This window comes from Streptomyces sp. NPDC000410, from assembly GCF_040300305.1.
Classification (GTDB): domain Bacteria; phylum Actinomycetota; class Actinomycetes; order Streptomycetales; family Streptomycetaceae; genus Streptomyces.
This window is the reverse complement of record NZ_JBEPDM010000003.1, coordinates 170,528-226,490: the sequence shown is the minus strand read 5'-3', so window position 1 is coordinate 226,490 and position 55,963 is coordinate 170,528. Positions and strand designations below refer to the sequence as shown.

Genomic DNA, 55,963 nt, shown 5'->3' with positions numbered 1-55,963 from the left:
TGTCGGAGGCTCCGTACGAGTACCAGACGTGCCCGCCGACGACGAGCATCGTCGCCGCGGACAGGTTCACCCCGTTGTGCCGCGCGAAGTAGAGGCGCATGCGGTTGGGGTCCTCGTTGTTCAGCACCGTCCACATGCGCTGGAAGTACGAGAGCGGGCGCGGCCGGAAGCGGTCACGCACTGCCGTGATCTCGTAGAGCCGCTGCCACTCGGCGAGGTCCTCGTAGCCGCCCTGGACGACTTCGACGCCGGCCTTCTCGGCCTTCTTGATGTTGCGTCGCCAGAGCTGGTTGAAGCCCTTCAGGACATCGTCGAGCGAACGGTTGGCCAGGGGCACCTGGTAGACGTAGCGGGGCTGGACGTCTCCGAAGCCGGCACCGCCGTCCTCGCCCTGCTGCCAGCCCATCTTGCGGAGCCGGTCCGCCACTTCGAAGGCGCGGGGCTCGATGTGGGTGGCCTCGACATCACGCAGGCGCTTGACATCCGGGTCCTGGATACCGGCCTTGATCGCCGGGGCGTCCCAGCGTCTGATGACGACCGGCGGGCCCATCTTCACGGAGAAAGCGCCCTGGTTCTTGAGGTGGGCCAGCATCGGCTGCAGCCAGTCGTCCAGGTTCGGGGCGTACCAGTTGATCACCGGGCCCTCGGGAAGATAGGCCAGATAGCGCTTGATCTTGGGCAGCTGCCGGTACAGGACGAGGCCGGCTCCGACGAGCTCACCGTTCTTGTTGAACCAGCCCAGGTTCTCCGAGCGCCACTCCGTCTTGACATCCGCCCACGCCGGGACCTGGCAGTGACTCGCCGCGGGCAGGCTCTGGATATATGCCAGATGCTGCTCACGGCTGATGGTCCTCAGGGTCAGGCTCATGCGGGGCGCTCCTCGGCAGGTGTGTCCCCATGGGTTCAGGGGCTCCGGCTCTCGCGCCGAAGCCTACTGGGCCCGGGAAGCGCCCCGCGTGGCCGTAGGCGAACGGGAGCTAGAAGCCGATCAGGCCACCGAAGAGCCCGCCGTTCGCCATACCGAGGAAGAAGCCGATCGCCGAGGCGCCGAGGCCGATCACCGTGAGGAACCGCTCGCGGGTCGTGACCGAGATGAACTGGCCGTACCCACCGGTGAGAATCCCGATCAGTCCCGCCCACGAGCTGAGCAGATGAAGGTTGGGGAACTGTGCGGTCACGAAGGCCACCATACCGAGGACCAGAGTCACTGCCGTCAGGGTGTCCTGGAGAGGGTGGGGCTTTCCGTCGGTGGCGAAGAGAGAGCCGGTGGGGTTCGGTTGCGTCTGTGCCATGAAGCACCTCCTGGCATTCCCGGAAGGCGGCGCATTGTGACGCCGCACACACCCGTTCCGTACAGGGTGCGGCCGTCCTCCGCCGGATTTCAACCGGAAGCGGGTAAGCGGGTACTCTGTACGGTCTGCACCGGTGTCTGCGCAGCCCGGCATCCGTTCCCTCGCCCGTCGAGGCCGATTGTCAGTGGCGCCTGTTTTACTCGTAGACATCGATGCTCACGCATCACGACCCTCCTGCCACGGAACGACCGTGGCCGCTGAGTCCAAAGGAGGTGGGTTCCACATGCGTCACTACGAGGTGATGGTCATCCTCGACCCCGATCTCGAGGAGCGCGCTGTCTCCCCGCTGATCGAGAACTTCCTCTCCGTCGTCCGTGAGGGCAACGGAAAGGTGGAGAAGGTCGACACCTGGGGCCGTCGTCGTCTCGCTTACGAGATCAAGAAGAAGCCCGAGGGCATCTACTCGGTCATCGACCTGCAGGCCGAGCCTGCGGTCGTCAAGGAGCTCGACCGCCAGATGAACCTGAACGAGTCGGTCCTCCGGACCAAGGTCCTCCGTCCCGAGACCCACTGAGCATCTAGCTCAGAGGTCATCGGGTCCGAGTAGCAGCAAGCAGCCAGAAGCAATCCCGCCGAGAGGTTCACCCATGGCAGGCGAGACCGTCATCACGGTCGTCGGCAATCTCGTCGACGACCCCGAGCTGCGCTTCACCCCGTCCGGTGCGGCGGTCGCGAAGTTCCGCGTCGCGTCCACTCCCCGCACCTTCGACCGTCAGACCAACGAGTGGAAGGACGGCGAGAGCCTGTTCCTGACCTGCTCGGTCTGGCGTCAGGCGGCGGAGAACGTCGCCGAGTCGCTCCAGCGAGGCATGCGCGTCGTCGTGCAGGGCCGGCTGAGGCAGCGGTCCTATGAGGACCGCGAGGGCGTCAAGCGCACGGTCTACGAGCTGGATGTCGAGGAAGTCGGCCCCAGCCTCAAGAACGCCACGGCCAAGGTCACCAAGACCACCGGTCGCGGTGGCCAGGGCGGCTACGGCGGTGGCCAGCAGCAGGGCGGTGGCAACTGGGGCGGCGGTCCCAGCGGTGGCCAGCAGGGTGGCGGCGGTGCTCCCGCCGACGACCCCTGGGCGACCAGCGCGCCGGCCGGCGGCCAGCAGCAGGGCGGCGGCGGTGGCGGCTGGGGCGGAAGCTCCGGCGGCGGCTACTCGGACGAGCCTCCCTTCTAGGGATCCGTCCCACCGGGATTCGTCCCAGGGGCAGCTCGTACCCCCACTTCTTGATCACACAGGAGATACACCATGGCGAAGCCGCCTGTGCGCAAGCCGAAGAAGAAGGTCTGCGCATTCTGCAAGGACAAGACCGCGTACGTGGACTACAAGGACACGAACATGCTGCGGAAGTTCATTTCCGACCGCGGCAAGATCCGTGCCCGCCGCGTGACCGGCAACTGCACGCAGCACCAGCGTGACGTCGCCACGGCCGTCAAGAACAGCCGTGAGATGGCGCTGCTGCCCTACACGTCCACCGCGCGATAAGGGAAGGGTGACCACAACATGAAGATCATCCTGACCCACGAGGTCTCTGGCCTCGGCGCTGCCGGCGACGTCGTCGACGTCAAGGACGGCTACGCTCGCAACTACCTGGTCCCGCGCGGTTTCGCGATCCGCTGGACCAAGGGTGGCGAGAAGGACGTTGCGCAGATCCGTCGCGCCCGTAAGATCCACGAGATCGCGACCATCGAGCAGGCCAACGAGATCAAGGCCCGTCTCGAGGGCGTGAAGGTGCGTCTGGCCGTTCGCTCCGGCGACGCCGGCCGCCTCTTCGGCTCCGTCACCCCGGCCGACATCGCTTCGGCGATCAAGTCCGCCGGTGGCCCGGACGTCGACAAGCGCCGTGTCGAGCTCGGTTCGCCGATCAAGACCCTGGGCTCGCACCAGGTGTCCGTGCGTCTGCACCCCGAGGTTGCCGCGAACCTCGGCGTCGAGGTCGTCGCCGCGTAAGCGCAGCAGAGCAAGGAGAGGGCCGCACCCCCCAGGGGTGCGGCCCTCTCGCTGTTCCGCGGTTTCACGTGAAACGGTACGTTCCAGGTGAAACCCCACGTTTCACGTGGAACATGACTCCGACCGTCAGCGGGTAGCTCCCGTGACGATCCAGAGGCCGGAGCGGGTGCGCAGCCACAGCGTCAGCATGCGCACCGTCATCATCAGGGTCATCGCCCACCACAGCGCGGTCAGGCCGCCTCCGAGAGCGGGGACGAGGAGAGCGATGGGGGTGAAGACCGCCAGCGTCACCAGCATCGCCCCGGCCAGGTAGGGGCCGTCGGCTGCGCCCATCAGCACACCGTCCAGGACGAAGACGACGCCGGCCACCGGCTGGGAGAGCGCGACCACCAGCAAGGCGGGAAGCAGGGTGTCCTGAACCGCCTGGTCGCTGGTGAACAGGGGAAGAAGGAGCGGGCGGGCGACGACGATCAGGGCTCCCAGAACGATGCCGGAGACGATGCCCCACTGCACCATGCGACGGCAGACCTCCCGTGCGCCGGCAGGGTCGTTGGCGCCGAGATGGCGCCCGATGATCGCCTGGCCGGCGATGGCGATGGCGTCCAGCGCGAAGGCCATCAGGCTCCAGAGGGAGAGGATGATCTGGTGCGCGGCGACCTCGGTGTCGCCGAGACGGGCTGCCACGGCGGTGGCGATCATCAGGATGGCGCGCAGGGAGAGCGTACGGACCAGCAGGGGGACACCGGCGCGGGCGCTCGCGCGGATGCCTGCGGCATCGGGGCGGAGCGAGGCGCCGTGCCTGCGGGCTCCGCGGACCACGACGACGAGATAGGCGGCGGCCATCGCGCACTGGGCGATGACGGTGCCCCAGGCGGAGCCGGCGATCCCGAGGCCTGCCCCGTAGACGAGTCCGGCGTTGAGAGCCGCATTGGCCGCGAAGCCGCCGATCGCGACGTACAGGGGTGTGCGGGTGTCCTGGAGGCCGCGCAACACGCCGGTGGCGGCCATGACGACGAGCATCGCGGGGATGCCCAGGCTGGATATCCGCAGATACGTGGTGGCGTAGGGGGCGGCCGTGTCCGAGGCACCGAAGATCTCGACGAGCCAGGGGGCGGCGGGCAGGGTGACGGCGATGACGGCGGTGCCGAGGAGAAGGGCGAGCCAGATCCCGTCCATGCCCTGGCGGATGGCGGCCCCCGGATCGCCGGCGCCGACCCGGCGCGCGACCGCGGCCGTGGTGGCGTAGGCGAGGAAGACGAAGACGCTCACCGCCGTGGTGAGCAAAGCGGCGGCGATGGCGAGTCCGGCGAGTTGGGGCGTGCCGAGGTGGCCGACGATGGCGCTGTCGACCATCAGGAAGAGCGGCTCGGCGACGAGGGCTCCGAAGGCGGGAACGGCGAGTGCGATGATCTCGCGGTCATGGCGTCGTCGGTCGGTGTTCGGTGCCACGGGAGCCTGGGTCATGGGCGCAATCTAATCTTCCACAGGTAAGAGATGCAAGGGCTCCTGGGTCCTTACCAACCCGTGAGACGCGGCCTCTGCTGTGCGCCGTTTGTTCTGATCTTGGTCCAGCTGGGAAAGTTTTTCTCCTGCACAGCCGGTGGATGGAAAATCCGCAGGTCAGGGCCGATGTGGTGGGCCGGTTATGACTTTGTCCACAGTGCTGTCCCCCGGTCCGTGCACAGGATCTGTGGAGTTACCCACAGCATCTGGTCCGTCGTCCACATGGCCTGTGGATAACCAGATTGGCTGACGGTGCCTGCGGCCCTACCGTGGACCGGCGCCCGACTCCCCGGAAGCGGAGTCGGGCCATTCGTTTTGTCAGTGTCGTGCCGTAGAAAGAGTGCCACGGCGAGGGTCCGCGGAGCGGACGGGAGGAGGTGGCCGGTGAGCATCCCCGAGCCCCTGGACGATCCCTGGGCCGACACCGGTCCGAGCGACCGTCTTCCTGTCTCCCGCCCCCGGCAGGGAGAGGGCCGCGGTCGTGGCCGCGACGAGCAGCACGAGCGCGGCAGGGAGAGCGCCCCCTGGGACGACGGCTCCCCCGGCTTCGAGCGGGTGCCTCCGCAGGACCTCGACGCCGAGCAGTCCGTTCTCGGCGGCATGCTGCTGTCCAAGGACGCGATCGCCGATGTCGTCGAGATCATCAAGGGCCATGACTTCTACCGGCCCGCGCACGAGACCGTCTACCAGGCGATCCTCGATCTCTACGCCAAGGGCGAGCCGGCCGACCCCATCACGGTGGCAGCGGAGCTGACCAAGCGCGGCGAGATCACCCGTGTCGGTGGTGCCTCCTACCTGCACACGTTGGTCCAGTCGGTGCCGACGGCGGCCAACGCCTCGTACTACGCGGAAATCGTCCACGAGCGCGCGGTCCTGCGGCGGCTCGTGGAGGCCGGCACCCGCATTACGCAGATGGGGTACGCGGCGGACGGCGACGTCGACGAGATCGTGAACTCGGCCCAGGCCGAGATCTACGCCGTCACCGAGCAGCGTACGAGCGAGGACTACCTGCCCCTCGGCGACATCATGGAGGGCGCGCTCGACGAGATCGAAGCGATCGGCTCGCGCAGCGGCGAGATGACGGGTGTGCCGACCGGCTTCACCGACTTCGACTCCCTCACCAACGGTCTCCACCCCGGCCAGATGATCGTCATCGCGGCCCGCCCCGCCATGGGTAAGTCGACGCTGGCCCTGGACTTCGCGCGGGCGGCCTCGATCAAGAACAATCTGCCCAGCGTCATCTTCTCGCTCGAAATGGGCCGCAACGAGATCGCGATGCGTCTGCTGTCGGCGGAGGCGCGGGTGGCTCTGCACCACATGCGCTCCGGGACGATGACGGACGAGGACTGGACCCGGCTGGCCCGCCGGATGCCCGATGTCTCCCAGGCTCCGCTCTACATCGACGACTCGCCGAACCTGTCGATGATGGAGATCCGCGCCAAATGCCGCCGGCTCAAGCAGCGAAACGACTTGAAGCTGGTGGTCATCGACTATCTCCAGCTGATGCAGTCCGGTGGCTCCAAGCGCGCCGAGAGCCGTCAGCAGGAGGTCTCGGACATGTCCCGTAACCTCAAGCTGCTCGCCAAGGAGCTGGAGATTCCGGTGATCGCGCTCTCGCAGCTGAACCGTGGCCCCGAGCAGCGTACGGACAAGAAGCCGATGGTCTCCGACCTGCGTGAGTCCGGCTCCATCGAGCAGGACGCGGACATGGTCATCCTGCTGCACCGCGAGGACGCGTACGAGAAGGAGTCGCCGCGGGCGGGTGAGGCGGACCTGATCGTGGCCAAGCACCGTAACGGCCCCACGGCGACCATCACCGTTGCCTTCCAGGGGCACTACTCGCGGTTCGTCGACATGGCGCAGACCTGATCGACCTGATTGCGGGAACAGTTCTTGACCTGGAGGTCAAGAACGGTGCTAGTGTTCCGGTCATGGCAAGGCCCAAGCAGTTCGATCCGGAGATCGCCGTCGACCAGGCCATGGAGGTGTTCTGGCGGAAGGGGTATGCCGCCACCACTCCTCAGGACCTGACGGACGCGCTCGGCATCGGCAAGGGCAGTCTCTACAACGCCTTCGGCAGTAAGCACGCTCTCTTCGAGAAGGCGCTCCACCGCTATCGCGACAGTCAGGCTCTCGCCCTGGTGGAACTGGTCGGGGAGTCCGGTCCGGTCAAGGTACGTCTCCGTAAGGTGCTGAGACTCCTTGCCGAGACGGACCTCGCCGACCCGGATCGTCGCGGTTGCATGGCGGTGAACGCGGCGGCGGAACGCGCGGGGGTCGACGAGGTGGCGACTGAACTCGTCCGCCGCATGTTCGACCGCACGGAGGATGCCTTCCGGGCGCTGGTCGAGGAAGGGCAGCGAGCGGGTGAAATCGCACCCGGGCGCGACCCTGCCGCGCTGGGCAGCCTTCTGCTGAATACCGTCGTTGGCCTGCGAATCCTGGCGCGCGTCGCCGAAGGGCCGGAGCGGCTTACCCGAGTGATCGACGCGACGATCGACTCCCTCTGACCCGGACCGTGGGACGTACCAGGTCCGGGGCTTCTTCTGCCTAGATTTTGTACTCGCAGTTCAAGAACTGGAGCATCATGAATCTCAACCTCACCTCCAAGACTGCTGTGGTCACAGGCGCCAGCCGGGGCATTGGTCTGGCCACCGTCCGCACGCTCGCTGCCGAAGGCGTCAGGGTCGTGGGAGCCGCCCGCACCATCACGCCCGAGCTGAAGGGCACCGGAGCGCTCGCGGTGTCGGCGGACCTGAGTACTGCCGACGGTGTCGCCACCCTCATGAACAGCGCCCTCACAGAGCTGGGAGGCATTGATCTGCTGGTGAACAACGTCGGAGGCGGGGACGACGTGGAGCCCGTCGGCTTCCTCGACACCGACGACACTCAGTGGACCCGCATCTTCGACCTCAACCTGCTCAGCGCGGTTCGCGCCAGCCGCGCGGCACTGCCCAGCCTGATCGAGCGCCGCGGAGCGATCGTCAACGTCTCGTCCATCAACTCCCGGCTGCCCGCCGCCGGTCCGGTCGCCTACAGCGCGGCCAAGGCGGCCCTCGCCGCACTGGGGAAGTCCCTGGCCGAGGAATTCGGCCCGCAGGGAGTGCGCGTCAACACCGTCTCTCCCGGAGTCGTCCGCACAGCCATCTGGGAGGACCCCGACGGCTTCGGTGGCAAGGTGGCGGCCGGGGCCGGGGCCGAGCACGGCGCGTTCCTTCAGCAGATACCGGAGGCGTTCAACATCACCACCGGGCGTATCACCGAGCCACAGGAGGTTGCCGCCTTGATCGCGTTCCTTCTCTCCGACGTGGCCGGCAACATCACCGGCGCCGACTACGTCATCGACGGCGGCACGGTCAAGACCCTCTGACCCGGCAGCCGCCGCGTCCCTGCGTACCGAGCCCACGAGCTCCCGCCCGTGGAGTGATCTGTCTCACAGGCTGTCACAACGACTGACCAGGCGGTGTCTTGAGGCCGAACCCCTGAAGCCGGAGGAGACACCATGACCGGGAACACCGATGTGGTCGTGATCGGCGGCGGTTACGCCGGTGTCATGGCGGCCAATCGCCTGACGCAGCGAGACGACGTGACCGTGACGCTGATCAACCCGCGCGCGACCTTCGTCCACCGGATCCGTCTGCACCAGCTGGTGGTTGGGTCCGACGACGCGGTCGTCGAGTACCGAAAGGTCCTGGCCGAGGGGGTCCGGCTGGTGGTCGACACCGTGGCACGGATCGATGCGGCAGGGCGCAGCCTGACGTTGGCGTCGGGCGGCACGGTCGGTTACGACTACCTGGTCTACGCGGTGGGCAGTGGCAGCGCTGACCCGAGGGTGCCTGGGGCGGCCGAGTTCGGCTATCCCGTCGCCACGCTGGAGGAGGTGCAGCGGCTGCGGCCGGTCCTCGACGCCGCGCCCGCGACGGCCGCGGTGACGGTGGTCGGAGCCGGTACGACCGGCATCGAGACCGCCGCCGAGCTGGCGGAGGCGGGCCGCAGCGTGACCCTGGTCTGCGGCGGGGTTCTCGGCCCGTCCCTGCACCCTCGGGGTCGGCGTTCGGTCGCGAAGCAGCTGGCCAGGCTCGGTGTGACCGTGCTCGAAGGCCCCGACTCAAAGGTGACGGCTGTGGCCCGCGATGCCGTCCAGCTCAGCGGCGGATGTGAGCTGGCGAGCGAGGTGACCATCTGGACGGCCGGCTTCGGTGTGCCGGACCTGGCCGCGCGCAGCGATCTGAGCACCGACGCCCTGGGCCGTCTGCTCACGGACGAGACGCTGACCAGCGTGGATGACGAGCGCATCGTTGCGGCCGGGGACTCTGCGGCGCCGTCGGACCTTCCGCTGCGGATGAGCTGCCAGGCCGCGGTTCAGCTGGGCCCGCAGGCCGCCGAGACGGTGCTCAGCCGGATCGCCGGTGAGCAACCCGCGCCCATCGACGTGGCGTTCGTCAGCCAGTGCATCAGCCTGGGGCGTCGCGCCGGCATCCTTCAGCTCACCAGCAAGGACGACACCGCCAAGAAGTACTACCTCGGCGGCCGCCCGGGCGCCAAGATCAAGGAGCTCATCTGCAAGAGCGTTCCCTGGCAGCTGGGGTACGAGGCACGCAAGCCCGGTGCGCGCACCTGGTGGGCCAAGGACGACAAGCGCCGGCAGCTGCTGCAGGCCAAGCGCGGCGAAGCCCGGGCCGTCGCTGAACGGACAGCCTGATCCCCGTTTTCATGACACCCCTCGCAGGACAAGCGACCGGAGCGCGTTCCCGGAGGTCCCAGGCATGCACGGAGGTAGCCCTATGAGCGAGCACGCCGGCAACCCTGCGACCGAGAGTTTCGTCGCTCACCGCAATCTGCTCTTCACCGTCGCGTACGAGATGCTCGGGTCGGCCGCCGACGCCGAGGACGTCCTTCAGGAGACCTGGTTGCGGTGGGTCGAGGTCGACTTGGCTCAGGTGCGTGACCACCGTGCCTATCTCGTCCGGATCACGACCCGGCAGTCGCTCAACCGGCTGCGCACGATGCAGCGCCGCAAGGAGTCGTACGTCGGACCCTGGCTGCCCGAGCCGCTGCTCACGGCGCCGGACGTGGCCGAGGAGGTGGAGCTCGCGGAGAGTGTGTCGATGGCGATGATGCTCGTCCTCGAAACGCTGCCGCCGACCGAGCGCGCCGTCTTCGTGCTGCGCGAGGTCTTCGATGTCGGCTACGACGAGATCGCGGACGCCGTCGACAAGAGCCCGGCGGTCGTCCGGCAGATCGCGCACCGCGCCCGCCGGCACGTCGATGCCCGCCGCCCCCGCCGGGTGGCCTCTGCCAGTGAGACCCGGGCGGCTCTGGAGTCGTTCCAGCGCGCGCTCGAAACCGGGGACCCGCAAGCGCTCCTTGACGTGCTCGCCCCGGAGGTCGTCCTGGTGGGCGACGGCGGGGGCATCAAGCAGGCCGCGGTGCGGCCGATCACCGGCGCCGACAAGGTGGCCCGCTTCATGGTCGGTGGTCTCGGCAAGAACGAACGCCCGCTCACCGTCGCTCCCACCGTGGTCAACGGCAACCCGGCCCTGCTCGTCCACCTGGACGGCGAGATCGACGGCATCCTGGCGATCCGCCTCGAGGACGCCCGGATCACCGGCCTCTACTACGTCCGCAACCCCGAGAAGCTGAACCGCGTCGCATCCGAGACCCCGCTCACGCTGCACTGAATCGAGGGGGCATTCCGGGTGGGGCCGAATGGTCCGGCAATTCCCGGTCGCCCCGGGCCCCCTCGTAGCGATAGATCTGATCCATGACCTCAGAATTCGAAGAGCTGCTCCCCAGTACGGAGCGGGCCCTGTTTCACCGCGTCGCCGTGGCGCAGGCCGAAGGCCGCACTCCCTCTCTCGTAGGGGCGGTGGTCAGGGACGGGCGGATCGTATGGAGCGGTGCCCGCAGCTGCGTCGACGGGCATGAACCCGACGCCGACACCCAGTACCGCATCGGCTCGATCACCAAGACCTTCACCGCCGTGCTGATCCTGCGGCTGCGTGACGAGGGGCTGCTCGATCTGGGTGACCCGCTGGAGAAGCACCTGCCCGGAACCGGCGTGGGTGAGGTGACGATCGCTCAGCTCCTCGGTCACAGCTCGGGGCTGGCCGCCGAGACCCCGGCGCCCTGGTGGGAGCGCACGCCCGGCTCGCTCCGGCCCGAGTTGAGCGATGTGCTGGGAGAGCGGCCCCTGTTGCATCCCGGCGGCCGCAGGTTCCACTACTCCAATCCCGGTTACACGCTGCTGGGTTCGCTGATCGAGTCGGTCCGCGGGGAGTCCTGGGAGGCCGTGCTGCGGCGCGAGATTCTGGAGCCGCTCGGGATGGGGCGTACGAGTACGCAGGCGCAGGCTCCGCACGCCGGGGGTTGGGCGGTGCACCCCTGGGCCGACGTCATGATGCCCGAACCGGCCGAGGACCTCTGCCTGATGGCCCCGGCGGGGCAGCTGTGGTCGACCGCCGGCGATCTCTGCCGCTTCGCGGCCTTCCTCGCCGAGGGGGATGAGCGGGTGCTGAGCGCGGAGAGCGTATGGGAGATGCATGCACCCTCCGCGCCTCCGGAGGCCGGGGAGTGGGAGAGCGGATACGGGCTCGGGCTGCAGCTCGTCCGTACGGAAGGGCGCACGCTGATCGGGCACACGGGCTCGCTGCCCGGGTTCCTGGCCGGTCTGTGGGTGAGCGTGGAGGACGGGGTGGCCGCGGTCGCGCTGGCGAATGCCACGTCGGGGCTGTCGGCCGCCGCAGTCGCTGCCGATCTCGTAGGCATCGTGGCCGACGCGGAGCCGCGCATCCCCGCGCCCTGGCGTCCACTGCCGGAGGTGGACGCTGAGCTTCTTGCGCTGACCGGTCTCTGGTACTGGGGCACCTCCGGCTTTGGTCTGAAGCTGGTGGCGGACCGGGGCGTGGAGTTGTACCAGCTCAAGGGGAATGGCCGCGGCTCGCGGTTCCGTGCCCGTCCGGACGGGAGCTGGATTGGTCTCGACGGCTACTACGCGGGGGAGACGCTACGAGCCGTGCGGCGGGCCGACGGTTCCGTGGACCATCTCGACCTGGGGTCGTTCGTCTTTACGCGTGCGCCCTACGAGCCTTCGGCGGAGGTGCCCGGCGGGGTGGACGAGGGCGGCTGGCGCGGCCTTCGGCAGTGAAGCCGTGGTGATGTTTCACGTGAAACAGGCGCCGAGCCGACCGCTCAGGAGCTCAGCTCACGCTCCAACGGGGTGCGGAAGCGTGGCGTGACGCGTGCCTCGCCGACCCATTCCGACAGGCGTGAGGCCTCCGCTTCGACTGCGGCGGAGGCCTCATGCCCCGCGTCCGTCAGCAGTCGCCACACGATTTCGCCGTTCGCGCGCTGGGCCCAGCCTCCGATGATCTCGCCGTTCCACCACACCGTGGGGCCGATGTTCCCGGCGTAGTCGAAGAGGGCGGCCCGGTGTTCTTCGGCGAGGTGGAAGCCCCGGTCGGCCCATGCCATGCCGCTGGGGTCGAGCCCCGGAAGCAGCGCTGCCCAGGGCTCGACGGGCGGCTCGGGCTCGGTGTCACCGGGCGTGACATAGCCGACCGCGCCCCCGTCGAGTCGGACCTCCTCGGCACCGACGGCCGCGAGGGCCTTGCGTACGTCACCGAGGGTCCACCCGGTCCACCACTTGAGGTCGGCCTCGGTGGCCGGTCCGTAGCGAAGCAGCCAGCGCCGTGCCAGCTCCGCCTTCGCCTCGGTCGGCGGGAGGCCCACCCAGGGGTCACTCGCCGCCCATCTGAACTGGCTGGAGGTCCAGGAGCCACGGGGACGATCGCGGCGGATTCGGCCCTCTGCGGCAAGCACCCGGAGGACGCGCGTGGACACGCCCTGAACCGTCTCGTGCTTCTTCCCGCGAAAGATGGTGATCTTGGCGCGCAGTGCGGGTACGGCGTCGGACAGCTGGCTGCCCGTCGAGGGGCCCCGGGCGGCGAGCGCGGCCAGGACGGCTTCCTCGGAGTCGGCGAGCCAGCGCTCGTCCAGGCCGTTGCCGTCTTCGGCCAGATGTTTGACCAGGGTCTTGCGCTCCTTTGCGGCGATGGCGTGGCCGGTCGAGGTGGCGACGTACGGAGCGAGTTCCTGGGAGACGGCGAAGAGGGTGTTGCGCATGGAGAGCAGCCGGACCAGCGAGACGTCCTCGTAGAGCGCTCGCTCCACCTCGGCGGTGGTGGGGTCGGTGAGGCGGGCGCAGGCGGAGAGGAACACGGTCGACGCGTCCGTCGCGTGCAGGGCGACCACGGCGTCTGCGGCCTCCGCCACACTCGCGGCCCGCACGGAGGGAGCGAGGAGGTGGCGGCGACCGATGCGGATACGGCGCTCTGCGGTGGTGAGTCGGTGCGTGGCGCTGCTCATGGTGGGGACCGTAGGGCGGATATAGGTCAGCCGGCGGCCTGTTGGAGGTCAGATGCTCAGCTTGAAGCCCACATGAGAAGCCTCGAACCCCAGGCGCTCGTAGAAGCGGCGCGCGTCGGTGCGGGAGGCATCGGACGTCAGCTGCACCAACTGGCAGTTCTGGCGCCGGGACTCGTCGACGGCCCATTCGATGAGCCGGGTGCCGAGGCCGCTGCCGCGTTCGTCCGCGTGGATCCGTACCGCTTCGATGATCGAGCGGGTGGCGCCCCGCCGGGAGAGACCCGGAATGACGGTGAGCTGCAGGCTGCCGACGACACGGCCGTCATGTTCCGCGACGACCAGGTGCTGGTTCGGATCTCCCGCCAGCCGCTCGAACGCCGCGGTGTACGGGGTGAGGTCGTCCGGCGACTCACGCTGCGCGCCCAGTGGGTCGTCGGCGAGCATCGCGACGATGGCGGGAATGTCGGCGGAGGACGCGGGCCGTATCCGGAAATCGCTCATGATCCGCAGCCTATGCGCGCCATGAGGGCGCCGGAAGTCTGTACGGCCTATGCGGGCGCGGGGACCCGCAGCTGCTCGACCGTCCGGACCAGAGGCGTGAGCTCAGGGTTCTTCGCGGCCTCGTCGAGCGCCTCGCGCAGCGCGGTGTCATTGGTGGGCCTGGCCTCGGCGAGCAGCTGCTGACCGGCTTCCGTGACATCGGTGTAGATGCCGCGGCGGTCGGTGTCGCAGAGGTACCGGGTGAGCAGGCCGCGGTCCTCCAGCCGTGTGACCAGGCGGGTGGTGGCGCTCTGACTGAGCACGACAGCGTCGGCGACCTGCTTCATCTGGAGGTGGCCACCCGGGCCGCTGTGCTGCCGGCTGAGGACGTCGAGGAGTGAGTACTCGCGCACGCTCAGGCCGTGCCGGGACTGGAGTTCCCGCTCGATGTGGGCCTCGATCCTGCCGTGCAGCAGGGAGAGAGCGCACCAGCCCTGGGCGAGGGCGGTGAGTGCCGGATCCGTCGCTGTCATCGATCTCTCCTTCGTCCAGGAGCGCCTTGGGCCGCTGTGAGCGCCTTCGCTCCGAGGGACGTGGCCCTGAGCGGCTTCGTCCAGGATAGACGACAAGCGCAATAGCCCGCGCTTGCAATTAATCCGCGTCTGCAATTATTGTGGACGCTCGTAAAGCGCTAACGCAATCTCTTGGGAAGGGTGAAACCCATGCCGCTCGCGCTCCTTGCCCTGGCTATCGGGGCATTCGGTATCGGCACGACCGAGTTCGTGATCATGGGGTTGCTCCCCGAGGTTGCCGGCGAGTTCCAGGTCTCCATCCCCGCCGCCGGCTACCTGGTCACCGGCTACGCCCTCGGCGTGGTGCTCGGAGCCCCGCTGATGACCGTCCTCGCCACCAAGGTCTCCCGCAAGCGGATGCTGATGCTGCTGATGGGCCTGTTCATCGCGGGCAACGTGCTCTCTGCCGTCGCCCCGGTCTTCGGTGTGATGCTCGCGGGCCGCGTCGTCGCCTCGCTCGCCCATGGCGCGTTCTTCGGCATCGGTTCCGTCGTGGCGGCCGACCTGGTCGCGCCGGAGAAGAAGGCCGGTGCCATCGCCATGATGTTCACGGGCCTGACCGTCGCGAATGTCGTCGGCGTTCCGCTGGGCACCTTCATCGGCCAGAGTGTCGGCTGGCGCGCCACGTTCTTCATCGTCGCCGGGCTCGGTGTGCTCGGTCTGGCCGGTGTCGCGAAGCTGGTTCCGGAGCAGCCGAGGCCCGAAGGCGTGCGTCTGCGTCACGAACTCGCCGCGTTCCGCAATGTGCAGGTCCTGCTCGCCATGGCGATGACGGTGCTCGGCTTCGGCGGCGTGTTCGCCGCGATCACCTACATCACGCCGATGATGACCGAGGTCGCCGGCTTCGCGGACTCCTCCGTCACCTGGCTGCTCGTCCTGTTCGGCCTGGGCATGGTCGGCGGCAACCTGATCGGCGGCAAGTTCGCCGACCGTGCGCTGATGCCGTTGCTGTACGTCTCGCTCGGAGCGCTCGCGCTCGTCCTGGCGCTGTTCACGTTCACCGCCCACAACAAGATCGCGGCTGCCGTCACCATCGTGCTCGTCGGCGCACTGGGCTTCGCCACCGTGCCGCCGCTGCAGAAGCGGGTCCTTGACCAGGCGTCCGGTGCCCCGACGCTCGCCTCGGCCGTGAACATCGGAGCCTTCAACCTCGGCAACGCGCTGGCCGCCTGGCTCGGTGGCATGGTGATCGCGGCCGGCCTCGGCTTCACCGCCCCGAACTGGGTCGGAGCCGTACTCGCCGCGTCCGCGCTGGCGCTGGCGCTCCTCTCCAGCGTGCTGGAGCGCCGGGACGCCCGCCGCGAGAGTCTGGTGGTCGCGGGTGCTTCCGTGGCCCGCCCGGCCGTGGTCGCTGCCGCCCGCCACTGAACCCCTGGGCGGATCGGGCTGGGCGTCGTGAGCCCAGCCCGATCCGCCGGACATCCCTCAGGGCCGGAGCCCCGAAACGTTCCCTAGCCCGCCGCGACCGTCAGGGGAGCGAAGCGGCGGGTCCAGTCCCCGGGGAGAGCGGGAGTGCCGTGGAGCATCACGGCGTTGAAGGCGATCGGGTCCAGCCCGTTCGCCTTCAGCCATGTCAGGAGTTCCTCATGGCGTACGTCGATGTCGGTGCGGAGCGGGCGGTCCGTGCCGGCGGCCAGTGAGGCGACAAGTGCCTTCGCCGTGTCCGTGTCGCGGGCGATGAGGGGGCCGACGACATGGGTCTCCATATTGGGCCAGGCCGCCGCATACCCCGTCAGTACGCCGCCGGCCTCCGCGACCCTCAGTTGATCGGCGAAGGCGGGCAGGCGCGTGATCATGTGCGTACGGTCCAGGCCGAAGACCTCGGTGTCGAGCCTGAGGATCGCGGGCAGATCCTCGGCCGTGGCCGCTCGAGTCCGGGCCGTGGGCGCCGGGCCTGAGGGGCGGAAGTGGCCGCGAACCATCTCGGCGCGGCCGACGGTCGTGAAGCCCAGCTCCTCGTAGAGCGGCTTTCCGTACGGCGTGGCGTGCAGGGTGAGTGGGGTGGTGCCGGCCTCGGCCACCACGTGCTTCATCAGACGGCGCCCGATGCCCTGGCGGGCGTACCGCTCGGCCACGAGAACCATGCCGATGGCGGAGAGACCCTCACCAGGTCGTACGGCGTCACCGTACGAGGTCACGACGCACGCGCTGACGAGGCCCTTGCCCGACGGGTCGTCGATCCCGTATCCCGCACCCGCTGCGAGCAGCAGGCTCCATTTGTGCTCCTCGCGCGGCCAGCCGCGGTCTTCGGAGAGATCGGCGCAGGACACCAGGTCTGCCGTGGTCAGTCGCCGGATGGGGAGCTCGCTGAGCGGTGTTGGCATGAAGGTCAGGCTGTCTGACGTGGAGATCGTGCGTCCAGCCCTTTAGTGGAAGTCGCACGCTGTTCGGCGGACTTGAGGCCCTTCAGTCGCCGTCCGCGCCGAGTCATCCCCCATGGCTTGAGGACCGAGATCGCGGTCATGAACAGATAGGCGGACAGGGAGACGATCGGGGCGGCGAGCAGACCGGTCGGGTCCTGCACCGGGATTCCCGCGGCAGCCTCGTCCGCGGCGGCGTTCACACCGGGCCGCAGCGAGAACGTCGTGAGGGTGGTCGTGATCAGCGTCAGCCAGAACTTGGTCCAGACCCAGCGGTATCGGGCCAGGCCCCAGGGAGTGCCGAGCGAGAGCACCAGACCGCTGCCGAGCGTGAGCAGAGCGATCGGGATCATCAGCCAGTTCGCGAACAGCGCCATCGAGCGGTAGGAGGCTTCAGCCACGGCCGGGGAGCCGGAGGCCGCCGCGGCGGAACTCAGCCCGAGCAGCCCGAGGGAGAGCCCGAGCCAGCCCGCGGACGCGCAGACGTGGACGACGAGGATGGCCTGCCGAGCGGGTCGCTTGAGTGGTTTCACGTGAAACACCGTGCACGGGCGCCCGCCGCCTCCGCGTCTGACAGCGGGAGTAACCGCACGTACTAACCTCGGCGTACATGGCGAGACTGCATCTCTTCGACCTTGATGGAACCCTGATCCGCGGCTCGGCGGCCGCCGTGGAGATCTCCCGGCAACTGGGGCTCTCCGAGGAGATCGCCGCACTGGAGCGCGACTTCCTCCTGCGTGCGCTGACACCGGATGAATTCGCTGTGCGGGCCCGGGATCTGTGGGGGGACCTCACTCAGGCCCAGTTGGCGGCGGCATTCGACGGGGCTCCCTGGATGAGTGGAATCCGTGAGGTGTGGGCCGATATCCGGGGCCATGGTGACTACTGTGCCGTCATATCCCTCTCGCCTGATTTCTTCGTCGAGAGATTGTTGTCATGGGGTGCGCACGCTGCGCACGGCTCACGTTGGCCGTCCGTTCCGTTCAAGGAACCGGTAGACAGATCGGGCATTCTCGACGCCGCCGCGAAAGTGAAGATCGCGAACCGGCTCTGTGCAGAGTTCGGGGTGAGCATGGACGACTGCGTCGCCTATGGTGATTCGATGTCCGACGCGCAGATCTTTGGAGAGGTGCCCGTTGCGGTGGCGGTGAATGCGGACCATCATCTCTCCGGGCTCGCCACGCATGCCTATACCGGGAGTGATCTGCGAGAGGCCTACGAACTGGTTCGATACCGCCGATAGTTCGGCAGCCCGCCGGGGCGGGCGCTTGGGCAATGTCACAATCCAGTCCCACTCGCCCCGATTGCCGGTGCGGCAAAGGTTAATGTGGGTCGGCAGTGTTCCTGAGACAGAGTGGGGAATTAAGGCGCGTTCCGGGCCAGCGGAAGTGCGCAGACCGACCGAAAGATGTTCGAGGCGAGGCACATAATGGACGCTCCGACCACCACGTCGGCCGGCAGTGGCACTTCAGGCGAGAACGGCGCGAACCGCGCGAATGTCGATCATGGCCCGCGTGGCGGGAACGGCGGAGGCGGCTGGTTCACCCCTCGTAAGCGGAACGGCTCGGGAGGCCCGGCACCCCATACGGGCGGCGGAGCCCCAGGCGGTGCGGGCGACGGCCGAATAGCGCCGCCGAGCAGGCCTGTCGCACCCATACGTCCGGTCGGCACCGGCGCGGACAGAGCCTCCGCGGCACCGCCGCGCGCGAACCGTGCCCCCGCGGAGCCCGCACCCCCCGTCCAGCGAGCCGCGCCGCCCCAGGGCTTCGAGCCTCCGGCCGCAGCAGCAGCACCACCAGCAGCGGCACCGGCGGCCCCGGAGCCCCCGGCCCCCCGCGAGGACCCTCATGCGTCCCCGGACGCGATCCTCATCAGGCGGACCATGGCGGAGATCGGCCCGGTCGCCGACAAGGTCACCGCCTACTTCTACGCCCTGCTCTTCGTCCGCCACCCCGAGGTGCGCCCGCTCTTCCCCGCGGCCATGGACACCCAGCGGGACCGGCTGCTCAAGGCGCTGCTGACCGCCGCCGAGCACATGGACAACACCCCCGTGCTCGTCGAGTACCTCCAGGCGCTGGGCCGGGGGCACCGCAAGTACGGGACCGAGCCCGCGCACTACCCCGCCGTGGGAGAGGCGCTGATCGGCGCGCTCAGCCGATACGCCACGACCACCTGGGACGACGAGACCGAGGCCGCCTGGGTCCGTACGTACACGACGATCTCGCAGGTCATGATCGACTCGGCCGCGGAGAACGAGCGGCACGCGCCGGCCTGGTGGCATGCCGAGGTGGTCTCGCACGACCTCAGGACGCCCGACATCGCGGTGATCACCGTCCGTCCCGACCAGCCGTACCCCTTCCTGGCGGGGCAGTACACGAGCCTGGAGACACCGTGGTGGCCGCGGATCTGGCGGCACTACTCCTTCGCGGGCGCTCCGCGCTCCGACGGGCTGCTGTCCTTCCACGTCAAGGCGATTCCGGCGGGCTGGGTCTCCAACGCCCTGGTTCACCACGCCCGCCCCGGTGACGTCCTGCGGCTCGGCCCGCCCGCGGGCTCCATGACCGTCGACCACACCAGCGACAGCGGTCTGCTCTGTCTGGGCGGCGGCACCGGCATCGCGCCGATCAAGGCGCTGGTCGAGGACGTCGCCGAGCACGGCGAGCGCCGGTCCGTCCAGGTCTTCTACGGGGCGCGCAGCGACCACGACCTCTACGACATCGACACGATGCTGCGGCTCCAGCAGAGCCACCCCTGGCTCCAGGTGCGGCCCGTCGTCGACGGCAAGGCGCAGCTGCCCGACGCCGTGCGCGAGTTCGGTCCGTGGCACGAGTACGACGCGTACGTCTCCGGCCCGGTCGGGATGATCCGCAGCGGCGTGGACGCGCTCAGGCGGGTCGGCGTTCCCTACGAGCGGATCCGGCACGACTCACTGGAAGAGCTGGTCGCGGCGGCGGACTAGGGGGTCGGCCTTTCGGATCAGCCCAGGTCGGGGGCGTGCATGGCGCGTACGCCTTCGATATTGCCGTCCAGGTAGTGCCGCAGCGACAGCGGTACGAGATGGACGGCGGCGATCCCGACCCGGCTGAAGGGCACCCGTACGATCTCGTACTCGCCGCAGGGCTCGTCCACCTCGGGGCCGTGCCGCCGTGACTCGTCCATCGAGGCCAGCCGGCAGACGAAGAAGTGCTGCACCTTCACGCCCGAGACGCCGCCGTCCACGATGTGCTCGACGGTGTCGACGAAACAGGGCACCACATCGGTGATCTTGGCGCCGAGCTCCTCGTCGACCTCGCGGTGGAGGGCTTCGACGACGGTGGCGTCGTCGGGCTCGACCCCGCCGCCGGGCGTGAGCCAGTACGGATCCATGCCGGGCTTGGTCCGCTTGATCAGGACGAGGTCGTCCCCGTCGAGCAGGATGGCGCGTGCGGTGCGCTTGACCACTGGCCGTTCGGTCATGGCAAGAGAGTGGCCCACGAGGCCGCTCCTGAAACTCCCTGCGACCCGATGGCAACCGGACAGCAACCCGACGGGAACCGGACAGGCACCGGGCGGGAACCGCAAGGCGGGCGCGGCGGTCACCAGTCGGCGGCCGCGCGGAGCAGCCATTCATGTGCCCGCGCGATGTGCGGGAGCGCGAGCGTTCCGGTGCGCACCACCAGGAAATAGGTGCGCAGCGGCGGCACCGGAGGGTCGAGCAGCGCCACCAGCCGCCCGCTCTCCAGTGCGCCTTCGCACAGGTAGCGCGGCAGCACGGCCAGTCCGGCGCCGGAGGCGGCCGATTCCAGGACGGCCCGCAGATCCGGTGCGATGACGGTGCCCGCCGCGGCCGGCCGGCTGTCGAAGACGGCGGCCCAGTAGCGGGAGACGAACGGGAGGGACTCGTGAACCTCGACCACCGGCAGCTGCTCCAGCACCACGGAACCCTTGCGCAACAGCACCCCGGGGCCCAGCCGCGCGGCCCAGCGCGGCGCGGCGACCAGGACGTGCTCCTCGTCGCAGAGCGGAGTGGACGACAGGAGCCCACCGCGCGGGCGGGCCGTCGTGATGGCCAGATCGTGATGGCCGGCGGCCAGCCCGGCGAGGGTGTCCTCGGAGTTTCCGACGAAGGAGGCACGTAACGCGAGGCCCTGCGAGATCAGCGGGGTGAGCGTCGGCAGCGCGCGTACGGAGGTGAACTCGGGTGGTCCGGCGAGGTGCAGGGTGCGGACGCCCGCCTCCTCGTCCAGCCCGGCCTCGGCGATCTCGACCAGGGCGTCCAGATGGGGGGCCGCACGGTGCGCGAGTTCGTCGCCGACGGTCGTGGGGGTGACGCCGCGCGCCTGCCGCAGGAAGAGCGGCCGCCCCAACTGCCGCTCCAGTGTCCGGATCTGGCTGGTGACCGCGGGCTGGGAGAGTCCGAGCAGTGCGGCGGCGCGGGTGAACGAGCCGGCCCGGTGCACCGTGATGAATGTGCGCAGCAAGGCCAGGTCCATCGTCCAACTATAAATAAGTCGATAGGTCGCTGTCGCTGGTGTGATTGGACACTGACGCAGAGTCAACTAGCCTTGTTCGAGCGGTTCTCCGCGCGTGGAACCGGGGCGGTCCGAGCCATGAGGGGGGAGGCTCGGACCGCCCCGCCCTCAGGCTGCTGCGGCGTCCAGTGCGCGCAGCACGTCCGCCACCAGATCCTCGGCGTCCTCGGCGCCGGCCGAGAAGCGGATGAAGCCTTCCGGTACGGCATCGCCGCCCCACCGGCCGCGTCTCTCGGCGCTGGAACGGACGCTTCCGAAGCTCGTCGCGTCATCGACGAGACGCAGCTCCGCGAGGAAACGCTCGGCGTGCGCGCGGTCCGGCAGGACGAAGGAGACCACCGATCCGAAGCGGCGCATCTGCGCCGCCGCGACCTGGTGCGAGGGGTCGTCGGGCAGTCCCGGATAGCGCAGTCCGGTCACCTCGGCGCGTACGGCCAGCGCCTCGGCGATGGCCAGGGCGTTCGCGCACTGGCGGTCGGCCCGCAGTTGCAGGGTGGCCAGCGACCGGTGCGCCAGCCAGGCCTCCATCGGGCCGGGGATGGCGCCGACGACCTTGCGCCAGTGCCGTACCCGGGCGGAGAGGGAGGCGTCACGGCAGACCACATAGCCGAGCAGCAGATCTCCGTGCCCGGTCAGCCCCTTGGTGCCGCTGGCCACCACGAAGTCCGCACCCAGCTCCAGCGGCCGCTGGCCGAGCGGCGTCGCGAGCGTGTTGTCGACCGCGACGAGCGCGCCGCCGGCGTGCGCCGCGTCCACGAGCCGCCGTACGTCGCACACGTCCAGCCCGGGGTTGGACGGCGTCTCGATCCACAGCAGCTTCGCGCCGTCGAGGACGGCGAGCTGCGCATCGCCCCTGGTCGGCGCGGTGCGTACCGCGACGCCGTACGCCTCCAGCTGCTCCCGCACCAGCGGCAGCGCCTGATAGCCGTCGTCCGGGAGCACGACCGTGTCGCCCGCCCGTACCTGGGACAGCAGCACCGCGGAGACGGCGGCCATCCCGGAGGCGAAGACGACGGTCTCCACCTCGGCCCCGGGGGCCTCCAGTTCACCGATGGCCCGCTCCAGCAGCGTCCACGTGGGGTTGGAGTCCCGGCCGTAGGTGTACGGGCCCGTCGGTTCGCCCGGCAGGTGGTAGTGCGCGGCGAAGACCGGGCCGGGCAGCGTCGGTTCGTACGTGCGCGCTTCGGGCAGTCCGGCCCGTATCGCCCTGGTGCCGTCGCCGTCGGTCATGGGCTCAGCCCCTGTCATCGGGCAGCACGACGTTCAGCGCCCAGGACACGACGGAGATGATCAGGCCGCCGAGCACGGCCGTCCAGAAGCCCTCGACATGGAAGCCGACGTCCAGCAGGTCGGCGATCCAGGAGGTCAGCAGCAGCATCAGGGCGTTGACCACCAGCGTGATCAGCCCGAGGGTGAGGATGAAGAGCGGGAGCGTCAGCAACTTCACGATGGGTTTTACCAGGAAGTTCACCAGGCCGAAAAGCAGTGCGACGACGATCAGCGTCAGCACCTTCTCGCCGGTGTTGTCACCGGTGAGCGTGATGTCCTGGATCAGCCAGATCGCGACGGCCAGGGCCCCGGCGTTCGCGATCGTCTTGACTAGGAAATTCTTCATGTGTCTGATCGTGGCAGACGAGATCGGATCAAGGGCAGGGGCGGACGGACGATGAAGGCATTCCGACTGGACGAGCTGGAGGCGGAGCGCGCCGCCAACGACGGTGCGTACCTGCAGTTCCTGCGTGAGCGGAACATGTCGGCCGGGCTGTACGCGCTGGACGCCGGTGAGCTGGACACTCAGCAGCCGCACGGCCAGGACGAGATCTACTTCGTCGTCAGCGGCCGCGCCGCGATCACGGTGGGGATGGAGACGACGCAGGTCGGGCGGGGCAGCGTCGTCTACGTACCCGCCGGAGTGGCCCACAAGTTCCACCACATCACCGAGGATCTGCGGGTGCTGGTCGTCTTCTCTCCACCCGAGAGCTGAGCGGCCGCCCCGCGATTCCCTAGGGGACGGTTCAGGGGAGTCCAAGGGCTGCGCGGGGCCCGGCGGGCGGGCTGCCCCTCTAGCATCGAAGACGGAACATCGGAGAAGGACACCGAGAAGCGAGGTAGGGCGATGGCGGTGCGGGAGATACTCGCGGGGATGCCGTGGTGGGTGAAGTGGGTCGCGATTCCCTTGATCGCCATCGTCGTATTCGGCGGACTGATCGCCACGGTGGTCGGGTTTGTGATCGGACTCCTCTTCAAGGTGTTGGTGTTCGCGGCCCTCGTGGGTGGACTTGTTTACGTCGTACGGAAGTTCACGTCCTCGTCCTCATCGCGCGGCGATTGGTAGCGGCGTACGCACGTTAGCCCGCCCGGGGGAACGGCGAACCGGAAACCACTGGCCGCACAGGGGCTGCCATTAGAGTGGCAAACGTCTGCCGCCCCCTGGGAATCATGGGAAATCGTGGGTCGACGATCGCCGTGAACAGCGGTTTGTACGACTTCACGATCTGCTTCTCGATCGACTTCCCGATCCCTTTCCCGGTCTGTTTCCCGAAATGCTTCCGGGCCCGGCCCCGGAAGCGCGGGAATCATCCTCAGGAGCGCGGCGGGCGCGCGGGGGCGGCCCCCGCAGGCGGGCGCGCCGCCCGTCACCACGCCTGGGGGTGACCTTTGGCCACAGCTACGGCTCCGAGCACCGCTTTCGCTTCCGTCACTACTACTGCCACGGCTCCGATTGCCGCTTCCGCTGACACTTCTGCCGCTACTTCTGCTTCGGCTACCCCGACGCCCACTCTGATCGGATCCGTCCAGCGGGCGCTGCGGCTGCTGGAGGCCGTGAACTCGCATGCGGACGGAGCCCCCGCCAAGCAGCTCGCACGCGAAGCGGGCCTGCCGCTTCCCACCGCGTACCACCTGCTGCGGACCCTGACGCACGAGGGGTATCTGCGGCGCGAGAGAGGCGTGTTCGTCCTTGGTGAAGCAGCGGTGCGGCTCGCGGGCGGCGGAGCGCTGCAGAATCGTCGCAGCAAGATCGAGGACTCTCTGGCGCACTGGCGTGACGCGATCGGGGTGCCCGTCTACTTCGCCGTCTACCGCGAGGGTGAGATCGAGCTCGTCGCTGTTGCCGACACCCCCTACGCGCCGGCGGTGGACGAGTGGGCCGACTTCCGGGAGACGGGGCACGCCCACGCGCTCGGTCAGTGTCTGCTGAGCCAGCTCGACGAACAGGCCCGGAAGGATCACCTCCGCCGCCATCCCGTACAGACGATCACGCCTCATACGGTGCGCGACCGGCGCACCCTGCTGGAGCGGCTGGGCGCGATGGGCCGGATGCAGCCGGTCGTCGAGCGCCAGGAATACGCACTCGGAACGGTATGCGCGGCTATTCCGATCACGGCCGGTTCCACCGCGGCCGCCATGGCGATTTCTCTCCCCCTGCATCAGGAAGATCGATTGCTTCCCGCAGTCGAACAGCTACGTAGTGGCATCGGAAGTCTGCTCAGTTCGTTCGCGTTCTCTATCAGTATCTGAAAAATCACTCCTTGTGATCTGCTAGCGCGTGCAGCACGATGGCGTCAAGAGGGCCTAGGGGGATCATTCCTGGCCGTTTTCATCTACTGCGGGGTACACGATGCGTGAGTCGGTTCAGGCCGAGGTCCTGATGAGCTTCCTCGTTTCCGAGGAGCTCTCATTCCGGATCCCGGTGGAACTCCGGTACGAGACAGGAGATCCCTACGCGGTCCGGATGACCTTCCACCTGCCCGGCGACGCGCCCGTGACCTGGGTCTTCGGCCGTGAGCTGCTGCTCGACGGCATCAACGGGCCCAGCGGGGACGGTGATGTCCACATCGCGCCGACCCAGCCCGAAAGGCTGTCCGATGTCTCCATCCGACTCCAGGTCGGCGTGGACAGGGCGCTGTTCCGGGCGAGCGCCCCGCCCCTGGTGGCGTTCCTCGACCGGACGGACAAGCTGGTCCCGCTGGGGCAGGAGCGGGCGCTCGGAGACTTCGAGGACCACCTGGAGGCCGCGCTCGGGCGCATCCTCGCCGAGCAGAGCGCCGGCGCGGAGGAGAACGCGGGCTAAGGCCGGGGGCCGGGGCGACGGGCGAGGGTCGAAGGCCGAGGGCCGAAGGTTGGGGGCCGGGGTGGTTACTTCGCGCGCCGGCGGCGGCCCCTGCCGCCGCTCGCCGGGGCCACCGGCGCGGCCGCCGCGGCGGAGGCCGGCCGGTCGGCGGACACGACCAGGGCCGCCAGCGCCGTGGTCACCGGCACCGAGGCGACCAGGCCGATCGACCCGACCAGGGTCCGTACGATCTCCTCAGCCACCAGCTCGCTGTTGGCCACCGTCCCCACACTGGACTGCGCGATCGAGAACAGCAGGAGCAGGGGCAGCGCCGCGCCCGCGTAGGCGAGCACGAGCGTGTTGACGACCGACGCGATGTGGTCCCGGCCGATCCGGATACCGGCCTGGTAGAGGGCGCGCGGGCCCATCGCCGGGTCCGCCTGGTGCAGCTCCCAGACCGCGGAGGTCTGGGTCACCGTCACATCGTCGAGCACACCGAGCGAACCGATGATCACGCCTGCCAGCAGCAGACCGGACATGTCGATGTTGGGATACAGGCCGTGAATCAGGCCCGTGTTGTCGTCCGTGTTCCCGCTCAGTGAGGCCCAGCCGATGAAGAGCGAGCCCAGCAGTCCGATCAGCATCAACGAGATGAGCGTGCCGATCACCGCGACCGAGGTGCGGGCGGACAGGCCGTGACACATGTAGAGCGCGATCAGCATGATCGCGCTCGCCCCGACCACCGCGACGACCAGCGGATTCGACCCCTGGAGGATCGCGGGCAGGATGAACAGGGTCAGTACGGCGAAGCTGAGGGCGAGCGAGATCAGGGCCATCACACCGCGCATCCGTCCCACCAGGACGACCGCGAGGGCGAAGATCCCGGCGAGCAGCGCCATCGGGACCTCCCGGTTCACATCCGTCACCGAGTACTGCAGGTCGCGGGGCGCGTCGGGGGCGTACGCGACCACCACCCCCTGGCCCTGGCCGAGCCGCCGCGGCGCATCGGGCTGCACGATCTCGGTGAACGTACGGCCCTTGTCCTTACCGGTGGTGACCTCGATGGTCGCCTTCCCGCACTTCCCCTGCTGGGAGTTGACCGCTTCGCGCCCCTCAGGGGTCGAGGTGTCCCCCGTCGGCGGCACCTGTCCGACGTTCACGTCCGCGCAGTCGACCTGCACGACCTTGACGACCCGCCCCTCCTCGGTCTGCCGGTCGAAGCCGACGCCGGTGCGCTCGTGGCCGGGGACACCGCCCGGCCAGAGCACGACGAGACCCACCACGACCGCGGTGGCGAAAGGAATCACCACCGCGGCGATGACGCGTCTCAGATGCCGGGACACGGGCGCGGCCGGCCCATGCCCGTGCGAGTGGACATGGGCCTGGCCGGCCGCATGGTCATCCGCGCTTCCGGCCTGGTGGCCGCCCGGTTCTGGCGTCTGCTGGGAGGAAGTCACCGCCTGATCATCGCAAGAACGGGAGGGGCCCACTGTTCAGCGCGCCCGGTGGGGCGCTAGCGTGGGGGCACTTTGCACACGCGGGAGCTCGGAGCACCGGGCTGAGAGGGCGCTGACCTTCGTACATCCGTACGGGACACGCTGCGCCGACCGCCGAACCTGTTACCGGGTAATGCCGGCGTAGGGAGTAGGTCTCATGACCACATCGGACACGCGCACGCCTGCCTCCACGACGGAGGACGGGAAGTCCATCGGCTGGCACAAGGGATACGTCGAGGGCTCCCGCCCCGACATCCGGGTGCCGGTCCGGCAGGTGCACCTCACCAATGGCAAGGACGTGACGCTGTACGACACGTCCGGTCCGTACACCGACCCGAACATCGAGACCGACGTCCGCCGCGGTCTTCCGCCGCTGCGGGAGAACTGGATCATCGGCCGTGGCGACACGGAGGAGTACGCGGGCCGTCCCGTGCGCCCCGAGGACGACGGCATCAAGCACACCTCGCCGCGCGGCGGGCTGCGCAACCTCGACGCGGTCTTCCCCGGCCGCCCCCGCCAGCCCCGCCGCGGCCGCGACGGACAGGCGGTGACGCAGCTCGCGTACGCCCGCCGGGGCGAGATCACGCCGGAGATGGAGTACGTCGCGCTCCGCGAGAACGTCTCCCCCGAGGTCGTCCGCGAGGAGATCGCCGCGGGCCGCGCCGTGCTGCCGGCGAACATCAACCACCCGGAGATCGAGCCGATGATCATCGGCAAGAAGTTCCTGGTGAAGGTCAACGCCAACATCGGCAACTCCGCGGTGACCTCCTCCATCGAGGAGGAGGTGGAGAAGATGACCTGGGCCACCCGCTGGGGCGCCGACACGGTCATGGACCTCTCCACCGGCCGCAACATCCACACCACGCGGGAATGGGTGCTGCGCAACTCCCCCGTGCCGATCGGCACCGTTCCGCTCTACCAGGCGCTGGAGAAGGTGGACGGTCGCGCCGAGGAGCTGACCTGGGAGATCTACAAGGACACGGTCATCGAGCAGGCCGAACAGGGCGTCGACTACATGACGGTCCACGCGGGCGTGCTGCTGCGCTACGTGCCGCTGACGGCCCGGCGCAAGACCGGCATCGTCTCGCGCGGTGGCTCGATCATGGCCGCGTGGTGCCTCGCGCACCACAAGGAATCGTTCCTGTACGAGAACTTCGAGGAGCTCTGCGAGATCCTCGCGGCGTACGACGTGACGTACTCGCTCGGCGACGGCCTGCGGCCCGGCTCGATCGCGGACGCCAACGACGAGGCGCAGTTCGCCGAGTTGAAGACCCTCGGGGAACTCAACACGATCGCCAAGCGTCATAACGTGCAGACGATGATCGAGGGCCCGGGACACGTCCCGATGCACAAGATCAAGGAGAACATCGACCTCCAGCAGGAGATCTGCGAAGAGGCGCCCTTCTACACCCTGGGGCCCCTGACGACCGATGTGGCGCCCGCGTACGACCACATCACCTCCGGCATCGGTGCCGCCATGATCGCCTGGTGGGGTACGGCGATGCTCTGCTACGTCACGCCCAAGGAGCACCTGGGCCTGCCGAACCGGGACGACGTCAAGACCGGCGTCATCACCTACAAGATCGCGGCACACGCCGCCGATCTCGCCAAGGGGCACCCGGGCGCGCAGGAGTGGGACGACGCCCTCTCCGACGCGCGCTTCGAGTTCCGCTGGGAGGATCAGTTCAACCTGGCCCTGGACCCGGACACGGCACGGGAGTTCCACGACGAGACGCTGCCTGCCGAGCCGGCGAAGACCGCGCACTTCTGCTCGATGTGCGGTCCGAAGTTCTGTTCGATGAAGATCTCCCAGGACATCCGGCGTGAGCACGGTGGGGACCTCAAGTCGGAGGAGATCCAGGCGGGTATGGCGGAGAAGTCCGCCGAGTTCGCGGCGGCCGGCAACCGGGTGTATCTGCCGCTGGCCGACTGAGCCGACTGAGCCGACTCAGCTGGTCGAGCTGGTCGAGCCGGCCCAGCAGGCCAGAGCCGGCTGACCGGCTTGTCGGCTGTACGGCTGAGTCGTACGGCTGAGCCGTACGAGAGAGTTGCACGGGAGAGTGCCCCCGGCCCATAGGTCGGGGGCACCGCACGTGGGGGGTCACGTGGCCGTGACGCCGCGGAAGATGATGTCCCGCAACTCCGTGTAGCGCTCTATGAGATCGGCGCGCCCGGTCAGGATGTCGGAGATGTGCTGGGTGCCGAAGAAGGCTGCGACGATGACCCGGGCGAGGGCGGCGGGGTCGGTGTCGGGGCGCAGCTGGCCGGCTTCGAGGGCCTCGGTGGCGAGGCCGGTGAGCAGTTCCAGCCAGCCCACGTACGGCGTGGGCAGATCGGTGCCGATCAGGGAGCGTTCGATCTGCAGACGGGCTCCCGCCTGGACCATCGTGTCGCTGCGGAAGGCTTCGGCGGCTCCGTCCAGGACGGCCAGGAGGGTCTCCAGCGGGGTGAGTCCCCGGGCGCGTACCTCGGCGATCATCGGAACCCAGTGCGCGTAGTGCTCCTGGACGACGGCGACGGCGAGTGCTTCCTTGTTGGTGTAGTGGAAGTAGACGGCGCCCTTGGTCATGGCGGCGCCGTCGGCCACGTCCTGCAGGGACACCGAGGGATACCCGCGCTCCGCGAAGATCTCCGCGGCCACCTGGAGGATGTGGGCCCTGGTGCGCCGGGCGCGTTCCTGCTTCGGTGCACGGGGCTGCTGTTTCTCCGCGGACGGCCTGTTCGTCGTGGGCACCACCGTTTCTCCTTTCATCCGGGCACCCTCGTGGGATGGTGAGGGCCTTCCTATCGTCGCGCCTTGCAATATACATTCGGGAAGGTATATTTTCATTCCGCCAATCGGATGTGTGATTCCACCTGGTGGAATCTTGTTGGGGGGACCCGCCATGTCGATCAGCACGCCGCCCGCTCGTACCCGCTCCGCCGCCGTCCCGGGGCAGGAGTACGCACACCTGAAGTTCGAGCAGACCGTTCCGCGTTCGCTGGTCCACCGGGCCTGCGTGAGCGAGGTCTTCCTGACCGACGGATGCCGGGTGGACGGCGAGCGCGTCTACGTGGCCGCCCAATGGCCGCGCAGCCACGCGCTCTTCCAGCCGGATGCCGACGGGGGCAGCGACCCGGTACTGCTGGTGGAGACCGTGAGACAGGCGGCCATCTACGTGGCCCACCGCTTCCACGCGGTACCGCTCGAGCACCGCTTCATATTCTGCGACCTCGACTTCGGCATCGAGGACCTGGCGGCGCTGCGGGTGACCGACACGCCCCTGAGCGTCGTGCTGGACGCGTCCTTCCGGCCCGAGGCCAACCGTTCCTCCAAGCGGCTCGGTGCCCGCTTCGACGCCGTGCTCCACATCGGCGGACGGCGCTGTGCCCGCGCCTCGGTACGGCTGCTCGCCGTGGGTGAGCAGCTCTACTCCGTGCTGCGCCACCGCGGTCAGGCTCCGGAGGCGCCGGCGCCCGCCCCGCAGGGCGAGCCGCACCCGGCCGCGGCTCCGCTGCTTTCGGCGGCCCGGGTCGGGCAGGTACGCGCGGAGAACGTCCTGATCGGCGCGGGGCCCGCCGTCGGCACCTACCGTCTGCACCTCGACCCCCACCACCCCGGTTACTTCGAGCACGCCTGCGACCATGTGCCGGGCATGGCGCTGGTCGAGGCCTTTCGCCAGGCCTCGTACAACGTACTCCTCGAGGAGCGGGGCCATGACCCGCACGTACTGATGTCCTCCGCCGTCGACTTCGATGCTTTCGGGGAGCTCGACGCCCCGGTCAGCGTCGTTGTCGAAGCCATTGAAGCCGAAGACGAAGGCCCGCGCCTCGTCCGGCTGGTCGCCGTCCAGGGCACCCGCACCCTCGCCAGGTCCACCTGCCGGTACGAGCGGCACGGCGCGGTGGCCGGCCGTGCGCACTGAGCACGTACGCACCACGCACGTACGCACCGAGCCCGCCACCCGGACCATGCATCCCAGGGAGAGGACCGTCATGAGATCCGCCGAGCGCGGCATCGCCTTCTTCGACGTGGACGACACCCTCATCACCTTCAACAGCATGCTGTCCTTCCTCGCCCACCACTGGGCGCGGGAGGGCAGCGACCCGTCGCGTTTCGACCGGGTCCGCACGGGGCTGCTCGCGCGCCGGGCGGAAGGCGTGCCGCGCGCCGAGCTGAACCGGGCCTACTACCGGCACTACCGCGGCTGCGACGCCGCCGTACTGGCCCGGCACGGCCGCGAGTGGTACGCCGCCGAGTCGGCCAAGGGCACGATGTTCCACGCCCCGGCGGTCGAGGCGGTGCGCAGGCACCGCGGCGAGGGGCGGCCTGTCGCCCTGGTGTCCGGATCGTTCCGGCCCTGCCTCGACCCGATCGCCGAGGCGCTGGACGCCTCTCTCGTGCTGTGCACGGCCCCCCTGACCGAGAACGGCGTGCTGACCGGCGAGGTGGACGAGCCGGTGATCGGGGAGCGGAAGGCCTTGCTGGCGGTGCGGGTGATGGACGCTCACGGCGCGCGGGCCGCCGACTGCTACGCCTACGGTGACCACTCCAGCGACCTGGCGCTGCTGCGGTCCGTCGGCCATCCGGTGGCGGTCGGCGACGACGCCGTACTGGCCGAATGGGCCGGCCGTGAGGGCTGGGCCCGGCTCCCGGCCGCCCGGGGTGCCCGCCCCTCCGCCGCCTGACCGGTGCGTCGGCCGGTGGTGCCCCGGAGGTCAGGCCGTCGAACGGCGCATCGCGGGCAGCAGGATCTGCCACATCTCCCCCGGCGGCCGGGCGTCCTCCCCGGCGGACGGGGTGTGCGGCAGCCCGTACACCAGGGTCAGCAGCAACTGGCTGAGCACGGCGGGCGCGTGGTCCGCGGCGATCTCGCCGTCCTGCTGTGCCCGTACGACCAGACGCAGCAGCAGCTCCCGGAGCGCTTCGAGCTGGACCGCGGCGGCCCCCTGGGACTGGGCCTCCTCGCAGACCAGGCGCAGCCCCGCCGTGAACCGTACGTCCTGCTGGGTGCGGCGGGTCAGCTCGGTCACCAGGGTGTGCAGCGCCCGCAGCGGGCTGCCCGCGCCGGTGGCCGCGGCGTCGAGCAGGTGCCGCCAGTGCTCTTCGAACTGCCGGGTCAGCTCTGCCGCGAGCTCGGCCTTCGAGGCGAAGTGGCCGTACAGCGCCCCCTTCGTCAGACCGGTGCGCGCCGCCACCAGCTGCAGGTTCGTGGCGGCGAAGCCGTGTGCGGCGAACTCCGCGGCGGCCGCGTCCAAGACCAGCGCGTGGGTGCGCCGAGCCCTGTCCTGCTTCACCATTACCGGGCCCCTCCAAGATCCGTTTCGCGCGAACGGCGCGCACCGTCCGTCAAGAAGTACCTCTCAAAAAATACCTTCGCAACCGAATCTTTTCGTAAGTGACGCCGCACCACAAGTCCGAACTTCGGCCGGAGTGCCGCCGATTCAGGAGAACCGCCCCATGAGCACTGCCATCGCGCCTGCCGCGACCCTCCGTACCGCCGTGGAGCAGGCGGCCCGGTACGCCGCCGACGGCGAGCGGGCCAGGTCCCTGCACCCGGATGTGGTCACCGCGCTGACCGAGGCCGGATTTCCCGCACTGTTCGTCCCGGCCGGTCGGGGGGGTGCGGCGGGTCGGTTCGCCGACGCCCTGGAGATGATCGCCAGCGTGGGGGAGGCCTGCGCGTCGGCCGCCTGGTGCGCCGCCCTCCAGGCCGCGCACGGCCGGTTGGCCGCCCATCTGCCCGAGGCCGGCCAGGCGGACCTGTGGCGGGACGGCCCCGATGTCTCCGTCTCGGCGGCCGTGGTGCCCCCGGCCGGAACGCTCGCACCGGCGCCCGGCGGCTACCGGCTGTCCGGCCGCTGGAACCTGGCCAGCGGTGTCGACCACGCCCGCTGGGTCCTGCTCGCCACCCTCGACCCCGCCGGGGGAGCGGGATGCCAGCGCATTCTGGCGGTGCCCCGCGAGGACGTCCGCGTGGACGACAACTGGAACAACTCCGGCCTGCGGGCCACCGGAAGCCACAGCCTCACCGTGGACGACGTCTTCGTGCCCGAGCACCGCACGATGCTCCGGGACATCCTCGTCACCGGCCGCCGTGAGGACGCGGGCGCGGCCCGCTGTCACCGCATTCCCTTCCCGCTGGTCGCCTCCCTGCTGTTCGCCGCCCCCGCGCTCGGCGCGGCCCGCGGGGCCCTGCGGTCCTGGACGGAGCTGACGCTCACCCGTGTCGGAGCCGACGGCCGGCCCGCCCTCCAGGACGCCACCGCCCAGCAGGTGCTGGCCCGTTCATCGGCCGAGATCGACGCGGCCCAGCTGCTCCTGGAACGCGCCGCGCACCGCGCCGACGACGCGCCGCTCGACGATCTGCCGGTCGCCGCCAACCAGCGCGACGCCGCCGTCGCCCTCGACATGCTCGTCGGCGCCGTCGAGCGGCTCTTCCGCAGTGCGGGCGCCCGCGCCCAGAGCGACGACTGCGCGTTGCAGCGGATGTGGCGCGATATCCACGCCGTCGCCGGGCACGCCGCCGTGCAGATAGCGCCCGCGGCGGCGGCGTACGCGAGCCGGCTGCTCGCGCGCCACGAGGCCGACTGAGCCACCCCGCTCCAGCGGCCCTCCAGCCTCCGGCCGGGGGGCCGCCGCGGTCTGCCGGCCAGGGGCCGGACCGGCGACTGGACCGGCCCAACGTGCGCCGGGCCCGGCCCGTGCGGGCATGCGTGCGGAACCGATCCGCGACGCCTCACTCAGGCAGGTGTTCCGGGCCCCCGAAGTCCGGACTGGTGAAGTCGGGGCTGGTGAACGTCGGGCGGGAGGTGGACGACGAGCCCTCGCTCGGGCTGGAGAAGTCGGGTCCGCTGTAGCCGATCTTGGGCATCCGGTTCACCCGGCGCGGCGGTGTCGTGGACGCGGGGTCGGCACTGGGGTCGCTCAGGGCGGCCCGCAGGAACGGGACGACGCCCCGCTCCAGCAGCGCATGGCGCCAGGCCTCCCTGGCTCGGGCCACCTCGTCGGGCAGCTCACCGCCCGCTTCCTCGGCCGGGACCTGGGTCTTGCTGTTGCGCAGGGCGGTGATCAGCAGGCCGATCGCGGCGGCGAGGATGCCCGCCGCGGTGAGCGCCCCGAAGAACCAGCCAACCGCCAGCAGGGTCTCTGCGAAGGAGGGCTCGGGGTTGAGCATCTTCAGGACATAGCCGACGATCAGGAAGATCAGGGCGGCAGTGCCCGCCAGGACCGGGGCCAGGACCGTGAGGACGGCGCCGAAACCGGCACCCGACTCGCTCACGCCGCCACCCATGGCGACGACCGGGTCCGCGCCGCCCACGGACGAAGCGGAGGGCGAGCGGAGCTCCTCGCGGACCTTCACGAAGTGGTCGTACTCGGCGGCGGCCGCGCTGGTTATCAGCGCGGTGGCGTTGAGCGCCATCGTGCGTAGCTGTTCGGCGTTGAGCCGCTCTCCGACGGCGGCGAGGTCCGGACGGTCGTGCGCGGTGCGCAGTGCGTCGTCGAGGATGCGCTCGTACTCGGCGCGGTCCTCGATCAGCAGGTGCGGAGCGCTGTTCATGTGCATCCCCCGATGCTCCGTAGGGGCCCTCTTGCCCGGGTGGGTGGGCATTCGGGCGGAAACGGAGGAGAGCCTGCTACGAATAAGCCGATGGTAGAGCGGTTACGGCACGGGGTGACAGGGGGTTTCCTGAAATCGCCTTCCCGGGATTGCTTCAGTCATGCAGGGGGAGTTGGACGACCAGCAGCTTTTCGGCCATCGTCACCCCGCCGTCCATGGCGATCGCGAGTCCGTCCGCGTACACGTGCGGGCCCTGGACCCGTGGACGCGCGGGTTCCTCGCCGTCCGCCGAGTCCTCGGCGGCGACCTCGCCGAGCAGGTACGGGATGGGGCTGTGGCCGTGGACGATGCGCCGGCCGCCATAGGCGGCGAGCAGCTCGCGTACGGCCTGCGGACCGTCCTCGTCACGGAAGGCGAAGCGCTTGGTGAACTTGCGGAAGAGGTCCCAGCATTCGTCCGCGTCGTTCCGGTTGAGGATCTCGTGGACGTTGTCGTTCACGTCGGCGATCGTCGTGCCGTATTCGAGATAGGCCGTGGTGTCGGAGTGCACCAGCAGGTGCCCGTCCTCCTCGACCACCGCGTCGAGCCGGGCCATCCACTGCAGGTGGACGTCCTGGAGGCGGTCCATGTCGCTCTTCTGGCCGCCGTTGAGGAGCCAGGCGGCCTGGAAGGTGGCGGTGCCCGCGCCGGAGTTGACGGGGGTGTCGGCGAAGCGTTTGGCGCCGATGAGCAGCAGTTCGTGATTGCCCATGAGGGCCTTGCAGTAGCCGCCCGCGGCCGCCGCCTCGGCGGAGAGCCGCATGACGAGGTCGATGACGCCGATGCCGTCGGGTCCGCGGTCGGTGAAGTCACCGAGGAACCAGAGCCGGGCATTGCCGGCGGACCAGTGGCCCTCGGCGTCGATCAGGCCCTGCTCGGCGAGTGCCGCGAGGAGTTCGTCGAGGTAGCCGTGGACGTCGCCGACCACGTACAGCGGGCCGCGGCCGTCGGCGGGGACCGGCGCGGGCGTCTCCACGGGCGCGACGGTCACCTGGACGGTGTCCCCGCGGTTGATCACCGGAAGATCGCGCGCGGTGGGGGTGTAGCCCTCCGGGAGCGCGTCGTCCGGGATCGCGTTGCCGGGATGTACGGATGCGAGGTGCTGCGACTGCACCGGAACCTGCGCGTAGGGGGGCACCCGGAAGTCGCGCAACGTCGCCGTCCGCACCACGGGTCCCTGACCGGCCCCCTGAGTCATCGACCCCTCCACCACCGTCGCGCCGCCGTACACCGTCGGACCGGCCTGGTCGGGGAGGCCCGCGGTGTCGTGCGCCCATCATAGGAATGCGGCCCGTGCTGTGTGACGCACCAGGGGTGCTGAATCCGGGTCCGCCCACGATTCATCGGGGGTTTCGCCCGAATTGGGCCGCTCTAGTCCTGGAACTGGTGCAGGGCCGGTCCTTACTGGTCCTGCGCGGGCGAGCGCGGAGGACTCACTGTCGTCCGCGGCGAGCGGCGCTGTGAGGACGTGCGGACGATGAGTTCCGTCGGTATCACCTGCTCCACCGGTCCGCCGCCGTCGATTCCCTCGATGGCGTCGATGAGCAGCTGGACGACGGCGGTGCCGATGCGCCGGGGCTTGAGCGAGAGCGTGGTGATGGGGGGCTCGGTGTTGGCGTACATGGTCGACTCGCTGCAGCAGACCAGCAGCAGGTCGTCGGGGACGCGCAGACCGTACCGCCGGGCGGCGGCCAGCAGGTCGGTGCCGTTGGGGTCGAAGAGACCGTAGACGGCGTCGGGGCGGTCGGGGCGGGCGAGCAGCCGGTCGGCGGCGACGGCGCCCGCGCACGGGTCGTGTGCGGGGTAGGCCTCGTAGACCGGGTCCTGGCCGACCCGCTCGCACCAGTTCAGGTACGCGGTGGTGGAGAGCCGGGTGTAGGTGTCGGTGGTGGTGCCGGTGAGCAGGCCGATCCGGCGGGCGCCGGCGGCGGCGAGGTGGTCGAGGAGGTCGAGTACGGCGGCTTCGTGGTCGTTGTCGACCCAGGCGGTGACCGGGAGCGTGCCCGCGGGCCGTCCGTCGGAGACGACGGGCAGGCCCTGGCGGACCAGCTCGGTGACGACCGGGTCGTGGTCGGAGGGGTCGATGACGACGGTGCCGTCGAGGGCGACGTTCGACCAGACGTCATGGCGTGAGGTGGCGGGCAGGATGACGAGTGCGTAGCCGCGGGCGAGCGCGGCGGAGGTCGCGGCTCTCGCCATCTCGGCGAAGTACGCGAATTCGGTGAAGGTGAAAGGTTCATCCCCGTACGTCGTCACGGTCAGGCCGATGAGGCCGGACTTGCCGGTACGGAGGGTGCGGGCCGCGGCCGACGGGCGGTAGCCCAGCCGGTCGGCGACCTCGCGGACGTGTCGGCGTGTGGCGTCCGGAAGTCGGCCTTTGCCGTTGAGTGCGTCGGAGACAGTCGTGATGGAGACACCGGCTGCGGCGGCCACGTCACGGATGCCCGCCCGACCTTGCCGGCTGCCCCGGCGAGATGTTTCCGTCCGGCTCACCTGGTGCTTCCCTGCTGCTGTCATGGCGAGCCGATAGTAGGGCGATGTCGGACGGTTGGGCCGGTCGCATATGCAGTCATTGACAGGCACGTTTCTGCATGGCGTTCTGCACCCAATTGCCTTTGAAATCAAGGGAGTTGGGTGGTGTGGCGCTGGTCTCGCGGTTGTCGACCGGCATAGGCCTGCCAAGAGCCCGATGTCTCGAAGAGGTCTCAACTCACCACTACGGGCGATGCGCGCCACGGAGTGAGCCACGGGCGCGCGCCAGGTAGTCGCGCGCCCCCCTCTTTTTCGGTGCTTGCCGTCCGGCCATTCGCGACGGCCGGGAATCCTCATAGGGTGAGCAGTATTGGTGAGCGTGCACAGCGTGTACGACGGTCGAGGAGGACCTGCGGTGAGCGAGACGAGCCCCAAGCTGCGCCCCGAGCTGGACGGCATTCCCACGTACAAGCCGGGCAAGCCCGCCGCGGCCGGCGGCGAGGGACCGGCCGCGTTCAAGCTGTCCTCCAACGAGAACCCGTATCCGCCGCTGCCCGGCGTGATGGAGAGCGCGGTCGCCGCGGCGGCCGACTTCAACCGTTACCCGGACATGGCCTGCACCGGGCTGATGAACGAGCTCGCCGACCGGTTCGCGGTGCCGCTCTCGCACCTGGCGACCGGCACCGGCTCGGTGGGGGTGGCCCAGCAGCTGCTCCAGGCCACCTCGGGCCCGGGTGACGAGGTGATCTACGCGTGGCGGTCCTTCGAGGCGTACCCGATCATCACGCAGATCAGCGGTGCGACGTCGGTGCGGGTGCCGCTGACCTCCGGCGAGGTGCACGACCTGGACGCGATGGCGGACGCGGTCACCGAGCGGACCCGGCTGATCTTCGTCTGCAACCCGAACAACCCGACCGGGACGGCGGTGCGCCGGGCCGAGCTGGAACGGTTCCTCGACCGGGTGCCGTCCGATGTGCTGGTGGTGCTGGACGAGGCGTACCGCGAGTTCGTCCGGGACGTCGAGGTGCCCGACGGCATCGAGATCTACCGGGACCGGCCGAACGTGGCCGTGCTGCGGACCTTCTCCAAGGCGTACGGTCTGGCCGGCCTGCGGGTCGGTTTCGCCATCGCCCACGAGCCGGTGGCGGCCGCGCTGCGCAAGACGGCGGTGCCGTTCGGTGTGAGCCAGCTCGCCCAGGACGCGGCGGTGGCGTCCCTGCGGGCGGAGGACGAACTGCTCGGGCGGGTCGGCTCGTTGGTCGGCGAGCGCACGCGGGTGTACGACGGGCTGGTGCGGCAGGGCTGGACCGTGGCGCCGACCCAGGCGAACTTCGTCTGGCTGCGGCTGGGCGAGCGCACGGTGGACTTCGCGGCGGCGTGCGAGCACGCGGGCGTCGTCGTGCGCCCCTTCCCGGGTGAGGGCGTGCGGGTCACCATCGGCGAGTGCGAGGCGAATGACGTGTTCCTGCAGACGGCCGAGGCGTTCCGCAAGGAGCTGTAGGGCCTGTCCTGCGGATCAGGCCCTGGCCGGCCGGGGGCGCCCTGGTGGGGCGCCCCCGTCAGGGCCTTCGGGTCTCACCCTGTCCGGCCGGTGCTGCCGGGCCGGGGCCTGTCTCGTGGATCAGGTCCCCGCCGTGCGGCCGCTTCAGTCGCCGACGAGCTCGACACGGATCGGGTCGCCCGGCCGCACCGAGGCGAGGTCGCGCGGGTTGCCGTCGATGCTGCCCAGGATGTTGCAGGGGCTCGCGAGGCGGGACTCGCCGTCGCGGGAGATCGGCGTGGGGCCGTACGGCAGCGCGAGCGCGTCGCCGTCGGTCCAGAAGGCGACCGTGCCCGGTTCCACGACCTGCCGGGCGTCGGCCTCGCGGGCGACGGAGACCGGAGTGTCGAAGTAGACCTCCTCGCCCCAGGTGTGGGCGGTGGAGGAGATCGGGAGAGCCCCCGCGAGCGCGCTGCTCGTGGGGGTTTCTTCGAGGGTCGCCGTGAGATGTCCGGCGGGCCAGGAGATTCGGATCTTCATTCCTCAGATTCAACAATATGTTGAAGAAGAGGGGAAGACTGACCGGCCGGTAACCGGTAAAGGGACCCCCACTCACAGGTACGGATTTCGTATGAGCCATAATGCTTGTGAATGTGAAAACGTTCACAAGCATGTCCGATCTTCCCGCAATCGGGGGGATTAGTCGGGCAAACTGCCGATGACCACGCCGATGTAAGGAGATGACGACGTGGACCTAGCTCTTGCGCCAGAGACTTTGGCGCGCTGGCAGTTCGGCATCACCACCGTCTACCACTTCCTTTTCGTACCCCTCACGATCTCGCTCGCGGCGCTCACCGCCGGACTGCAGACCGCGTGGGTACGGACGGAGAAGGAGAAGTACCTCAAGGCAACCAAGTTCTGGGGCAAGCTCTTTCTGATCAACATCGCGATGGGTGTCGTCACCGGCATCGTGCAGGAGTTCCAGTTCGGCATGAACTGGTCCGACTACTCGCGCTTCGTCGGCGATGTGTTCGGTGCCCCGCTCGCCTTCGAGGCGCTGATCGCGTTCTTCTTCGAGTCCACCTTCATCGGGCTGTGGATCTTCGGCTGGGACAAGCTGCCGAAGAAGATCCATCTCGCCTGTATATGGATGGTGTCCATCGGCACGATCCTCTCGGCGTACTTCATCCTGGCGGCCAACTCCTGGATGCAGCACCCCGTCGGGTACCGGATCAACGAGAAGAACGGGCGGGCGGAGCTCACCGACTTCTGGCTGGTCCTCACCCAGAACACCACCCTCACCCAGGTCTTCCACTCCCTCTCCGCGGCCTTCCTCACCGGTGGTGCCTTCATGGTCGGCATCGCCGCCTTCCATCTGAGGCGCAAGAAGCACATCCCGGTGATGAGGACCTCGCTGCGGGTCGGCCTGGTCACCGTCGTCGTCGGGGGTCTGCTCACTGCCGTCAGTGGCGACTTCCTCGGCAAGGTCATGTACGAGCAGCAGCCGATGAAGATGGCCGCGGCCGAGGCGCTGTGGGACGGCGAGGGCCCGGCGCCCTTCTCCGTCTTCGCGTACGGCGACGTGGACAAGGGCCACAACGAGGTCGCGATCGAGATTCCCGGTCTGCTGTCGTTTCTGGCTCACAGTGACTTCACGACGTACGTGCCCGGGATCAACGACACCAACGAGGCTCTGCAGGAGAAGTTCGGGCCGGGCGACTACCGGCCCAACATCGCCGTTGCCTACTGGGGCTTCCGCTGGATGATCGGCTTCGGCATGGCGTCCTTCGCCATCGGCATGGCCGGGCTCTGGCTGACCCGTAAGAAGTTCCTGCTGCCGCCGGCGCTGCGGACGGGCGATGACGAGGTGCCGCATCTGGTGCTCCTCCCGAGGAAGGCACTCGGCGAGAAGCTGACCAGGCTGTACTGGCTGGCGGCGGTGCTCACGCTCGGCTTCCCGCTGATCGCCAACGCCTGGGGCTGGATCTTCACCGAGATGGGGCGGCAGCCCTGGGTCGTGTATGGCGTGCTGCGCACCCGCGACGCGGTCTCCCCCGGGACCACCACGGCCGAGGTGCTCATCTCGATGATCGTCTTCACGGCGCTCTACGCGACGCTCGCCGTGATCGAGGTCAAGCTGCTGGTGAAGTACGTCAAGGCCGGGCCTCCCGAACTCACCGAATCCGACCTCAACCCGCCCACCAAGATCGGCGGCGACGACCGTGACGCCGACCGGCCTATGGCCTTCTCGTACTGAGTGACTGGGAGCTGAGGCATGGAACTCCACGACGTCTGGTTCGTGCTCATCGCCGTCCTGTGGACCGGCTACTTCTTCCTCGAAGGCTTTGACTTCGGGGTCGGCATCCTGACGAAGCTGCTCGCCCGTGACCGGGCGGAGAAGCGCGTCCTCATCAACACGATCGGTCCCGTCTGGGACGGAAACGAGGTGTGGCTGCTGGCGGCGGGCGGCGCGACGTTCGCCGCCTTCCCCGAGTGGTACGCCACGCTCTTCTCCGGCTTCTACCTGCCGCTGCTGCTCGTCCTGGTCTGCCTCATCGTGCGCGGAGTCGCCTTCGAGTACCGGGCGAAGCGGCCGGAGGAGAACTGGCAGCGCAACTGGGAGCAGGCGATCTTCTGGACCTCGCTGATCCCGGCCGTGCTGTGGGGTGTGGCCTTCGGCAACATCGTCCGCGGCGTGAAGATCGACGCGGAGATGGAGTACGTCGGCACTCTCGGCGACCTGCTGAATCCGTACGCGCTCCTCGGCGGACTGGTGACGCTGTCCCTGTTCACCTTCCACGGGACGGTGTTCAGCGCGCTGAAGACGGTCGGGGACATCCGGGAGCGGGCGCGGAAGCTGGCGCACACGCTGGGGCTGATCACGGCCGTGCTGGCGATCGGCTTCCTGAGCTGGACCCAGGCCGACAAGGGCGACGGGACCAGCCTGGTCGCGATGATCGTGGCCGTGGTCGCGCTGGTCGCGGCGGTCATCGCCAACAAGGCCGGGCGTGAGGGCTGGTCGTTCGCGCTGTCGGGTGTCACGATCGCTGCCGCGGTCGCGATGCTGTTCCTGACGCTCTTCCCGAACGTCATGCCGTCGTCGCTCAATGCGGAGTGGAGCCTGACGGTGACCAACGCCTCGTCGAGCCCGTACACACTGAAGATCATGACGTGGTGTGCGGCGGTCGCGACACCTGTGGTGCTGCTGTACCAGGGGTGGACGTACTGGGTGTTCCGCAAGCGGATCGGTACCCAGCACATCGCGAAGAGCCACTGAGTCCGTCCGCCGCTCCTCAGTCCGTCCCGCCGCTCTGCTGATCAGTAGGGAATGTTTCACGTGAAACCCGTCGACCCGCGTCTGCTCCGGTACGCCCGAGCCACCCGCTTCTTCATCGCGGCCGTGGTGGTGCTCGGCCTTGCCGGGGCGGCGCTGGTCGTCGCCCAGGCAATACTCATCGCCGAGGTGGTGGTGGGGGCGTTCCAGCGAGGGCTGGATGTCGACGGACTGTGGACGCCGCTGGCGCTGCTCGCGGCCGTCTCCGCGGGGCGGGGACTGGTCGCGTGGCTGACCGAGCTGGCCGCCCACCGGGCCAGTGCGGCGGTCAAGAGCGAGCTGCGGATGCGGCTTCTGGAGCGGGCGGCCGGGCTCGGACCGGGGTGGCTGAGCGGTCAGCGGACCGGCTCGCTCGTCGCGCTGGCGACGCGGGGCGTGGACGCGCTCGACGACTACTTCTCGCGCTATCTGCCGCAGCTGGGGCTGGCGGTGGTCATCCCGGTCGCGGTCCTGGCCCGGATCGTGACCGAGGACTGGGTGTCGGCGGCGGTCATCGTGGTGACCCTGCCGCTCATTCCGCTCTTCATGGTGCTGATCGGCTGGGCCACGCAGGCCCGGATGGACCGCCAGTGGAAGCTGCTGTCGCGGCTGTCCGGCCACTTCCTGGACGTGGTCGCGGGGCTCCCGACGCTGAAGGTGTTCGGGAGGGCGAAGGCGCAGGCCGAGTCGATCCGGACGATCACGTCGGAGTACCGGCGGGCGACGATCAAGACGCTGCGGATCGCGTTCCTGTCGTCGTTCGCGCTGGAGCTGCTGTCGACGCTGTCGGTGGCGCTGGTGGCCGTGGGTATCGGGATGCGTCTCGTCCACGGCGAACTTGATCTTTATACGGGGCTGGTGGTGCTGATCCTCGCGCCCGAGGCGTATCTGCCGATCCGGCAGGTCGGGGCGCAGTACCACGCGGCGGCGGAAGGGCTGTCGGCAGCCGAGGAGATCTTCGAGGTGCTGGAGAGCCCGGTGCGGGCTTCCGGCGCGGGGGTGCCGGACTCGGTGCGGCTGGAGCTCTCGGGGGTGACGGTCCACCACGCCGGGCGGTCGGAGCCGTCGCTGGACTCGGTGTCGCTGGTGGTGGAGCCGGGCGAGGTGGTGGCCCTGGTCGGCCCGAGCGGGGTCGGGAAGTCGACGCTGCTGGATGTCGTGCTGGGTTTCGTCTCCCCGGACGAGGGACAGGTGCGGGTCGGCGGCGTCGATCTGGCGTCCGTGGATCTCGACCGCTGGCGGGAATCGATCGCGTGGGTGCCGCAGCGGCCGTACCTCTTCGCGGGAACGGTCGCGGAGAACGTACGCCTCGCCCGGCCGGACGCGGACGACGCCGAGGTCGTGGCGGCGCTGCGGGACGCCGGGGCGTACGACTTCGTGGCCGGGCTGCCCGACGCCGAGGAAACCCTCCTCGGCGAGGACGGCGCGGGCCTCTCGGCCGGCCAGCGCCAGCGCCTCGCCCTCGCCCGGGCCTTCCTCGCGGACCGGCCCCTGCTGCTCCTCGACGAGCCCACGGCAGCGCTGGACGGCGAGACGGAGGCGGCCGTCGTGGAGGCGGTGGGGCGCCTGGCCCGTGGCCGCACGGTTCTCCTCGTCGTCCACCGCCCGGCGCTGCTGGCCCTCGCCGACCGGGTGGTGGAGCTCGCCTTCCCGGACGGAACCCAGGGTGCCGCGGGTCCGCTGAGGCTCCCGAGTCCGTCGCCTTCGATGGACGGCGTGGATCTTTCGGCGGACGGCGTGGATCCTTTGGCGGACGGCGTGGATCTTTCGGCGGACGGCCTGGATGAGGCCACCGGCGCGGCGCCGCCTTCGGCGGTCTCGGGTGAGGCCCTCGGGTCCGGGGCCGGCGCGGCTTCGGAGGCGGACGGGGAGGTGTCCGGCGGGGTTGCCGCGCCGGGACGGCCGTCGGGTGGCGAGGTCATGGAGGCGCGGCGGGGCGGGGTTCTGGCGCGGGTGCGGGCCATGGCCGGGGAGCTGCGGGGGCGGCTCGTGCTCGGGCTGGTGCTCGGGAGTCTGGCGCTCGGGTGCTCCGTGGGCCTCATGGCCGTGTCCGGGTGGCTCATTTCACGGGCCTCGGAGCAGCCTCCCGTGCTCTATCTGATGGTGGCCGTGACCGCGACGCGGACGTTCGGGACCGGGCGTGCCGTGTTCCGCTACGCCGAGCGGCTCGTGTCGCATGACGCGGTGCTGAGGATGCTCGCCGACCTGCGGGTCGGTGTGTACCGCCGCCTGGAGCGGATCGCGCCCGCCGGTCTGGCGCGCACCCGGCGCGGAGACCTGCTCTCCCGCCTCGTGGCCGATGTCGACGCCCTGCAGGACTACTGGCTGCGCTGGCTGCTGCCCGCCGGCGTCGCGCTCGTCGTCGGTGCGGGCTCCGTCGGCTTCACGGCGTGGCTGCTGCCCGAAGCCGGCGTGGCCCTGGCGGCCGGGCTGCTCCTCGCCGGGGTGGCCGTGCCGATGGTCAGCGGCGCGACCGCCCGCCGGGCCGAGCGTCGCCTCGCCCCGGCGAAGGGAGTGCTGGCCACCCGGGTCGTCGACCTGCTCCGGGGGACGGCCGAGCTGACCGTCGCCGGTGCGCTGAAGGGCCGTATCGCCGCCGTACGGGAGGCCGACCGCGGACTCACCCGGATCGCCTCGCGCACCGCGACCGCCACCGCGCTGGGCGGCGGGCTCTCCGCCGTCGTCTGCGGGCTGACCGTCGCCTGCGCCGCGTACGCCGGCGTCATGGCCGTGCACGCGGGCCGCATCGAGGGCGTCGAGCTGGCCGTCGTCGTACTGACTCCGCTCGCCGCGTTCGAGGCGGTCACCGGACTGCCGCTCGCCGTTCAGTACCGGCAGCGGGTCAAGCGGAGCGCCGAGCGGGTCTTCGAGGTGCTCGACACGCCCGCGCCCGTTCACGAGCCCCCGCAGCCCGCCCCGGCACCCGAATCGGCGTTCCCGCTGGAGGTGCGCGGGCTCTCCGCCCGCCACGCCGGTCAGCAGCGGGACGCGCTCACCGGCTTCGATCTGACGCTGACCGCGGGGCGGCGGATCGCGGTCGTCGGCGCCTCCGGCTCCGGCAAGACGACGCTCGCGCAGGTGCTGCTGCGCTTCCTGGACGCGCGGGCGGGGACGTACACGATCGGCGGGACGGGCGCGGCCTCGCTGGACGGGGACGTGGTCCGGCGGTTCGTCGGCCTGTGCGCACAGGACGCCCACCTCTTCGACAGCTCCATCCGGGAGAACCTCCGGCTCGCCCGTACCGACGCCTCCGACGACGACCTGCGTGCGGCGCTCGCCGGGGCGCGGCTGCTGGAGTGGGCCGAGAGCCTGCCCGACGGCCTCGACACCCTCGTCGGCGAGCACGGCGCGCAGCTCTCCGGCGGCCAGCGGCAGCGGCTCGCGCTGGCACGGGCACTCCTCGCCGACTTCCCCGTGCTGCTTCTCGACGAGCCCGCCGAGCACCTCGATCTGGCCACGGCGGACGCGCTGACCGCGGATCTGCTGGAGGCCACCGAGGGGCGTACGACGCTGCTGATCACCCACCGGCTGCAAGGGCTCGACGCCGTCGACGAAGTGCTGGTCCTGGACGGCGGGCGGACCGTGCAGCGGGGGCCGTACGCGGAGCTCGCGGAGGCGGACGGGCCGCTGCGCCGGATGCTGGAGCGCGAGCGTGCTGCGGATCTGCTCGGAAGCGGACGGGCCGGGAGCAGCTCCGTGAGCTGACTTTCTCTGCCAAATCGGACTAATTACTCTCGGATGCATGACAGCGCCCGGACCGAAGGACCCGAGGGAGTCGAGGGAGCGGAAGGTCCCCGAGGGCTCCCAGAAGCCGAAGGGCTCTGAGGGGTCCAAGGATCCGAAAGACCCCCTCGAAGCCGTCGCCACCCGGGCGGCCCGGAGCCTTCAAGGCCTGTCCACCGAGCTCACCGCCCGCGTGCCACAGCTCCTCGAAGCGATGCGGTCCGTCGGCACCGAACGGGAGCTGCGCTCCACGCTCGACCGGATCTGCGCCACCGCCGCGGAGCTCGCCGACGCCCGCTATGCCGCGATCGGCGTCATCGACGAGGAGGGCGAAGGCCTCGAGGACTTCGTGACGTACGGCGTGACGGAGGAAGAGGCCCGGCGCATCGGCCGTCTGCCCGACGGGCACCGGGGGCTTCTCGGCGCGCTCATCCACCACCCCGAGCCGCTGCGGCTGCCCGACCTGACGGCGGACCCCCGCTCCTGCGGATTCCCGCCCGGCCATCCGCCGATGCGGACCTTCCTCGGGGCGCCGGTCCGGGTCCAGGGCGAGATCTTCGGCAACCTCTATCTGACGGAGAAGCGCGGCGGTGGCGAGTTCAGCGACTACGACCTGCACATGCTGCGGGTCCTGGCCACGGAAGCGGGCATCGCGATCGGCAACGCCCGGCTGTACGAGGCGGCCCGGCAGCGCGAGCGCTGGATCGACGGCTCGGTCGCCGTGACTGCCGCCCTGCTCTCCGGCGGCGACGCGGACGAGGCCCTCGCCGTCGTTGCCGAACAGGCACGCAAGCTGGCCCAATCGGCTGCCGGGATCGTGCTGCTGCCCACGGAGGGCGGTGGGTTGGAGGTCGTGGCCGTCTCCATGGCGGAGCCGTCCGGGCCGGAGGCATCCGGGCCGGAGGCGTCCGGGTCGGAGGCGTCCGGGCGGGAGCTCTCCGGACGGGAGCCGTTCGGGTCGGAGCCCTTCGAAAGTGAAGCCTCCGCACGTGTACCCGTCGGGCCACCCGGCCTGTCCCTCGGTGCGGTGATTCCCGCCGGGAGCCCGGTGGCTGTCTCGCTGCTCGCCGGGGAGGCGGTGTTCGTCGAGGACGCCGCGACCGATCCGCGGATGCTGCCCGCGCGGTCGCCCGGCGAGTACGGGCCGAGCATGCTGCTGCCGCTGCACAGCGGAGGCCGGGTCCTCGGCGCGCTGGCAACGCCCCGCGCGCCCGGCGCACTCCAGTTCACCGAGGCCGAACGCACCCTGGCCACCCAGTTCGCCTCGCAGGCCGCGCTCGCGCTGATGATGGCCGAGGCGCAGCGGGACCGGGAGCGGCTCGCCGTTTTCGAGGACCGCGACCGGATCGCCCGGGACCTGCACGATCTGGTGATCCAGCGGCTGTTCGCCACCGGGATGATGCTGGAGAGCGCGCAACGCACGTCGCGCGTGCCCGCGGTCCGGGAGGGCGTCGGCAGGGCGGTCGACGAACTGGACGTGACCATCCAGGAGATCCGCACCGCCATTTTCTCGCTGCAACAGGGCCCGGCCGAGGCCCCTTCCGGGCTGCGTACACGCGTATTGCGGGAGATCAACATGGCGGCCCTGCCTCTCGGTTTCAAGCCCTCGCACCGGTTCCTCGGGCCGGTCGACTCGGTGGTCGGCGAGCTGACCGGCAAGAACCTCATCGCGGCGCTGCGGGAAGCTCTCTCGAACGCCTTCCGGCATGCGGACGCCTCCCGTATCGAGGTCGTCGTCGACGCGACCGTAGAACTCGAGGACGGTGCAGCCGGGGTGCGGCTGTCGGTCGCTGACGACGGTGTGGGACTGCCCGAGGGCGGCCGGCGCAGCGGCCTGCGCAATCTCCAGCGCCGGGCCGAGTCGCTGGGCGGAGCGAGCTGGTGCGCACCGGGCATCGGGGCCGGTGGTGGCGGCACGACCGTGATCTGGCAGGCCCCGCTCCACGCGCCCGCCGAGCCCCCCGTCACCGCCCCCGAGCCTGCCCCCACTTCCCCTCCCGCGCCCGCGCCTGCGCCCTGCGAGCGGCCGAACCCGGAACCCTGACGCCGGCCGAGGCCTGACGCGGGCCGAGGTCTGACGCGAGCCGACTCGCCGTCACTGGGCCGGTTGGCCGTACGGCGTCGCTGAGCTGTGGCAGGCCCCACGGATGCGATGTGACGATCCGAGAGTGCGCCTCCAACAACGCGACCGACTGCTTCTCGTACCACTGTTGTGCGCGCTGCTGGCCCTTTCCGTGTTCCCGGTTCTTCCGGCGGAGTCGGCGGCCGCGAGCGACGGGCCCGCCGTCAGCGCCCGCGTTGCCCGCCTGTTCGAAGAGGCGGCGAAGGCCACCGCGTCGTACGAGCGGGGCCGGCACGCCGCGGAGGTCGAGCGCGGCCGCACCGAGCGCCTCCAGGGACAGCTGGCCGAGCGGCGGCGCGAGTTGGCGGGAATGCGCGACAAGGTCGGCGCGCTGGCCCGCGCCCAGTACCGCACCGGCGGATCCCTCGCCGTCACCGCGAAGCTCCTGCTGGCCGACGACCCCGACGAGTTGATGCGCGGGTGGCAGCTGGCGTGGAAGGCGGAGCAGGCGGTGGACCGGCTGCTGGGCCAGGCGCAGAGGGCCGAGCGCAGGGCGAGCCGGGCCGAGCGGAAGGCGCACGCGGCGTGGCTCGACGTCGAAGCGCGTGCCGAGCGGCTGAAGGGGCTCAAGCGGGACATCGAGACCAAGCTGGAGACGGCCCAGTGGATGCTGCAGAGCGAGGCCGAACGCAGCGTGGCCGCGGGGCGGTGCGCCGGAGCGGTACGGCTCGACCAGCCGAAGCTGCCCAAGGGCAAGGACTGGGTGACGCCGGTGGAGAAGTATGTGCTGTCGTCCGGTTACGACAGCTTGGGCGCGCGCTGGGGGCATCGGCACACGGGACAGGACTTCGCCGTCGGCATCGGCGCGGCCGTGCGGTCGGTCGGCGCGGGCCGGGTGGTCTCGGTGTCCTGCGGCGGGGCCTTCGGCATCCAGGTCGTCGTCGAGCACGCGGGCGGCTGGTACTCGCAGTACGCGCACCTCGCCGCTGTCACCGTCGACCAGGGGGACTGGGTGAGTACCGGCCAGTGGGTCGGCCAGGCCGGCACCACCGGGAACTCGACGGGGCCGCACCTGCATTTCGAGGTGCGGCTCACGCCCTATTTCGGTTCCGCGGTGGATCCCGTGGGCTGGCTTCGGGAGCGCGGCATCTGGCTGTGATCCGGCTGTGAGGCTCCGGCCGAACCGCCTATGCGCGGCGTGCGGCCAGGATCTGCTCGATGACGACGGCGACGCCGTCCTCGTTGTTCGCGACGGTCCGGCCGGAGGCGGCGGCGATCACGTCCGGGTGGGCGTTGCCCATGGCGTACGACGTGCCCGCCCAGGTCAGCATCTCCACATCGTTGGGCATGTCGCCGAACGCGACGACCTCGTCCGAGGAGATCCCGCGCTCGGCGCAGCACAGCGCGAGCGTGGAGGCCTTGGAGACGCCCAGGCCGCTGACCTCCAGCAGCGCGGTCGGGCTGGAGCGGGTGATGGAGGCGAGGCCGCCCGCGGCCGTCCGGGCGAGGGTGAGGAAGCCGTCGGGGGTCAGCTCGGAGTGGTGCGCGAGCAGCTTGAGCACCGGGGCGGCGGTGCCCGGCTCCTCCTCGTGGAGCAGCTTCTCGGCGGCGGCGACGGTGGCGCCCGGGTCGAGATGGAAGGGCGGGTAGTCCGGCTCGTAGTGGATGCCGGTGCTCAGCTCGACGGCGAACGAGGTGCCGGGGGCCGCCTCGCGCAGCGTCCGTACGACATCGAGCGCCGTCTCCCGCTCCAGCGGGCGTGCCTCCAGCAGCTTTCCGCCGGAGTGCAGATCGACGACCGCGGCGCCGTTGGCGCAGATCGCCAGGCCGTGGCCGTGGACATGGGCGCTGACGACATCCATCCACCGGGCGGGCCGGCCGGTGACGAAGAAGACCTCGATACCGGCCTCTTCGGCGGCGGCGAGTGCCGCGACGGTGCGGTCCGAGACGGACTTGTCGTCGCGCAGCAGGGTGCCGTCGAGGTCGGTGGCGATCAGCCGGACGGTGGCGGGGAACGGGAGAGGATCGGTAGCTGAGGTCACCGCATCATTCTCGCGTACGTGGGTGCACGAGCGTGCGGGAGGTCGCACATTTGAGTACGCGCCTGACCACGCCCCGTACACGGCACCCTTGGGCCCGCCCCGTACACGGCCCCCCCGATGCATGCCCTGCGCACGGCCCCCGTGTACGCCCCGGCCCTCTGCCTCGTCGCGCGCTCAGCCCAGCTGCGCCACGGCCTCCGTCGCGATCCGCTCGAAGACCTTCTGGTCCGCCGCGAAGGCCGATTCCGCGATGGGCCAGTGGATGACGATCTCGGTGAAGCCGAGCTCCGCGTGGCGGCCGGCGAAGTCGACGAAGGCGTCGAGGGACTCCAGCGGGCGGCCACGGTCCGGGGTGAAACCGGTGAGCAGGATCTTGTCGAGCTCCGCGGCGTCCCGGCCGGCCTCCGCGCAGGCCTTGCCGAGCTTGGTGAGCTGGTCGCCGATGGCCTCGACCGACTGCTCCGGGGTACCCGTCTCGTACAGCTTGGGGTCGCCCGTCGTCACCCAGGCCTGGCCGTGGCGCGCGGCGAGCCTCAGCCCGCGCGGGCCGGTGGCGGCGACGGCGAAGGGCAGTCGTGGCCGCTGGACGCAGCCGGGGACGTTGCGCGCCTCGGTCGCGGAGTAGAAACGGCCCTCGTACGTCGTCCCGGCCGGTTCACTCAGCAGCTGGTCCAGCAGGGTGAGGAACTCGCCGAACCGGTCCGCGCGCTCGCGCGGGGTCCAGGGCTCCTCGTCGGCCTTGAGCAGGGTCGTCGCGTCGAAGCCGTTGCCGCCGGCGCCGATGCCGAGGGTGATCCGGCCGCCGGAGATGTCGTCGAGCGAGATCAGTTCCTTGGCGAGCGTCACCGGGTGCCGGAAGTTCGGCGAGGTCACCAGCGTGCCCAGGCGCATCGTGTCGGTGGCCGCGGCGGCGGCCGTGAGCGTGGGCAGGGCACCGAACCACGGTCCGTCACGGAAGGTCCGCCAGGCCAGGTGGTCGTAGGTGTACGCGGCGTGGAAACCGAGCTCCTCGGCGCGCTGCCAGACCGCCCTGCCTGCCTCGTTCCAGCGGTACACGGGAAGGATCACGGTGCTGAGGCGCAGAGGAGCTGTCATGTGCTCCAGCGTACGTTGGTCCTGTCGCTTGCTCGTGCGGGCTGCTTCCCGGCGCTCGTGCGGGCAGCCCTCCGGGGCAGCCGTCCGGGGCAGTCCTCCGCGGCAGCCCTTCCGGGCGGTCCTCCGGGCCAGTCCTCCGCGGCTCAGCCGGGGAACCGCAGGAACCGGGGCGGGACCGCGTCCGTGAGCCAGACGCCGTTGGCGCTGATGTGGAACACGTGGCCCGCGCGGTGCATCGCCCCCGCGTGCACGCTGAGCACGACCGGGCGGCCACGGCGGGCCCCGACGCGGGTCGCGGTCTCCCGGTCGGGGGAGAGGTGGACATGGTGGCGGGCCATGGGGCGCAGGCCCTCGGCGCGGATCGCGTCCAGGCTGCGGGCGACGGTGCCGTGGTAGAGGTGCTCGGGCGGCTCGGCGACGGGCAGGCCGAGGTCGACCTCGACCGTATGGCCCTGGCTGGCGCGGATCCGGTCACCCTCGACCGAGAAGCGGCGTTTGTCGTTGACGGCGACGACGTGGTCCAGCTCGGTCCGCGTGAACCGGAAGCCGTGCGCGGCCGCGGCCCGGATCAGCTCGTCGATCGCGACCCAGCCGTTCGGGTCGAGCGTGATCCCGATCCGCTCGGGCTGATGCCGCAGATGTTTCGAGAGGTACTTCGACACCTTGATGGTGCGCTTTTCGTCCATGTCGATTTCCATGCCGTCAGGGTGGCCGGGAGGTCGGCGGGGCGTCACGCGGGTTTCATCCGGACGACTTTGGTTCAGATGTTTGATCCACAACCAACCAGTGTTATCCACAAGGGAATTGAGGTTTCTGTGGGCAAGTTAAGTACGGTTCAGGGAATTTGGTCAATATGACCCCGTTCTGCGTGACTTGCCGCGAGTGTGTCCAATGTCCGGGCATGCAGCTCCCGTTCGGTCGCTGCCGTGATGAACTCCGCCGCGCTCTCCGGGCCAACCAGCCTCTGTACGGCCCTGATCGTGTCGGCGGGCAGTGCCACCGACCGCGGCTCGTCGTCCTGTACGAACGGACCCTCGGCCACCAGGTGGTGCTGGAGGTGCCGAGTCGCGAACAGCCTCATGGCACGCGCCAGTTCGGCATCGACGGTCTGCTGCGCGAGCGGCCTCAGCCGCCGCACCATCGACGCCGCCTCGGCGGCATCGGAGTCCGTCGGCGGACGATGGCCGAGATAACGGGCGAAGACGTGCTCGGTCGTGAACTCCAGGAACCGAGAGGCGATGTGTTCCACCTGGCCGCGAAGTTCCCGTAGATGCCCCGAGATTGCCAGCAGGGGAACGCCCGCCGCGTACAACTCGGCGGCCACTGCGAGCTCCTGAGGGCTCGGCACCAGGAATTCGTCGTCGCGGCCCGGGACGCGCTCCAGCACGCCGAGCTCCACCGCTTCGGCGACGGCTTCCTCGTCGTGCTTCCCCCCGAAGGTCTCGTCCAGCTCCGCCCGGGTGATCCGGTCCGGCTCCTCGTCGGTCCAGGGCCCCTGGACCTCGGCGACCAGACCGAGCACCCCGCCGAGCCCCCGCCCCGCGTCCCAGGCCTCCAGGAGCTCCTTGATGGACGCCAGCGTGTAGCCCCGGTCGAGGAGATCGGCGATCTGCCGCAGCCGGGCCAGATGCGGGTCCCCGTACACATTGGCCCGGCCGCGCCGCTCGGGCTTGGGCAGCAGACCGCGGTCCTGGTAGGCGCGGATCGTACGGACCGTGGCGCCACTGTGATGCGCCAGGTCCTCGATGCGGTACTCGGCCCGGTACTCGGCTGACGGATCCCCGGACACGATCACTCCCTACTGGCCCATGGCGGCTCGGCCCACCGCCCCCGCCGCGGCCCGCGCCGCGGGCGACGTCGCGAGATACTCGACGGCCCTGCGCAGCGAACCCTCCTGCGAGGGATGGTACGACCGGCGGAAGTAGCGGGGTATGGCCGCGCCCAGCTCACGCCAGCCGGGCAGCAGGCCCTTGTCGACCGCCCTGTTGTGCTCGCGCAGCGAGTAGCGCAGCCGCCCCGCGAGCCGGGGATCGTGGCGGATCAGATACGACGCGCCCCACACCCACAGCCACAGCAGCACCGGCGCGGTGATGGTCATGCCCTCGATCCGGCGGGCGTAGCGCGGCAGGCCCGATCCGCCGCAGTGCTGGTACATGTCGAACGCCACCGCGCGGTGCTCGACCTCCTCCGCGCCGTGCCAGCGCAGCAGATCGAGCATGACCGCGTCCGAGTCGGCCAGGTCCAGGCCCTCCGCGCGCAGCACCCAGTCCCCCAGGACCGCCGTGAACTGCTCGATCGCGGCGATCAGCGAGAGCCGGAAGCGCAGCCACTCCCGTGCCGGTACCGGGGCACCGAACGGCGGCTTCTCACCGAGGAGCTTCTCGAAGAGGAAGTCGACGTGCCGGGTGTACGCCGTGGTGTCCAGCCGCTGCTCGGCCAGATGATCCAGGACGTACGCGTGCTGGACGCTGTGCGTGGCCTCCTGGCCCATGAAGCCCTTGACGTCCTGAAGCAGCTCCGGATCACGGACCAGGGGCAGCGCCTCCTTGAAGACCTTGACGAACCAGCGCTCCCCGGCCGGCAGCAGCAGGTGCAGCACATTGATGACATGGGTGGCGGTCGGCTCGCCCGGGATCCAGTGCAGTGGCGTGCGCTGCCAGTCGAAGGAGACCCGGCGCGGCGCGATCACATGGTGCTCGGTCACAGCGGTGGCTCCCATCGGGCTATCGCACGCAGGACCCTGGGAGTGAAGCGGGACATCAGATGGGCGCCGCGCGCCTCCGGCGTCACCGGCACCACCGCCTCGTTGCGCACGACAGCGCGCAGCACCGCCTGGGCGACCTTCTCCGGGGGATAGTTGCGCAGCCCGTACAGCCGGGACGACTTCTGCTGCCGGCGCCGCTCCTCCGCCTCGGGGACCCCGGCGAAGCGCGCGGTCGCCGTGATGTTCGTGTTCACGATGCCCGGGCAGATGGCGGAGACGCCGATGTCCTGGCCGGCCAGCTCCGCCCGCAGGCATTCGCTGAGCATCAGCACCGCGGCCTTCGACGTGGCGTACGCGGGCAGTGCCTTGGAGGGCTGATACGCGGCGGCGGAGGCCGTGTTGACGATATGGCCGCCCTGGCCGCGCTCGGCCATCTGCCTGCCGAAGATCCGGCAGCCGTGGATGACACCCCACAGATTGACGTCGAGGACCTTGCGCCAGTCCTCGCTCGTCGTGTCGAAGAACGAACCGGACAGGCCGATTCCCGCGTTGTTGACCAGCACGTCCACGATGCCGTACTCATCGGCGACCTTCTCGGCGAGCTTCTCCATCGCCTGCTCGTCGCTCACGTCCACCGTCTCGCCCCAGGCTGCCGGAGCGCCGACGAGCCGGGCCAGCTCCGCCGTGCGGGCCGCCCCCTCCCCGTCCCGGTCCACGGCGACCACCCGCGCGCCCGCCTCGGCGAACGCGAAGGCGGTGGCCCGCCCGATCCCGCTGGCCGCGCCCGTCACCAGCACCAGCTGCCCGCCGAACCGCTCGGCGTACGGCCCGCCGGCCCGGCTCTCCCAGGCGGGCACACCGGGCGCACCGCTCTCGTTCGCCGTGATGAACTCGGTGATCCACGCGGCCAGTTGGTCCGGGCGGGTGCGCGGCACCCAGTGCTTGGCGGGCAGCTCCCGGCGCACCAGCCCCGGTGCCCACTGCTCCAGGTCGTCGTAGAGCCGCTCGGAGAGGAACGCGTCACCGGTCGGTGTGATCAGCTGGACCGGGGCGTGGGCGTACGCGTCGCCGCGGGGCCTGCGCAGCCGGGCCCGCACGTTGTCGCGGTACAGCCAGGCGCCGTGCGCCGCGTCGGAGGGCAGCGACGGGGTCGGGTAGTCACCGGTCGGCACCTTCTCCACCCGCTGGAGGATCTTCGGCCACCGCTTGCCGAGCGGGCCGCGCCAGGCCAGCTCGGGCAGGACGGGCGTATGCAGCATGTACACGTACCAGGACTTGGCGCCCTGGCCGAGCAGCTGGCCGACCCGGCGCGGGGTGGGCCGGGTCATGCGCCGGCTGATCCAGTGCCCGAAGTGGTCCAGCGAGGGACCGGACATCGAGGTGAACGAGGCGATACGGCCCTCGGTCCGCTTCACCGTCACGAACTCCCAGGACTGCACGGACCCCCAGTCGTGCCCGACCAGATGCACCGGCCGGTCCGGGCTCACCGCGTCCGCGACGGCCAGGAAGTCGTCCGTCAGCTTCTCCAGCGTGAAACCGCCGCGCAGCGGCACCGGAGCCGTCGAGCGGCCGTGCCCCCGCACGTCGTACAGCACGACGTGGAAGCGGTCCGCCAGTCGCGACGCGACCTCGGACCATACCTCCTTGCTGTCCGGATAGCCGTGCACCAGCAGCACCGTCGGCTGTGTCTCGTCACCCAGCTCCACGACGCACAGCTCGACCCCGCCGGTACGCACCCACCGCTCGCGCGCGCCCTCGATCCTCATGCTCACGCCGCCCCTTCCGCTGCCCAGCGCCGCACGTGCGGCAGATCGTCGTCCAGCCAGAACGCGCTCTGCTCGGGGTCCTTGGAGTCGGTGACGACGAGGATCTCCTCGAACTTCGCGCCCGTACCCCGAAATCCGAGGTGCGGCTCGACCGCCCACAGGCCCGGCCGGGGCGGGTGGTCGGAGAACTTGTACGGCGACCAGAGCGGCGACCAGCCGTCCCGGTGCCCGTGCAGGGCGTCGCTCGCGAGCCCCTTCAGCGATTGCGTGCCGAACCCGAAGAGCGTCGGCGACCAGGAGCGCTCCTTGACCCGGTCGACCTTGTGGGCGATCACGCCGAAGGGATACGCGCGATGCCGGTTGGCATACCCCTGGCGGACCATGAGCCGGTCCACGTCCTCGTAGATCTCGCGCAGCGAGCGGCGCTCGCGCACCTCGCGCAGGATCAGCTCGCGATGCGCCCGGAGGTCGGCGAGCAGCCGGTCGTGCACGGGGTTGAGGCCCAGACATCCCGAATATCCGATGTCGGCCGTGAAGCCCTTGTGGACCGGGGCCATGTCGAGGATGAAGGGCATCCCCGCCTCCAGCCTCCGGTTGGTCGGGAAGAACTGCAGCGGTATCCGGAAGTTCACGAACGCCGTGCGGTCGCCGAACCAGGCGAAGGGGAGATGGAACCAGTCCCGCACGCCCCGCGCACGCAGCCACTCCCGCTGCATCCGCGCCGCCTCGCGCTCGGTCACCCCCGGCTTGAGCTGTGCGGCGACCGCCTCCGCGCACTCGTACGCCAGGCGCTGGACTTCCCGGAACCCCCGCAGCTCCGTCGCGCGTTCCCTGTTCACTGCGTTCACCGCTGAGGTCATGCCACCCGTCCGTCCCGTGTGCTGTCTGCCGTGCGCGGTACGTGGTCGTAACTTGACACTGATCAATGTGACAATGACCGGCGGCTGCGTCAAGGGCCGTGCACCGGCCTGTGGACAACTCTGCCGACCTCCTCCTTCGGCGTTGCCCCTACGGGTCCCGTACGCCTCGAGTCGGATGCGGAACCAGCCGCCAGGGCTGACGTCACGTGTGGTGCGCGCCACTACCGTCGAAGC

General features: G+C 70.0%; 53 protein-coding genes (1 of these 53 only partly in view). 27 read left to right on the top strand and 26 right to left on the bottom strand.

Annotated features, from left to right (window positions below; genetic code table 11):
- Positions 1–868: the 5' portion of a lipid II:glycine glycyltransferase FemX gene (locus ABT342_RS06440; protein ID WP_351567838.1), read on the bottom strand. Its footprint begins 251 nt before the window's first position; 868 of the gene's 1,119 nt are visible here — the first part of the coding sequence; the start codon lies at positions 866–868; the stop codon falls past the left edge of the window.
- Positions 869–977: 109 nt separating this feature from the next.
- Positions 978–1,292 carry a hypothetical protein gene (locus ABT342_RS06435; RefSeq protein WP_351567836.1) on the bottom strand — a complete coding sequence of 105 codons (315 nt, stop codon included), beginning with the start codon at positions 1,290–1,292 and terminating at the stop codon, positions 978–980.
- A gap of 283 nt (positions 1,293–1,575) precedes the next feature.
- On the opposite strand from ABT342_RS06435, the gene rpsF reads away from it, so the two are divergent.
- The 4 genes from rpsF to rplI all read left to right on the top strand — a co-directional run bounded on the left by rpsF (position 1,576) and on the right by rplI (position 3,292).
- The gene (rpsF, locus tag ABT342_RS06430; protein WP_004950685.1) at positions 1,576–1,866 is read left to right on the top strand and encodes a 30S ribosomal protein S6; all 291 of its coding nucleotides are present in this window, start codon (positions 1,576–1,578) and stop codon (positions 1,864–1,866) included.
- Positions 1,867–1,939: 73 nt separating this feature from the next.
- A complete protein-coding gene (locus tag ABT342_RS06425) occupies positions 1,940–2,518 on the top strand; it encodes a single-stranded DNA-binding protein (RefSeq protein WP_351567834.1) in 579 nt (192 codons plus the stop codon).
- Positions 2,519–2,590: 72 nt separating this feature from the next.
- Complete coding sequence (rpsR, locus tag ABT342_RS06420; RefSeq protein ID WP_005315025.1) at positions 2,591–2,827, top strand: 30S ribosomal protein S18; 237 nt, start codon at positions 2,591–2,593, stop codon at positions 2,825–2,827.
- A gap of 18 nt (positions 2,828–2,845) precedes the next feature.
- A complete protein-coding gene (rplI, locus tag ABT342_RS06415; RefSeq protein WP_351567832.1) occupies positions 2,846–3,292 on the top strand; it encodes a 50S ribosomal protein L9 in 447 nt (148 codons plus the stop codon).
- A gap of 126 nt (positions 3,293–3,418) precedes the next feature.
- Here rplI and ABT342_RS06410 read toward each other — a convergent pair whose 3' ends face one another.
- Complete coding sequence (locus tag ABT342_RS06410) at positions 3,419–4,756, bottom strand: MATE family efflux transporter (protein WP_351567829.1); 1,338 nt, start codon at positions 4,754–4,756, stop codon at positions 3,419–3,421.
- Between the two features lie 423 nt (positions 4,757–5,179).
- On the opposite strand from ABT342_RS06410, the gene dnaB reads away from it, so the two are divergent.
- The 6 genes from dnaB (at position 5,180) to ABT342_RS06380 (ending at position 11,942) form a co-directional block, all read left to right on the top strand.
- Entirely contained in the window at positions 5,180–6,664 is a 1,485-nt protein-coding gene (gene dnaB / locus ABT342_RS06405) for a replicative DNA helicase (protein ID WP_351567827.1), read from the top strand.
- A gap of 62 nt (positions 6,665–6,726) precedes the next feature.
- The gene (locus ABT342_RS06400; protein WP_351567824.1) at positions 6,727–7,305 is read left to right on the top strand and encodes a TetR/AcrR family transcriptional regulator; all 579 of its coding nucleotides are present in this window, start codon (positions 6,727–6,729) and stop codon (positions 7,303–7,305) included.
- Positions 7,306–7,382: 77 nt separating this feature from the next.
- Positions 7,383–8,165 (top strand): oxidoreductase, encoded by a 783-nt coding sequence (locus ABT342_RS06395; RefSeq protein WP_351567820.1) that lies wholly within the window; start codon positions 7,383–7,385, stop codon positions 8,163–8,165.
- Positions 8,166–8,297: 132 nt separating this feature from the next.
- Positions 8,298–9,497: an NAD(P)/FAD-dependent oxidoreductase gene (locus ABT342_RS06390; protein WP_351567817.1), complete on the top strand. Its 1,200-nt coding sequence runs from the start codon at positions 8,298–8,300 to the stop codon at positions 9,495–9,497.
- 82 nt (positions 9,498–9,579) lie between these two features.
- Positions 9,580–10,476 (top strand): RNA polymerase sigma-70 factor, encoded by an 897-nt coding sequence (locus ABT342_RS06385; protein WP_351567814.1) that lies wholly within the window; start codon positions 9,580–9,582, stop codon positions 10,474–10,476.
- Between the two features lie 83 nt (positions 10,477–10,559).
- Positions 10,560–11,942, top strand: a complete 1,383-nt coding sequence (locus tag ABT342_RS06380; protein ID WP_351567811.1) for a serine hydrolase domain-containing protein — start codon at positions 10,560–10,562, stop codon at positions 11,940–11,942.
- Between the two features lie 44 nt (positions 11,943–11,986).
- On the opposite strand, the gene ABT342_RS06375 is transcribed toward ABT342_RS06380, so the two are convergent.
- The 3 genes from ABT342_RS06375 to ABT342_RS06365 are packed head-to-tail and all read right to left on the bottom strand — an operon-like array spanning position 11,987 to position 14,175.
- Positions 11,987–13,162, bottom strand: a complete 1,176-nt coding sequence (locus ABT342_RS06375) for a winged helix DNA-binding domain-containing protein (protein ID WP_351567808.1) — start codon at positions 13,160–13,162, stop codon at positions 11,987–11,989.
- Between the two features lie 48 nt (positions 13,163–13,210).
- Positions 13,211–13,663, bottom strand: coding sequence for a GNAT family N-acetyltransferase (locus ABT342_RS06370; RefSeq protein WP_351567805.1), 453 nt, complete (start codon positions 13,661–13,663; stop codon positions 13,211–13,213).
- A 47-nt stretch (positions 13,664–13,710) separates the two neighbouring features.
- On the bottom strand, positions 13,711–14,175 hold the full coding sequence (locus ABT342_RS06365; RefSeq protein WP_351567802.1) for a MarR family winged helix-turn-helix transcriptional regulator: 465 nt from the start codon (positions 14,173–14,175) through the stop codon (positions 13,711–13,713).
- A gap of 189 nt (positions 14,176–14,364) precedes the next feature.
- Between ABT342_RS06365 and ABT342_RS06360 the strand changes: the two genes are divergently transcribed.
- Positions 14,365–15,582, top strand: a complete 1,218-nt coding sequence (locus ABT342_RS06360) for an MFS transporter (RefSeq protein ID WP_351567798.1) — start codon at positions 14,365–14,367, stop codon at positions 15,580–15,582.
- 83 nt (positions 15,583–15,665) lie between these two features.
- On the opposite strand, the gene ABT342_RS06355 is transcribed toward ABT342_RS06360, so the two are convergent.
- Together ABT342_RS06355 and ABT342_RS06350 are read right to left on the bottom strand one after the other, a co-directional pair.
- On the bottom strand, positions 15,666–16,538 hold the full coding sequence (locus ABT342_RS06355; protein ID WP_351567796.1) for a GNAT family N-acetyltransferase: 873 nt from the start codon (positions 16,536–16,538) through the stop codon (positions 15,666–15,668).
- 5 nt (positions 16,539–16,543) lie between these two features.
- Positions 16,544–17,107 carry a DUF2269 domain-containing protein gene (locus ABT342_RS06350; protein WP_351567795.1) on the bottom strand — a complete coding sequence of 188 codons (564 nt, stop codon included), beginning with the start codon at positions 17,105–17,107 and terminating at the stop codon, positions 16,544–16,546.
- 77 nt (positions 17,108–17,184) lie between these two features.
- On the opposite strand from ABT342_RS06350, the gene ABT342_RS06345 reads away from it, so the two are divergent.
- On the top strand, positions 17,185–17,817 hold the full coding sequence (locus ABT342_RS06345; protein ID WP_351567793.1) for an HAD family hydrolase: 633 nt from the start codon (positions 17,185–17,187) through the stop codon (positions 17,815–17,817).
- A gap of 186 nt (positions 17,818–18,003) precedes the next feature.
- Complete coding sequence (locus ABT342_RS06340; protein ID WP_351567790.1) at positions 18,004–19,533, top strand: globin domain-containing protein; 1,530 nt, start codon at positions 18,004–18,006, stop codon at positions 19,531–19,533.
- Between the two features lie 17 nt (positions 19,534–19,550).
- Here ABT342_RS06340 and ABT342_RS06335 read toward each other — a convergent pair whose 3' ends face one another.
- The 4 genes from ABT342_RS06335 to ABT342_RS06320 all read right to left on the bottom strand — a co-directional run bounded on the left by ABT342_RS06335 (position 19,551) and on the right by ABT342_RS06320 (position 22,700).
- Positions 19,551–20,030, bottom strand: coding sequence for an NUDIX domain-containing protein (locus ABT342_RS06335; RefSeq protein WP_351567787.1), 480 nt, complete (start codon positions 20,028–20,030; stop codon positions 19,551–19,553).
- Positions 20,031–20,149: 119 nt separating this feature from the next.
- On the bottom strand, positions 20,150–21,046 hold the full coding sequence (locus ABT342_RS06330; RefSeq protein WP_351567784.1) for a LysR family transcriptional regulator: 897 nt from the start codon (positions 21,044–21,046) through the stop codon (positions 20,150–20,152).
- 147 nt (positions 21,047–21,193) lie between these two features.
- On the bottom strand, positions 21,194–22,315 hold the full coding sequence (locus ABT342_RS06325) for a cystathionine gamma-lyase (protein WP_351567781.1): 1,122 nt from the start codon (positions 22,313–22,315) through the stop codon (positions 21,194–21,196).
- A 4-nt stretch (positions 22,316–22,319) separates the two neighbouring features.
- Positions 22,320–22,700, bottom strand: coding sequence for a phage holin family protein (locus ABT342_RS06320; RefSeq protein WP_351567778.1), 381 nt, complete (start codon positions 22,698–22,700; stop codon positions 22,320–22,322).
- Positions 22,701–22,751: 51 nt separating this feature from the next.
- On the opposite strand from ABT342_RS06320, the gene ABT342_RS06315 reads away from it, so the two are divergent.
- From ABT342_RS06315 to ABT342_RS06300, 4 genes are all read left to right on the top strand, one after another.
- Positions 22,752–23,069, top strand: a complete 318-nt coding sequence (locus ABT342_RS06315; protein WP_351567775.1) for a cupin domain-containing protein — start codon at positions 22,752–22,754, stop codon at positions 23,067–23,069.
- A 138-nt stretch (positions 23,070–23,207) separates the two neighbouring features.
- Complete coding sequence (locus tag ABT342_RS06310; protein WP_351568145.1) at positions 23,208–23,420, top strand: DUF5326 family protein; 213 nt, start codon at positions 23,208–23,210, stop codon at positions 23,418–23,420.
- 446 nt (positions 23,421–23,866) lie between these two features.
- Positions 23,867–24,604 (top strand): IclR family transcriptional regulator, encoded by a 738-nt coding sequence (locus tag ABT342_RS06305; protein ID WP_351568142.1) that lies wholly within the window; start codon positions 23,867–23,869, stop codon positions 24,602–24,604.
- 100 nt (positions 24,605–24,704) lie between these two features.
- Positions 24,705–25,157: an SsgA family sporulation/cell division regulator gene (locus tag ABT342_RS06300; RefSeq protein WP_351567773.1), complete on the top strand. Its 453-nt coding sequence runs from the start codon at positions 24,705–24,707 to the stop codon at positions 25,155–25,157.
- Between the two features lie 65 nt (positions 25,158–25,222).
- Here ABT342_RS06300 and ABT342_RS06295 read toward each other — a convergent pair whose 3' ends face one another.
- On the bottom strand, positions 25,223–26,593 hold the full coding sequence (locus tag ABT342_RS06295) for a YibE/F family protein (RefSeq protein WP_351567770.1): 1,371 nt from the start codon (positions 26,591–26,593) through the stop codon (positions 25,223–25,225).
- Positions 26,594–26,789: 196 nt separating this feature from the next.
- Between ABT342_RS06295 and thiC the strand changes: the two genes are divergently transcribed.
- Entirely contained in the window at positions 26,790–28,565 is a 1,776-nt protein-coding gene (thiC, locus tag ABT342_RS06290; protein ID WP_351567767.1) for a phosphomethylpyrimidine synthase ThiC, read from the top strand.
- A 168-nt stretch (positions 28,566–28,733) separates the two neighbouring features.
- Here thiC and ABT342_RS06285 read toward each other — a convergent pair whose 3' ends face one another.
- Positions 28,734–29,366 carry a ScbR family autoregulator-binding transcription factor gene (locus ABT342_RS06285; protein ID WP_351567764.1) on the bottom strand — a complete coding sequence of 211 codons (633 nt, stop codon included), beginning with the start codon at positions 29,364–29,366 and terminating at the stop codon, positions 28,734–28,736.
- 151 nt (positions 29,367–29,517) lie between these two features.
- On the opposite strand from ABT342_RS06285, the gene ABT342_RS06280 reads away from it, so the two are divergent.
- On the top strand, positions 29,518–30,537 hold the full coding sequence (locus ABT342_RS06280) for a ScbA/BarX family gamma-butyrolactone biosynthesis protein (RefSeq protein ID WP_351567761.1): 1,020 nt from the start codon (positions 29,518–29,520) through the stop codon (positions 30,535–30,537).
- A 70-nt stretch (positions 30,538–30,607) separates the two neighbouring features.
- On the top strand, positions 30,608–31,300 hold the full coding sequence (locus ABT342_RS06275; RefSeq protein ID WP_351567758.1) for an HAD family hydrolase: 693 nt from the start codon (positions 30,608–30,610) through the stop codon (positions 31,298–31,300).
- A gap of 30 nt (positions 31,301–31,330) precedes the next feature.
- Here the strand turns inward: ABT342_RS06275 and ABT342_RS06270 are convergent, their stop codons facing one another.
- Complete coding sequence (locus ABT342_RS06270) at positions 31,331–31,912, bottom strand: TetR family transcriptional regulator (protein WP_351567755.1); 582 nt, start codon at positions 31,910–31,912, stop codon at positions 31,331–31,333.
- 160 nt (positions 31,913–32,072) lie between these two features.
- On the opposite strand from ABT342_RS06270, the gene ABT342_RS06265 reads away from it, so the two are divergent.
- The gene (locus tag ABT342_RS06265) at positions 32,073–33,206 is read left to right on the top strand and encodes an acyl-CoA dehydrogenase family protein (protein ID WP_351567753.1); all 1,134 of its coding nucleotides are present in this window, start codon (positions 32,073–32,075) and stop codon (positions 33,204–33,206) included.
- A 145-nt stretch (positions 33,207–33,351) separates the two neighbouring features.
- Here the strand turns inward: ABT342_RS06265 and ABT342_RS06260 are convergent, their stop codons facing one another.
- The 3 genes from ABT342_RS06260 to ABT342_RS06250 all read right to left on the bottom strand — a co-directional run bounded on the left by ABT342_RS06260 (position 33,352) and on the right by ABT342_RS06250 (position 36,729).
- Positions 33,352–34,179 carry a hypothetical protein gene (locus tag ABT342_RS06260; protein WP_351567750.1) on the bottom strand — a complete coding sequence of 276 codons (828 nt, stop codon included), beginning with the start codon at positions 34,177–34,179 and terminating at the stop codon, positions 33,352–33,354.
- A 148-nt stretch (positions 34,180–34,327) separates the two neighbouring features.
- On the bottom strand, positions 34,328–35,425 hold the full coding sequence (locus ABT342_RS06255; protein WP_502965475.1) for a metallophosphoesterase: 1,098 nt from the start codon (positions 35,423–35,425) through the stop codon (positions 34,328–34,330).
- A 188-nt stretch (positions 35,426–35,613) separates the two neighbouring features.
- Positions 35,614–36,729: a LacI family DNA-binding transcriptional regulator gene (locus ABT342_RS06250; RefSeq protein ID WP_351567744.1), complete on the bottom strand. Its 1,116-nt coding sequence runs from the start codon at positions 36,727–36,729 to the stop codon at positions 35,614–35,616.
- A gap of 370 nt (positions 36,730–37,099) precedes the next feature.
- Here ABT342_RS06250 and hisC point away from each other — a divergent pair, with 370 nt between their 5' ends.
- On the top strand, positions 37,100–38,185 hold the full coding sequence (gene hisC / locus ABT342_RS06245) for a histidinol-phosphate transaminase (protein ID WP_351567741.1): 1,086 nt from the start codon (positions 37,100–37,102) through the stop codon (positions 38,183–38,185).
- A gap of 144 nt (positions 38,186–38,329) precedes the next feature.
- Here hisC and ABT342_RS06240 read toward each other — a convergent pair whose 3' ends face one another.
- Positions 38,330–38,704 carry a cyclophilin-like fold protein gene (locus ABT342_RS06240; RefSeq protein ID WP_351567739.1) on the bottom strand — a complete coding sequence of 125 codons (375 nt, stop codon included), beginning with the start codon at positions 38,702–38,704 and terminating at the stop codon, positions 38,330–38,332.
- A gap of 208 nt (positions 38,705–38,912) precedes the next feature.
- On the opposite strand from ABT342_RS06240, the gene ABT342_RS06235 reads away from it, so the two are divergent.
- The 5 genes from ABT342_RS06235 (at position 38,913) to ABT342_RS06215 (ending at position 48,421) form a co-directional block, all read left to right on the top strand.
- Positions 38,913–40,421: a cytochrome ubiquinol oxidase subunit I gene (locus ABT342_RS06235; RefSeq protein ID WP_351567736.1), complete on the top strand. Its 1,509-nt coding sequence runs from the start codon at positions 38,913–38,915 to the stop codon at positions 40,419–40,421.
- Positions 40,422–40,439: 18 nt separating this feature from the next.
- The gene (gene cydB, locus ABT342_RS06230) at positions 40,440–41,441 is read left to right on the top strand and encodes a cytochrome d ubiquinol oxidase subunit II (RefSeq protein WP_351567733.1); all 1,002 of its coding nucleotides are present in this window, start codon (positions 40,440–40,442) and stop codon (positions 41,439–41,441) included.
- Between the two features lie 60 nt (positions 41,442–41,501).
- The gene (gene cydD, locus ABT342_RS06225; RefSeq protein ID WP_351567730.1) at positions 41,502–45,182 is read left to right on the top strand and encodes a thiol reductant ABC exporter subunit CydD; all 3,681 of its coding nucleotides are present in this window, start codon (positions 41,502–41,504) and stop codon (positions 45,180–45,182) included.
- 37 nt (positions 45,183–45,219) lie between these two features.
- A complete protein-coding gene (locus ABT342_RS06220) occupies positions 45,220–47,244 on the top strand; it encodes a GAF domain-containing sensor histidine kinase (RefSeq protein WP_502965472.1) in 2,025 nt (674 codons plus the stop codon).
- A 124-nt stretch (positions 47,245–47,368) separates the two neighbouring features.
- Positions 47,369–48,421 carry a peptidoglycan DD-metalloendopeptidase family protein gene (locus ABT342_RS06215; protein WP_351567727.1) on the top strand — a complete coding sequence of 351 codons (1,053 nt, stop codon included), beginning with the start codon at positions 47,369–47,371 and terminating at the stop codon, positions 48,419–48,421.
- A 28-nt stretch (positions 48,422–48,449) separates the two neighbouring features.
- Here the strand turns inward: ABT342_RS06215 and ABT342_RS06210 are convergent, their stop codons facing one another.
- From ABT342_RS06210 to ABT342_RS06180, 7 genes are all read right to left on the bottom strand, one after another.
- Entirely contained in the window at positions 48,450–49,304 is an 855-nt protein-coding gene (locus ABT342_RS06210; protein ID WP_351567724.1) for a Cof-type HAD-IIB family hydrolase, read from the bottom strand.
- A gap of 174 nt (positions 49,305–49,478) precedes the next feature.
- Positions 49,479–50,399: an LLM class flavin-dependent oxidoreductase gene (locus ABT342_RS06205; RefSeq protein ID WP_351567721.1), complete on the bottom strand. Its 921-nt coding sequence runs from the start codon at positions 50,397–50,399 to the stop codon at positions 49,479–49,481.
- A 143-nt stretch (positions 50,400–50,542) separates the two neighbouring features.
- Entirely contained in the window at positions 50,543–51,085 is a 543-nt protein-coding gene (locus tag ABT342_RS06200) for an RNA 2'-phosphotransferase (protein ID WP_351568139.1), read from the bottom strand.
- 149 nt (positions 51,086–51,234) lie between these two features.
- Positions 51,235–52,188: a MerR family transcriptional regulator gene (locus ABT342_RS06195; RefSeq protein ID WP_351567718.1), complete on the bottom strand. Its 954-nt coding sequence runs from the start codon at positions 52,186–52,188 to the stop codon at positions 51,235–51,237.
- Positions 52,189–52,197: 9 nt separating this feature from the next.
- Complete coding sequence (locus tag ABT342_RS06190; RefSeq protein WP_351567715.1) at positions 52,198–53,118, bottom strand: metal-dependent hydrolase; 921 nt, start codon at positions 53,116–53,118, stop codon at positions 52,198–52,200.
- Positions 53,100–54,869, bottom strand: coding sequence for an SDR family oxidoreductase (locus tag ABT342_RS06185; RefSeq protein ID WP_351567712.1), 1,770 nt, complete (start codon positions 54,867–54,869; stop codon positions 53,100–53,102). The genes ABT342_RS06190 and ABT342_RS06185 overlap by 19 nt, the downstream gene beginning before the upstream one ends.
- A 2-nt stretch (positions 54,870–54,871) precedes the next feature.
- Positions 54,872–55,729 carry a M24 family metallopeptidase gene (locus ABT342_RS06180; protein WP_351567709.1) on the bottom strand — a complete coding sequence of 286 codons (858 nt, stop codon included), beginning with the start codon at positions 55,727–55,729 and terminating at the stop codon, positions 54,872–54,874.
- Between the last annotated feature and the right edge of the window lie 234 nt (positions 55,730–55,963).

Coding starts and splice junctions, on each gene's coding strand:
- ABT342_RS06375 (WP_351567808.1), bottom strand. CDS start 13,162: ATGAGCAGCGCCACGCACCGACTCACCACCGCAGAGCGCCGTATCCGC.
- ABT342_RS06205 (WP_351567721.1), bottom strand. CDS start 50,399: ATGACAGCTCCTCTGCGCCTCAGCACCGTGATCCTTCCCGTGTACCGC.
- ABT342_RS06360 (WP_351567798.1), top strand. CDS start 14,365: ATGCCGCTCGCGCTCCTTGCCCTGGCTATCGGGGCATTCGGTATCGGC.
- rplI (WP_351567832.1), top strand. CDS start 2,846: ATGAAGATCATCCTGACCCACGAGGTCTCTGGCCTCGGCGCTGCCGGC.
- ABT342_RS06180 (WP_351567709.1), bottom strand. CDS start 55,729: ATGACCTCAGCGGTGAACGCAGTGAACAGGGAACGCGCGACGGAGCTG.
- ABT342_RS06315 (WP_351567775.1), top strand. CDS start 22,752: ATGAAGGCATTCCGACTGGACGAGCTGGAGGCGGAGCGCGCCGCCAAC.
- ABT342_RS06345 (WP_351567793.1), top strand. CDS start 17,185: ATGGCGAGACTGCATCTCTTCGACCTTGATGGAACCCTGATCCGCGGC.
- ABT342_RS06365 (WP_351567802.1), bottom strand. CDS start 14,175: ATGACAGCGACGGATCCGGCACTCACCGCCCTCGCCCAGGGCTGGTGC.
- ABT342_RS06335 (WP_351567787.1), bottom strand. CDS start 20,030: ATGACCGAACGGCCAGTGGTCAAGCGCACCGCACGCGCCATCCTGCTC.
- ABT342_RS06275 (WP_351567758.1), top strand. CDS start 30,608: ATGAGATCCGCCGAGCGCGGCATCGCCTTCTTCGACGTGGACGACACC.
- cydB (WP_351567733.1), top strand. CDS start 40,440: ATGGAACTCCACGACGTCTGGTTCGTGCTCATCGCCGTCCTGTGGACC.
- thiC (WP_351567767.1), top strand. CDS start 26,790: ATGACCACATCGGACACGCGCACGCCTGCCTCCACGACGGAGGACGGG.
- ABT342_RS06410 (WP_351567829.1), bottom strand. CDS start 4,756: ATGACCCAGGCTCCCGTGGCACCGAACACCGACCGACGACGCCATGAC.
- ABT342_RS06185 (WP_351567712.1), bottom strand. CDS start 54,869: ATGAGGATCGAGGGCGCGCGCGAGCGGTGGGTGCGTACCGGCGGGGTC.
- ABT342_RS06190 (WP_351567715.1), bottom strand. CDS start 53,118: ATGGGAGCCACCGCTGTGACCGAGCACCATGTGATCGCGCCGCGCCGG.
- ABT342_RS06325 (WP_351567781.1), bottom strand. CDS start 22,315: ATGACCGACGGCGACGGCACCAGGGCGATACGGGCCGGACTGCCCGAA.
- rpsR (WP_005315025.1), top strand. CDS start 2,591: ATGGCGAAGCCGCCTGTGCGCAAGCCGAAGAAGAAGGTCTGCGCATTC.
- ABT342_RS06330 (WP_351567784.1), bottom strand. CDS start 21,046: ATGGACCTGGCCTTGCTGCGCACATTCATCACGGTGCACCGGGCCGGC.
- ABT342_RS06280 (WP_351567761.1), top strand. CDS start 29,518: ATGTCGATCAGCACGCCGCCCGCTCGTACCCGCTCCGCCGCCGTCCCG.
- ABT342_RS06300 (WP_351567773.1), top strand. CDS start 24,705: ATGCGTGAGTCGGTTCAGGCCGAGGTCCTGATGAGCTTCCTCGTTTCC.
- ABT342_RS06265 (WP_351567753.1), top strand. CDS start 32,073: ATGAGCACTGCCATCGCGCCTGCCGCGACCCTCCGTACCGCCGTGGAG.
- ABT342_RS06260 (WP_351567750.1), bottom strand. CDS start 34,179: ATGCACATGAACAGCGCTCCGCACCTGCTGATCGAGGACCGCGCCGAG.
- ABT342_RS06370 (WP_351567805.1), bottom strand. CDS start 13,663: ATGAGCGATTTCCGGATACGGCCCGCGTCCTCCGCCGACATTCCCGCC.
- rpsF (WP_004950685.1), top strand. CDS start 1,576: ATGCGTCACTACGAGGTGATGGTCATCCTCGACCCCGATCTCGAGGAG.
- ABT342_RS06240 (WP_351567739.1), bottom strand. CDS start 38,704: ATGAAGATCCGAATCTCCTGGCCCGCCGGACATCTCACGGCGACCCTC.
- ABT342_RS06340 (WP_351567790.1), top strand. CDS start 18,004: ATGGACGCTCCGACCACCACGTCGGCCGGCAGTGGCACTTCAGGCGAG.
- ABT342_RS06390 (WP_351567817.1), top strand. CDS start 8,298: ATGACCGGGAACACCGATGTGGTCGTGATCGGCGGCGGTTACGCCGGT.
- ABT342_RS06220 (WP_502965472.1), top strand. CDS start 45,220: ATGACAGCGCCCGGACCGAAGGACCCGAGGGAGTCGAGGGAGCGGAAG.
- ABT342_RS06395 (WP_351567820.1), top strand. CDS start 7,383: ATGAATCTCAACCTCACCTCCAAGACTGCTGTGGTCACAGGCGCCAGC.
- ABT342_RS06380 (WP_351567811.1), top strand. CDS start 10,560: ATGACCTCAGAATTCGAAGAGCTGCTCCCCAGTACGGAGCGGGCCCTG.
- ABT342_RS06400 (WP_351567824.1), top strand. CDS start 6,727: ATGGCAAGGCCCAAGCAGTTCGATCCGGAGATCGCCGTCGACCAGGCC.
- ABT342_RS06355 (WP_351567796.1), bottom strand. CDS start 16,538: ATGCCAACACCGCTCAGCGAGCTCCCCATCCGGCGACTGACCACGGCA.
- ABT342_RS06320 (WP_351567778.1), bottom strand. CDS start 22,700: ATGAAGAATTTCCTAGTCAAGACGATCGCGAACGCCGGGGCCCTGGCC.
- ABT342_RS06385 (WP_351567814.1), top strand. CDS start 9,580: ATGAGCGAGCACGCCGGCAACCCTGCGACCGAGAGTTTCGTCGCTCAC.
- ABT342_RS06250 (WP_351567744.1), bottom strand. CDS start 36,729: ATGACAGCAGCAGGGAAGCACCAGGTGAGCCGGACGGAAACATCTCGC.
- ABT342_RS06270 (WP_351567755.1), bottom strand. CDS start 31,912: ATGGTGAAGCAGGACAGGGCTCGGCGCACCCACGCGCTGGTCTTGGAC.
- ABT342_RS06200 (WP_351568139.1), bottom strand. CDS start 51,085: ATGGACGAAAAGCGCACCATCAAGGTGTCGAAGTACCTCTCGAAACAT.
- ABT342_RS06435 (WP_351567836.1), bottom strand. CDS start 1,292: ATGGCACAGACGCAACCGAACCCCACCGGCTCTCTCTTCGCCACCGAC.
- ABT342_RS06425 (WP_351567834.1), top strand. CDS start 1,940: ATGGCAGGCGAGACCGTCATCACGGTCGTCGGCAATCTCGTCGACGAC.